Genomic DNA, 55,003 nt, shown 5'->3' with positions numbered 1-55,003 from the left:
AGGAGCTGACCGGCCAATAAGCAACACCGCGGTGGCGGAAAGCCTGTTTCCGCCACCGCAGATCACAAGACGCTGGACATGACATCCGGCATATAGATAGATTTCAGGCACACACCAACAAAGCCTGATCACAGCGCAGTAACACAAGACAACACAAAGGAGATCACTGTGGAAAGACGCTCGTTCCTGAAGAAAGCCGGCGCTGCCGGCGTAGCTGCCGCCGCTGTTGCCGCCCCGGCTATCGCTGCCGACGGCCCGACCGTACGCTGGCGCCTGGCATCCAGCTTTCCGAAAAGCCTGGATACCATTTACGGCGCTGCCGAGCAGCTGGCCAAGCGCGTCAGCGACCTGACCGGCGGCAAATTCCAGATCCGCTGCTTTCCGGGCGGTGAAATCGTGCCGGGCACCCAGGTACTGGACGCAGTACAAAACGGCACCGTAGAGTGCGGCCATACCGCCAGCTACTACTACGTCGGCAAGAACAAGGCTTTTGCTTTCGACACCTCCCTGCCGTTCGGCCTGACCTCGCGCCAGCAGAATGCCTGGCTGTACTTTGGTGGTGGCATGGCGCTGATGCGCGAACTGTTTGCCAAGTACAACGTGGTGAACTTCCCGGGCGGTAACACCGGCACCCAGATGGGCGGCTGGTTCCGCAAGGAAGTGAAATCGCTGGCCGACCTGAAAGGCCTGAAGATGCGCATCCCGGGTTTTGGCGGCGAGATCATGGCCGCCCTAGGCGCCGTGCCGCAAACGCTGGCTGGCGGTGACATCTACCCGGCACTGGAAAAAGGCACCATCGACGCTACCGAGTGGGTAGGCCCGTACGATGACGAAAAGCTGGGCTTCTACAAAGTAGCCAAGCATTACTACTACCCGGGCTTCTGGGAACCGGGCCCGAACCTGTCGTTCTATGTTTCCAAGAAGGAATGGGACAAGCTGCCGGCCGACTACAAAGCCGCTTTCGAAGCTGCTGCTGCCGAAGCCAACATCAGCATGCAGGCCGAGTACGACGCCAAGAACCCGGTAGCGCTGGTCAGCTTGCTGCAAAAAGGCACCAAACTGCACCAGTACCCGGCCGACATCCTGAAAGCCGCGCAAAAAGCCGCCTTCGAGTTGTACGAGAAAGAAGCCACCACCAACCCGGACTTCAAGAAGATCTACACCGAATGGAAGAAATTCCGCACCTTGCAGCACGGCTGGTTCAACCTGGCCGAGAACAAGATGGAAAACTTCATGTACGCCAACAAGGTCAAGTAATAAGCCTTGTGACGACAAAAGCCGCGCTCTGCGCGGCTTTTTTTGTTTTATATGGAGCGGCCATCACGGTCGACACCAGGCCCGCATCACGGGCTGCACAGCCGTAGCAGGCATTGTGCCGGCACATGACAAATGGCCTATAGTGACAACACCCCTCTCACCAAGGAAATCACCATGCGCAGACTGATCCTGGTATTGTGGCCGTCGTTCATCACCGCCCTGCTTGCCACCGCCAGCTTCTTTTCGGTATTCGACCCTTACGAACTGGCTTTGCACGGCAAGCAGCTGTTCCATGACGAGCTGAGCGCCTACTCGGTATTCTTCCTGTTTGCCTGGGTTTTCGGCGCCTTCAACGGCTTGATATTGCTACAGCTCAATCGCCCGGCGCGCGACATCAACGGCTTTGAGCCGCCACCAGTTGATCCGGACCGCTACAACCCGGAACACGGCCAACCTTAGCCAGAGCATCAAGGGGCGATGCCGCTGACGATCACATAGTATTTTCTTACAGCCTCCAGCACGCGAAACTCGCCGCGAAAACCGGCCGGAATGACCGCCGCTTCGCCAGGGCCGAACGTCTCGGCGTGACCGTGCTCGTCAGTCAGCCGCACATGGCCGCTGATGATGGCGAAAAACTCGTGCTTGTCGGCGGCAAAGGCAATACGCCAGGCGCCGGGCTCGCATGCCCAGATGCCTGCCGCGCACTGCTCGTTACTGGTTTCGTACGCCGACCAAGTATGGCGCAGCGGATTGCCCTCCACCAGGCGTTGCGGATTGGGGCGATCTTCCTGCGCTGCCCCTTGCGCCACCACTCGCACAATCCCCATGTGAACTCCTTACCCTGTTGGTTGCTTGCCGCGCCGGCCTGTAAAGACAAGCCGGCGTGGCAAGCAAGGTTGGCCGCAGGCTGCGGCCAACCTTGCCAGGCACTTACAGCACGCCCAGCCCTTTGAGCATCACCAGCAGGATCAGCAGCGGCGTCACAAACTTCAGCAACACGTTCAGACCCGCCACCACCAAGTGGTTGGACAGCAAGCCTTCATTGCTGAGTGCGGCAGCCATGTTGTCCTTACCCCATACCCAGGCCACAAACAGGCAGATGAAAATCCCGCCCAGCGGCATCAGGATGTAGGACGAGATAAAGTCGAACAGGTCGAAGAAGGTCATGCCGAACGGCTTCACATCGGCCAGTACACTGTTGGACAGCGCGCAGGTGGCACCGATCAGCGCCAGCAACAGCAGGTTGATCAGCGTGGCTTTCTTGCGCGACATGCCCAGACGGCCCGCCATCACCGACACCGGCACCTCCAGAATCGACAGCATGGCGCCAGTCGCCGCCACCGCGGCCAGCACAAAGAACAGCACCATGAACAGGTGGCCCATCGGCATGCTGGCAAACACGGCAGGAATGGTGATGAACAACAGCGACGGGCCAGCTTCCGGCTTGAAGCCGAAACTGAACACCGCAGGGAAGATGGCGATGCCAGCCAGCATCGACACGAACAGGTCAGCACTCATCACGCGCAAGGTTGTCGTGGGAATGTTCTGATCGTCACGGAAGTAACTGCCGTAGGTCATCATCGTGCCCATACCGATGGACAGCTTGAAGAAGGCCAGGCCCATGGCCACCAGCACCACCTCGCCGCTGATCTTGCTCCAGTCCGGCGTAAACAGAAACGCCAGGCCGTCTGCCGCCCCCGGCAGCATCAGGCTACGGGCGCAAATGATCAGCAACAGCAGGAAAAGAATAGGCATCAGCTTCTTGGTGACCGCCTCGATACCCTTGGCCACCCCCAGCAGCAGGATGCCGCCGATCAACAGCAGCACCAGCCATTGCCACAGCAGCGACTGCACCGGGTCGCTGATCAGCGCGCCAAAAGCGGCCGAAGTTACCGCCGGGTCGCTGGATAGAATATCGCCGCGCAGCGCCTTGAACACGTAGGCAAACACCCACGCCGCCACCTCGGAATAGAACGACATGATCAGGAAGGCAGCAATCACGCCAAAAGCGCCGATCAGCCACCACGGCTGGCCGGCCGGTGCCAGGGTACGCAGCGTGGTGACTGCGTCGGCCTTGGCCTTGCGCCCCAGCATGATCTCGGCAATCATCACCGGCAGGCCCACCAGCAGGGTAGCCAGCACGTACACCACCAGAAAACTGGCACCACCGTTGGCACCGGTCACATACGGAAACTTCCAGATATTGCCCAGGCCTACCGCCGAGCCCAGTGTTGCGGCCAACACCCCGAAACTGCTGGTGAAGGCATCCCTGCTTGCGCCCGCAGTGGTCACGGCTGCGGATCTTGTTTCTTTATTCATGTTTTGGTCCAGCGTCAAAACCAATAAACAAACCCGCCATGGCTTGTGGCCTTGACGGGTACTCTGCCCCTTATCGGGAGGCGAGATTTTGAAGCCGGATCCCTTGCAGGTAAAGGGTTTTAGCGCAAATTACGCCCGAATCAGGCGCTGAAACAGCTGATCCAGCCACGCATCGCAGGCAGCAAGCTGCGATCTGGCCACGAATTCATCGGGGCGGTGTGCCTGCTCGATCGAGCCTGGGCCGCACACCACGCACGGGATGCCGGCCTCGTGAAAGCGCCCCGCTTCGGTGGTGTAAGCCACCGCATCGTGGCTGCAACCGGGGCACAAGGCCTCGACGTGGCGGGTGATTTCACTATCGCGCGTGTATTCGAACGGCGGACAGTTCACCAGCGGCTCGAAGCTGATCGCGGCTTCCGGCGCCACTTGCTGCATTTCGGCCAGCAGCACCGCCGCGTAATCTTTCACCGACTCGACAAAACGCTCGTGGCGATCGCCCGGCAGCCAGCGCATCTCGAACACGAACTCGCAATCCTTGGGCACGATGTTGGCCGCATTGCCGCCAGAGATCAGCCCGGTCTGCAAGGTAGCGAACGGCACATCATATAAAGGGTGGCGAGCGCCGAACGACTGCTCGGTATCGGCCAGCTTGCGGATATGGGTAATCAGCTTGGCCGCATATTCGATGGCATTGACGCCTTGTGGCGTCAGCGACGAGTGCGCGGCGCGGCCTCGCAAGCGCACACGGTAGTGGGCAATGCCCTTATGGGCGATGACCGGGCGCATCATGGTCGGCTCCCCGATGATGCAACCCGCTACCGGCAACTGCCGCGCCAGCAGATCATCGATCAGGCGCCCCACACCCAGGCAGCCCACCTCTTCGTCGTACGACAGCGCAATGCCGATACTGCGCGCCATCGGCTGCTGTGCGGCCAACTGCAACCAACGCGGTACCGCTGCCAGCACGCAGGCGATGAAGCCCTTCATGTCGGCGCTGCCACGGCCATACACGCGCTCGTCGTGCAGCGTCATGTCAAATGGCGGAAACTGCCACTGCTGGCCATCTACCGGCACCACGTCGGTGTGCCCGGATAGCACCACCGCCGGCAGCGCCGGGTCTCCCAGCTGGGCATACAGATTGGCCTTGCTGCCTTCATCATTAAATGTGAGCGTACTGGCCACACCGTACCCGGCCAGGTAGCCTTGCACCCATTCGATCAGGACCAGATTGGACGCACGGCTGGTGGTATCAAAGGACAGCAGACGGGACAGGATGGCTTCGGTAGCAGACTGGGTGGTCATGGCGCATCGTTCCTATTGGGGTGGTCTGAACGCAGCATACCCAATTGCTGCAGGCATGCAAACCATCGATTTGCGGTTGCAACTGCATAAAATCGGCAAAACGGGCTTGGCATTCGGCACGTCTGCCTGTATTATTCGCTTTCTCTATGGCGGGCCCCCCCGCATTGTACGGTAGTGAACCTGGTCAGGTCCGGAAGGAAGCAGCCACAACTATTCAGTGCAAGTGCCGGGGTTCAGGCTCGCCACCCCTCCCCCTCCTCGCTTCAAACATCCTTGCTTCATAAATTCTGATCGAACTAAATACGTTGATCAAAATCTATTGACAATTCAGCCGGCATTTATCTTTTGACTGCTTGAAAATCCTGCTATCATAAGCAGTACATAAAGGAACCGGGCTATGACCTTGTTCCAATGTTTGAAACTTGAAACCGTCACCCGGCATACGCCGGCATCCCGAACTGAACAGAAGCGAGGAAAGCTATGAAACTGTTTGATAAAATCCCGAATCCGCGTGAAATCCGCCGCAAACTGGGCCTGAACCAGCAGGAATTCTGGAGCCGCATCGGTGTTACCCAATCCGGCGGCAGCCGCTACGAAAGCGGCCGCAACATGCCGAAACCGGTACGCGAACTGCTGCGTCTGGTTCACATCGAGCAAATCGACCTGTCCAAAGTGCGTCGCGAAGACTTCGAAATCGTTGAATACCTGAAGGAAACCCACCCGGACCTGTACAAGAGCCTGCGCAAGGCTGTACGCGCCCGTCTGGATGCCCAGACTGAAGGTAGCGGCGAAACCGCCGAAGCCTGAGCCTGAACTGCACTGGCAAAACCCGGCCTCGCGCCGGGTTTTTTCATGCCTGCCACCATTGAACGGCACCAAACCAAGACGGTTTGACAGGCAAGTCATGGCATCCGCAGCCTCACTGCTGGCAAAACAAAGCCTGCTGGCATAGCAAGCAGGCTTTGTCGTTCGTCGCTACCCGGCAGTAGCCAGACCTCATGCACAGCATGCGTCAGTCGTCACCCGGGTTGCGCAGCAGTAGCACCGGCACATCCGCCTGCTTCAGCACCCCCTCCGCCACGCTCCCCATCAGCAGGTGCATCAAGCCGCCCAAACCGTGCGTGCCCATCACCATCAGGTCAGCCCCCCAGTCATTGGCATCCTCAACGATCACACTGGCGATGCGGTCACCCCAGCTTTCCAGTATTTTCGCCTCCGCCACCACGCCAGCAGCTTCCACTTTGGCTACATTGGCCGACAGCACCTGCTCGCCCGCCTGCTTGATCGAGCCCTGTAACTCGGCCGCATCCAGAAATTCGGCACCGCCCCAGCCAAACTGAGCCAGATCCACCACATGGGCCAGTCGCAGGGTTGCACCGACCTCTTTTGCCAGCTTGCACGCCTCGGCCAAGGCCAGCGCCGACGTCGCACTATCATCCACCGGTACATAGATACGCTGATACATACGCCCTCCTGTTCTGCCTGTGTCTACTGCCCAGTCTAGCCGCCCGCAGCGCAGCGGCATTGATAAAGATTAAGCACAGGCGCACTATTACATCAATGGAATAAGGAAAAAGCATGGCACGCCTGACGATAGACCTCCCCCCAACGGTGCTGTTCCGTACCAGCGTAGACATCACCATCGCGGACATCAACTACGGCCAACATATGGGGAATGACGCCGCGTTGCGTCTGGCCCACGAAGCACGCGTACGCTGGTTGAAATCGCTGGATTACTCCGAGCTAAATATCGAAGGCTTCGGTATTATCGTTAGCGACGCTGCGGTAATCTACCGGGCAGAAGTGTTTCACGGCGACAGCCTAACCCTGTCGCTAGGCCTTGCCGACCACAACAAATACGGTTTCGACATCGTTTACACCGCTCACAGCGGCAATACCGGACAGGAAGTACTGCGCATCAAGACCGGCGTGGTGTTTTTTGACTACCAGCAACGAAAAATCGCTGCCGCGCCTGCTGCCTTTCTGCACAGGGCCAGCGCAGCAACACAAGGAGACGCGCCATGAAAAAATACGCGCCAAACAGCCCGGAAGCCCTCGCCCGCATTCTTGCCATGTTCATGATTACCGACGGCAACATGGACCCGCGCGAAATCGAAACCCTGGAAAACCTGCATGTCTACGAACTGCTGAACCTCAGCCGCAAAGACTTCATCCGCGTGCTGGTGGAATACTGTGACGACATATCCGACGAAGCCGAAGAAGACGGCACCATCCACCTGCTGGCCTCCGAGCGCACCAACATCATCCTGGACGGTGTCACCGAACGCAGCAAGCGCATCATCTGCTGCGCGCTGGCGCTGGACATTTGCAAATCGGACAATACAATCAGTGATCCGGAAATGCTGCTGCTGCGTCACATGATGCACTACTGGCACATCACGCTGGACGACCTGCAGGCCGAACTGGCCCGCAGCTAAGGCCCAGCCCGCACCGCAGCCGCCGCCAGGCGGCTGTTTGCTTTTCTGCGCACAAAAACAACACAGGCTAAACCATGACTACCCGCTTCAACGGCACCGACCATTACATCGCCACCGACGACCTGATGATGGCCGTCAACGCCGCCATCACGCTGCAACGCCCGCTGCTGGTAAAAGGCGAGCCCGGCACCGGCAAGACCATGCTGGCCGAAGAGATCGCCCGTGCTCTGGACAAACAGCTGATCGTGTGGCCGATCAAATCCACCACCAAGGCACAACACGGCCTGTACGAGTACGACGCTGTCTCGCGCTTGCGCGACTCACAGCTGGGTGACGAAAAAGTCCACGACATCCGCAACTACATCCGCCAGGGCAAGCTGTGGCAGGCCTTCTGCAGCGACGAGCAGGCCATTTTGCTGATCGACGAGATCGACAAGGCCGATATCGAATTCCCGAACGACCTGCTGCGCGAGCTGGACCAGATGGAGTTCTTCGTGCACGAAACCCAGGAATTCGTGCGCGCCCGCCATCGCCCCATCATCATCATTACGTCCAATAACGAAAAAGAGCTGCCGGACGCCTTCCTGCGCCGCTGCTTCTTCCATTACATCCGCTTCCCGGACCACGACACACTGGAAGCCATCGTGCGCGTCCACTACCCGGACCTGCGCCAGCAGCTGGTCAGCGAAGCGCTGGAGGTGTTCATCGGCATCCGCGAGCTGAACGGCCTGAAGAAAAAGCCCACCACCTCGGAGCTACTGGACTGGCTGAAGCTGCTGGACAGCGAAAGCATCAGCGAAGCACAGCTGCGCCAGCAGCGCGACAGCAACAGCCCGCCGCCGCTGGCCGGCGCGCTGCTGAAGAACGAGCAGGACGTCCACCTGTTCGAGCGCCTGATGCAGATGGCCCGGATGCGTCGCGGCTGATGGACGCGCACTGGCAAGCCCTGATCGACGCCTACGACGACCAGCTCAGGTTGGCCGCACGCAGCGAGCACACCCGCATCGCCTACCGTCGCGACCTCACCCGGCTGGCCGGCCTGCTGGGCAGCACTCCGCCGCAAGACACCGACGGCCCTGCCATCCAGCGCGCACTGGGCGTACTGCGCCGCGAAGGGCTGTCGCCGCGCACGCTGGCGCGCATGCTGTCCACCTGGCGCAGCCTGTTCGAATGGATGATCCGCCGCGAATGGCTGCAAGCTAACCCGTGCGCCGGCGTGCGCGCCCCCCGCGCCGGCCAGCGCCTGCCCAAGACCCTGAGCGTGGATAGCGCCATGCAGCTGCTGGACGCCCCCGCCGAAGACGCGCACGAGCTACGCGACGCGGCCATCTTCGAGCTGATGTACTCGTCCGGCCTGCGGCTCTCGGAAACCGTCTCGCTGAACGTGGCCGATATCGACCTGCAAGAAGCGCTGCTGAAAGTACACGGCAAGGGTAACCGCGAGCGCATATTGCCGGTTGGCCGCCAAGCCATCGAAGCGCTGCGGCGCTGGCTACCACTACGCCAGGCGGCGGAAGGTGAAGCCGCGCTGTTCGTGTCGCAAAAAGGCACCCGCATCAGCAGCCGGCAGCTGGCGCGCCGCCTGGGCCGCTGGGCACTGCATAGCGGCAGCGAACAGCACGTGCACCCGCACATGCTGCGCCACTCGTTTGCCAGCCACATGCTGCAATCGTCCGGCGACCTGCGGGCGGTGCAAGAGCTACTGGGCCACGCCAACCTGGCCACTACCCAGATCTACACCAGCCTGGACTTCCAGCACCTGGCCAAGGTGTACGACACCGCCCACCCGCGCGCCAAACTCGACGACAAAGACAAGCAGTAAGGCGATGTCGCCATTGCCACCCCGCCACAAAGAAAAACCCCTGCCATACGGCAGGGGTTTTGCATTCGCGGCCTGCGGCCAACTTAACGCGATTTCACGAACGGCACGCCGATCGCTTTCGGGGCCACGGCCTTGCCCATGAAGCCGGCCAGCAGCACCACGGTCAGCACGTACGGCAGCGCCTGAATGAAGGCATCGGGAATACTGCCCACCAGCGGCAACTCGGTACCCTGCAAACGGATCTGGATGGCGTCGGTAAAGGCAAAGATCAGGCAACCCAGCACCGCAGTCCACGGCCGCCACTTGCCAAAGATCAACGCCGCCAGCGCCAGGTAGCCTTTACCGGCGGTCATGTCCTGGATAAAGGCACCGGTCTGCGCCAGCACCAGGTAGGCACCGGCAATACCGCACAGCGAGCCGCCGATGGCCTGGGCGATGAAACGCACGCCCTTCACGCTGATACCGGCCGCATCTGCCGCATGCGGGTTTTCACCCACCGCACGCAGGCGCAGGCCGAAACGGCTCTTGTACACCACCCAGCTCACCACGAAGATCACGGCCAGCGCGATGTAGACCAGGATATTGTGACCGAAGAAGGTCTTCAGTACCGGGCTATGCGCGATGGTATCGGCAAACGGCAAATCCACCGCCGTGAAACGCGCCTCATCCGACAACGTCGGAGTACGGCCACCTTGCTGGAACCAGGCCAGCGCCAGCACCGGCGTTACGCCGGAGACCATCATGTTGATGGCCACGCCGGAAATCAGCTGGTTACCGTTATAGGTAATGGAAACCACGCCGTGTAGCAGCGCCACCATCACGCCGGCTGCCATGCCGGCAGCCAGACCGGCCCACGGCGACTGCGCCAGGTAAGCCACACAGGCAGCCGCAAACGCGGCGGCCAACATCTTGCCTTCCAGCGCCAGGTCAACTACGCCGGAGCGCTCCGAAAACAGGCCAGCCAGCGCCGCCAGTACCAGCGGGGTACTCACGCGCAGGGTGGCATCCAGCACACTGAAAATCATGTCCATGGCGTGCTCCTTACTTATTGCTCATGATGCGCTTGAACGCAGCCGACAGCGGGGTCTGGAACAGGTTTTCCAGCGCGCCGCAGAACAGGATGATCAGACCCTGGGTAAAGATGATCATCTCGCGCGTGATGGCCGGCTTCTCGAACGACAGGTCGAGGCCACCCTGGGTCAGTGCACCGAACAGCAAGGCCGACAGCAGAATGCCCACCGGATGGTTACGCCCCATCAGCGCCACCGCGATACCGACAAAGCCGATACCGTTGGTGAAGCCCATGTTCATGCGGTGGGTGGAACCCAGCAGCTCGTTGATGGCCGCCAGGCCCGCCAGCGCGCCAGACACGCACATCACGGCGATGATCACCTTGTCTACCGGAATGCCGGCGTAGCGGGCAGCTTTCTCGTTCAGGCCCACGGTACGGGTAACAAAGCCTTTCGGGCTATGCCACACCACCAGGTAGAACAGCACCAGCGCGATCAGCGCCAGGAAGAAGCTGGCGTTCAGCGGGGTATTCGGCAACTCAAAGCCCAGCGGGGCAAACAACTCGTGCAGCATCGGCACCCAGGCTTGCTGGGCAAACTCGCGGGTTGCCGGCGTTTGCGAGTCTTCCATCCGCAGCTTGTCCACCAGCAGCCAGGTCATCAGCGCGCTGGCGATGAAGTTGAACATGATGGTGGTCACCACGATGTGGCTGCCACGCTTCGCTTGCAAGTAGCCCGGCACCAACGCCCAGGCACCACCGAACACGATGGCGGCCAACATGGCCAGCGGAATCACCACGTACGCCGGCAGGTAATCAAACTGCAGGCACACCAGGGTAACCCCCAGGCCGGCCAGGTACATCTGACCTTCACCACCAATATTGAACAGGCCGGCATGAAACGCTGCCGCTACCGCCAGACCGGTAAAAATGAAGCTGGTGGTGTAGAACAGCGTGTAGCCGATACCTTCCGGGTAACCGAACGCCCCGTTTATCATCAGTTTCAGGCACTCGATCGGGTCTTCGCCGATCAGCGCAATCACCAGGCCCGATACGAACAGTGCCGCAAACAGGTTCAGCAGCGGCATCAGCCACAGGCTGGCCCAGCGCGGCATATTGGCTGGCTGACTCATTTATGTCCCCCCATCAACAAACCCAGCGACGTAGCCGTGGCCTCAGCCGCCGGCAACTCGCCAGAAATGGCGCCCGCATTCATCACGATGATGCGGTCGCTCAATGCCATGATCTCGTCCAGCTCCACCGACACCAGCAGCAGCGCCTTGCCTTCATCCCGCAGCTGCATCAGCCGCTTGTGAATGAACTCGATGGCGCCAATGTCCACACCACGCGTGGGCTGGCCGATCAGCAGCAGGTCCGGATTGGCCTGGATTTCACGGGCCAGGATCACCTTCTGCTGGTTACCGCCCGAGAACAGGCCGATACGGCGATGCGTCAGCGCCGGGCGCACGTCGAACTCTTCAATGAAACGACGGCAACGCTCGATGATGGCCTGGCGCTTGAACAGGAAGCGGCCGGCAATGCTCTTGTCGTTGTGGTAGCCGAGAATGGCGTTTTCGAAGGTCATGAAATCCTTCACCATGCCTTCGCGCGAACGGTCTTCCGGAATGTGGGCAATACCCAGCTTGCGGTACACCGCCGCTTTGGGCTCGGCGCTTTTCAGCGTGGTGAGCTCTTGCCCCTTGAAGCGTACCGAGCCGGACGTCGCTTCACGCATGCCGGACAGCACTTCCAGCAGTTCGGACTGGCCGTTACCAGACACGCCGGCAATGCCGACGATCTCGCCGGCACGCAGTTCAAAGCCGATATCCTTCAGCAGGGCCACGCCGCGTTCGTCCACCAGGTTGAGGCCGGACACCGACAGCACGGTGTCGCCCAGCTTGGGCGGAGCCTTGTCCAGCTGCAGGTTCACCTTGCGGCCAACCATCAGGTCGGCCAGGTCTTCCTTGGTCACATCCGCAGTACGCACCTGGCCCACGATCTCGCCACCGCGCATCACGGTAACGTCGTCGGTGATGTCCATCACTTCGCGCAGCTTGTGGGTGATCAGGATCACAGTTTTGCCCTGCTCGCGCAGCAGACGCAGGATGCGGAACAGGTCGTCGGCTTCCTGCGGTGTCAAGACGGCAGTCGGCTCGTCCAGGATCAGCACGTCAGCACCGCGATACAGCGTTTTCAGGATTTCGACACGCTGCTGGGTGCCCACCCCTAGCTCACCCACTACCGCGTCCGGGTCGACTTGCAGGCCGTAGTCGCGATTCAGTTTTTCCAGGTGCGCGCGGGCAGCGGTCAGGCTGCTGTCCAGCTTGATGCCGGCCTCGGCACCCAGCACGATGTTTTCCAGCACGGTAAACGGATCTACCAGCATGAAGTGCTGGTGCACCATGCCGATCCCCAGGCCGATGGCGGCCTGCGAGGAACGGATGCGCTCCGCTTTGCCGTTAATCTTGATGGTGCCGGAGTCCGCTTGGTAATAGCCGTAAATGATGCTCATCAGCGTGGACTTGCCTGCCCCGTTCTCGCCGATGATGCCGTGGACCGTACCCTTGCGCACGCCGAAAGTAATGTTCTTATTGGCGTGCACTTCACCGAAGTGTTTATTGACGCCAATGAGCTCGATGGCTAATTCGGCCATGATGTATTCGCTCTCGGTTAAAAATGCCGCTTCAGCCGCCCGCCGCACGTCGCATCGCAACGCAGCACCAGGCGGCATGAAACCGTTTGAAATCGCCGAAGACGGCACGCTTGCCGCCTTCTCCCCCTGCGCCGGCTCAGGTCAACCCTTCCGGCAAACCGACTCTCCGGCACGGAGAATCACGCCATCACCGCAACGCATGCCCTCAACACGTCGGCATGCCTACTATACCGCTGCGGCAGGCACAATAAAGTGCGGCAAGCAGAATGAACTGCTTGCCGCACGCAACGTCTGAATAATCAGACGCTTACAGCCTTATTTTACCGGGCAGCTGTTGGCAGCGCGGTAGTCCACCACCTTGATCTTGCCGGCGATGATGTCTTTCTTGGCCTGACTGATCTTGGTTTCCATGTCTTTGGAGATCAGTTTGCGGTTGTTCGCATCCAGCGCCCAATCCACACCGCCTTCTTTCAGACCCATGGTTACTACGCCCGGCTTCCAGGAGCCTTTCTGGCCGTCCAGCATCAGCTGGTATACAGCGTTATCCACGCGTTTCAGCATGGAGGTCAGCACGAAGCCCGGGAACAGGTGGTTCTGGTTGGAGTCGACACCGATGCCCAGCTTGGCCTTGTCTTTGGCAGCCTGCAGCACGCCCATGCCAGTACCGCCAGCAGCGTGGAAGACCACGTCTACACCACGGTCAAACTGGCTGCGAGCCAGCTCGCCACCGCGGGCCGGGTCATTGAAGGCTTGCGGGGTGGTGCCGGTCATATTGGAGACCACTTCCACTTTCGGGTCGGCGGCCTTGGCACCTTGGGCGTAACCACAACCGAAGGCACGAATCAGCGGCACGTCCATGCCACCGATGAAGCCGACTTTCTTGCTCTTCGACGCCAGGGTGGCAGCCATGCCGACCAGGTAAGAGCCTTCCTGTTCCTTGAACAGCACGGACTGCACGTTGTCGCCCTTGGCCACGTCATCCACGATGGCGAATTTCACTTTCGGGAACTCGGCAGCCACGGTCTGTACGGCCTGGGTGAAGGAGAAACCCACGGCGATGACCAGATCCACATTCTTGCGGGCCAGGTTACGCAGCACCTGTTCTTTCTGGGCTTCATTGGCGATCTGGGCTTCGCGGTACGCTACACCAGTGGCTTTCTTGAAGCGCTCGGCGCCGGTGTAGGCAGCTTCGTTGAAGCTCTTGTCAAACTTGCCGGCCTGGTCGTAAACCACGGCCGGGGTAAAGGCAAAGCTGGAGGAAGCGGCAAACAGGGCTGCAGCGGCAACGGCAAGGCTCTTCTTGGTCATGAGATGTTTCTCCCAACGTCGTGTCTGTTTAAGTGGCCAATCCATAGTAGCGGCAAAAACGCCGCCCTACACGATCAACACAATAAAGGCGGGAATGTAGTGGCTGAACTACCAATACTCCCGCCCTGTTTTACAAGCAGGGGCGTGATTATACGCAGAGCGCGCCAAGATCACAGCCAATATTTTGCATAAACAGCAATATCAACAAAACCAAAAGACATAAGAAAGCGCTAGCTGGCGGCTTACTGCCCGGAAAGACAGTCGCACAACCAAGCCAGCACGTGGCAAACCGCCTGCCGGCGTACCGCGTCGCGATCGCCATCAAAGTAACACACTGTAGTCTGCACACTACCTGCCCGCGCCAGCCCGAAGCACACCATGCCCACCGGCTTGCCCGGCGTGGCACCGCCCGGCCCGGCAATGCCGGTAACCGACAGCGCCCAGTCCGACGCCGCCAGCGCGCGCGCGCCTTCGGCCATGGCGGCGGCCACCGGCTCACTGACTGCGCCATGCACCTGCAACAGTGCCGGCGACACCCCAAGCAGGCGCTGCTTTGCCTCGTTGCTATAAGTCACCACCGACAGGTCAAACCAGGCCGAACTGCCGGCAATGGCGGTGATGGCCGAGGCCACTCCGCCGCCAGTGCAGGACTCAGCTGCCGTCACACGCTGCCCGTGCGCCAACAGCAGCTGCCCCAGCCTTGCGGCCAACTGTTGCTCATTCTGCATGATACGTCGCCATGAAATGTTGCATCAGACCCCGGGTAGACGCATCGTGCCGGCCTGCCTGGTTGCCGTGCAGTTCGTCCAGCAAACGGCTGGCAAGCTGCTTGCCGTACTCCACCCCCCACTGGTCGAACGAGTTCACCCCCCATATCACCCCCTGCACAAACACCTTGTGCTCGTACATCGCCAGCAGCATGCCGAGGTTGTAGGGCGTCACCTTATCCAGCGCGATAGTATTGCTGGGCTGGTTGCCCGGGAACAGCTTTTGCGGCAGCAGGATATCCAGCTCATCGCCCGACAGATGCGCCAACTCCTGCAGCACCTCGGCCTCGGTCTTGCCGCGCATCAGGGCCTCGGTTTGCGCCAGGCAGTTGGCCACCAGCACCCGGTGCTGATCGCCCAGCGGGTAATGGGTATTCATCGCCACGATGAAGTCACACGGCACCAGACGGGTGCCCTGATGCAGCAGCTGGAAGAAGGCATGCTGGCTGTTGACACCCTCTTCCCCCCAGATCACCGGACCCGTGTCGAAATCCAGCCGTTCGCCATAGCGGCCAACCCGCTTACCGTTGGATTCCATATCCATCTGCTGGATATGCGCCGGCAGCCGGCGCAGACCGTGGTCGTACGGCATGATGGCGTGGGTATGGGCACCGTAAAAGGTGTTGTACCAGATGCCGATCAGGCCCAGCAGCACCGGTATATTGCGCAGCAGCGGCGTCTCGAAAAAGTGCTGGTCCATGCGCGCGCCGCCCGCCAGGAAGTCGGCAAAATGCTCGGGGCCGATCTGCAACATCACCGGCAGGCCGATGGCCGACCATACCGAATAGCGGCCGCCCACCCAGTCCCAGAAGCCGAACATATTGGCCGGATCGATACCGAATGCCCGCACCGCCGGTTCGTTGGTGGACACCGCCACAAAATGGCGGGCGATGTCCGCCTCGGTAGCCGACTGCAAGAACCAGCGCCGCGCCGCCTGCGCGTTCAGCAGCGTTTCCGGCGTGGCAAACGACTTCGACGCCACAATGAACAACGTCTGCGCCGGGTCACACGTGGCCAGTACCTGTGCCAGATGCTGGCCATCCACGTTCGATACGTAGTCGAAACGCATGCCGGGGTCGGCGTACGGCTTCAGCGCCTCGGCCACCATCAGCGGCCCGAGGTCGGAGCCGCCAATACCGATATTCACCACCTGACGAATGCGCTGGCCAGTGTGGCCCAACCATTCGCCGCTACGCACGCGACGGACAAACTGATAGGCACGCTGCAGCACTTGCTGCACTTGCGGCACCACATCGACGCCGTCTACCACCAGGCTGGCCGTGGCCGGCAGCCGCAGCGCAGTGTGCAATACGGCGCGCTTCTCGCTGATATTGATGCGCTCGCCGCGACGCATGCGCGCCATCCAGCCGCGTAGATCAGCCGCATCCGCCAGCTCCACCAGCAACTCCAGCGTGCGCTCGGTCAGCCGGTTCTTGGAATAATCCAGCAACAGGCCGTCCAGCTGCAGCGAATAGCGGTCAAAACGCTGCTCATCCTGGGCAAACAGCTCTTTCATATGCACGTGCCGAGTGGCACGCTGGTGCTGGTGCAGGCGCGCCCACACCGGGTGTTCGTTGATGAAGATACGGTCGGTAGACATGCGGTAGGATCAGACTTTGAGAAAGTGTTCGCGGTAATAACGCAGCTCTTCGATGGATTCCAGAATATCGGCCAGCGCTTCGTGCTTGCCCTTCTTGACCACGCCCTTGGCGATTTCCGGGCGCCAACGGCGGCACAGTTCTTTCAGCGTGGACACATCCAGGTTGCGGTAGTGGAAGTGTTCTTCCAGCTTCGGCATCCAGCGCGCCATGAAGCGGCGGTCCTGACAGATGGTGTTGCCGCACATCGGCGACTTGCGTGCCGGCACATACTGTTCCAGAAAGGCCAGTAGTTGCGCTTCGGCCTCGGCCTCGCCCACCGTTGAGGCCTTGACGCGGGCGATCAGGCCGGACTTGCCGTGGGTATTCTTGTTCCAGTCGTCCATGGCATCCAGCACGCTGTCGGGCTGATGCACGGCGATCACCGGCGACTCGGCCACCACATTGAGCTGGCTGTCGGTGATGATCATCGCCACTTCGATGATGCGGTCGGTGTCTGGGTTGAGGCCGGTCATTTCCATGTCCAGCCAGATGAGGTGATTCTGATCTTGCGGCATAATGTTCTGTCTTTCAAAAGACCGTCATTTTCTGACATTTACCCCATACAGGGCAAACCCGCTTGATGAATGCATTTTCCTGGGCCGTGCTACTGGCCACTGCCGGCAGCCTCTTCACCCAGTGCTGGTTGCAATGGCGCCAGCTGCGCAGCATCGCCCGCCACCGCCATGCGGTACCGGCCGCCTTCCGCAACAGCATCACGCTGGACGAGCACCAGAAAGCCGCCGACTACAGCAGTGCCCGCACCCGGCTACGCATGGCCAGCCTGTGGCTGGACAGCGCGCTCCTACTGGCGCTAACCTTCGGCGGCGGCATCGCTGCTGCGGCCAACCTTGCCGCCAGCCTCACCGCTCAGCCTCAGCTTGGCGGCATGCTGACCATTGCACTGTGCTTGCTGGCCAGCAGCATCGCCAGCCTGCCGCTGCAGCTGTATGGCACTTTCGTCATAGAGCGCCGCTTTGGCTTCAGCCATGTTTCCGTCGGCTTGTTCATCAGTGACCAGCTGAAATCGCTGCTGCTGGGCGTCTTACTGGGCGCACCGTTACTGCTGGAGGTACTGTGGCTGATCGACCACGGCGGCAGCCACTTCTGGCTATGGAGCTGGTTGCTCTGGTGCGCCTTTGCACTGGCACTGAGCTGGGCCTACCCCACGCTGATCGCGCCGCGCTTCAACCGCTTCACCCCGCTATCCGATGCCGCCTTGCAAGACCGCATCCAGGCCTTGCTACAACGCTGTGGCTTTACCAGCAACGGCCTGTTCGTGATGGATGGTTCACGCCGCTCCAGCCACGGTAACGCTTACTTTACCGGCCTGGGCAACAACAAGCGCATCGTCTTCTTCGATACCCTGCTGGATAGGCTGGACCACAGCCAGATCGAAGCGGTACTGGCACATGAACTGGGGCATTTTCACCACGGCCACATCCGCAGCCGCATCGCACTGAGCTTTGCCGGCTCGCTGCTGTTCCTGTGGCTGTTCGGCAGCCTGCACCAGCACCCGGGCTTTCTGGCCGGCCTGCATACGCCAGCCGGCAATAGCGGCGCCAGCCTGATGCTGTTCATGCTGTGTGCGCCGGTCATGACGTTCTGGCTGACACCGCTGGGCAGCCTGCTGTCGCGGCGGCACGAGTTCCAGGCCGACGCCTACGCCTGCCGCCACAGCTCGGCGGCCGACTTGATCGCCGCCCTGACGCTGCTTTATCGCGACAACGCAAGCACATTGACACCAGACCCGCTACACTCCGCGTTTTACGACTCGCACCCGCCTGCGAGCCTCCGTATTGCCCGTTTGCAAGGAAACCACCATGAACCTGCTTGAGATGCGCTGCGAAGCGCAACACGGCGCGCACCCGCTGAGCGCCCAAACCGTCACCGAACTGCTGTCGCACCTGCCGGGCTGGCACGTGGAAGGCATCGAACTGGTCAAGACCTTCATGTTTGCCGACTACTACAAGACCATGGCGTTCGTGAACGCCATGGCGTGGATTGCCCACGCCGAAGACCACCACCCCGACATGTCGGTGCACTACAACCGTGCCGTCGTGCGCTTCAGCACCCATGACGCCGGCGGCCTGACGCTGAACGACTTCATCTGTGCCGCCAAAGCAGAAGCCCTGCTGCCCGTCGCATGAAGCAGCAAGGCCAGATCATCCGTAGTTACGGTCGCCGCTTCATCGTTGAAACCGGCGGCCGTACTTATGACTGCACCAGCCGCGGCAAGCGTGTGGATTTTGCCTGCGGCGACTTTGTTACCCTAAGCATCATCAACGACGAACAAGCCGTTATCGAACAGGTAGACGAGCGCCACAGCCTGCTGTATCGCCAGGACGAGTGGCGTACCAAGCTGATTGCGGCCAACGTTACCCGCATCCTGTTCGTCACTGCCGCCGTACCCAGCCCCAGCGAAGAGCTGCTCAACCGCTGCCTGCTGGCCGCCGAGGCCGCCGATATCGAGCCGGTGATCCTGATCAACAAGAGCGACTTGCCGGAAACCGCCGCCTGGCTGGACAAGCTGCGCCCTTACGAAGCCCTGGGCTACCGTCTGCACGTAGTCAGCGCGCGCGAGGACGTCAGCAGCCTGCGCCAGCTGTTGCAAGGGCACACCAGCGTATTTATTGGACAATCCGGCATGGGCAAGTCCACGCTTACCAATGCGCTGCTACCCGAAGCCGCTGCCCGCGTTGGCGACATTTCGGTCGCGCTGGACTCCGGCAAGCACACCACTACCCACGCCGCGCTGTACCACCTGGACGGCGACAGCCATCTGATCGACTCGCCCGGCCTGCAGGAGTTCGGCGTCGGTCACATTGCTGCTACGGCCTTGCCAGCCTTGTTTCCCGAAGTACGCCCCTATATCGGCCAGTGCCGCTTCCACAACTGCACGCACCGCATGGAACCGTCGTGCGCCATCAAGCAAGCGTGCGACGATGGTCACATCGCCCCAGCCCGCCTTGAGCTGCTGCAGAAACTGGTGACGCAGGCAATCAATGCAAATTAAATAATATCTATAAGGGAAAACGGCATTTACATTTCATGACGCTGACTCTAATCTGTCACCCAGAAGAAAAATTTCACCGGTAATGTGTTTATCCACATTACATACAGATAAGGAGTCAGCACCATGACCAAACGAATTGCACTGGTAACCGGGGGTATGGGCGGTATCGGCACCGCTATTTGCAAGGCACTGGCACAGTCCGGCCATACCGTGGTCACCACCTACAGCCGCCCGGGCAAAGAGCAAGCCTGGACCGCCGACATGAAAGGCCTGGGCTTCGACGTACACGCCGTGCAATGCGACGTGACCGACTTCGACGCCTGCCAGGCTGCCGTTGCCAAGATCCAGGCCGAGATCGGCCCTATCGATATCGTGGTGAACAACGCCGGCATCACCCGCGACAGCAGCTTCCGCAAGCTGGGCAAAACCGACTGGGACGCCGTGATCAGCACCAACCTCGATTCGCTGTTCAACGTGTGCAAACCGGTTGTCGACGGCATGACCGAGCGTGGCTTTGGCCGCATCATCAACATCTCGTCGATCAACGGCCAGAAAGGCCAGTTCGGCCAAACCAACTACTCCGCCGCCAAGGCCGGCATGCACGGCTTCACCATGGCCCTGGCACAGGAAGTGGCGCGCAAAGGTGTGACCGTCAACACCATCAGCCCGGGCTACATCGGCACCGACATGGTGATGGCGGTACCGGAAGACGTGCGTAACAAGATCATTGCCCAGATCCCGGTAGGCCGCCTGGGTCAGCCGGAAGAAATCGCCGGCCTGGTGAACTACCTGGCTTCCGACCTGGCCGGCTTCATCACCGGCGCCGACCTGGCCATCAACGGCGGTCAGCACATGATGTAAGCGCGACGCGTCGCCAAGCAAAGCCGGAGGCCCTGCCCCGGCTTTTTTCATGGCATGCGCTGCCGCGTGCAGCGGCACAGCCGCCGGCTTTTTTGCTATGCTGCCGCCCCACCCCGCATCAAGACAAGGACCCGCCACATGGCAGAGAACCTGATCATTGCCGGCCAGACCAAGGCCGAACGCTACGACACGCTGCTACCGCAGGCGTTTGCCCTGATCGACACCGAAACCGACCTGATTGCCGCCATGGCCAATGTGGCCGCCGCCATCCATCACAGCTTCGGCTGGCTGTGGACCGGCTTTTACCTGGTCAAACAGGACGAGCTGGTGCTCGGCCCGTTCCAGGGCCCGATTGCCTGCACCCGTATCCGCAAAGGCAAAGGCGTGTGTGGCAGCGCCTGGCAACAGGCGCAAACGCTGGTGGTGCCGGACGTCGACGCCTTCCCCGGCCACATTGCCTGCTCGTCGCTGTCGCGCTCCGAAATCGTGGTGCCGCTGCTGGACAGCCACGGCCAGGTGCGCGCCGTACTGGACGTGGACTCGATCGAGCTGGCGTCGTTTGACGACAGCGACCGCGCTGCGCTGGAGCAGATCTGCCAGCGCTTTGCCCGCTTATTCGACTGACAAGCCCAACCAGCCCGCCACCAGCTTGGCCGCTTCCTGCTCCGGCATGGCGGCCAACTTGTCGCGATTAAGTAGCACCAGCTGCTGCCATTGCGGCAAACGCTGCTCGCGCAGAATCTGTAGTTCGGTCTGCGCAGACGAAGCTTGCGCGGCCAGACCCAGCATCTGCGCCTGGCGCGCCTCGTCCTGTTGCCGCAGGCTGTCACAACGGGCTTCCAGCTCGGCCAACCTGCTAGCGGCCAACTCCTGCTGTGCCGCCGCCTTGCCCAACTCGCGCGCCGTATCGGCCTCTTGCTGCTGGCGTAGGCGTCGCACCTCGTCCAGCTGCGCAGACAAAGACGTCAATTGCGCAGCCTGCTGCGTAGCCTGCTGCTTCATCTGCGCCCGCTCCGCCTCCACCTGCTCGTACAAGCGCACGCGCATGCCTTCAAAGCGCTCGTAAGCCAGCGCCTCGCGCTGTGCCGCCTCGGCAGCCGCCTGCTGCAGGCGCTCCTCCTGGCGCTGCTCCAGCGCCGCCACCCGCTCGTCGGCGTCTTTTTGCACCAGCAAGGTCTGCGCCCGCGCATCGTCCAGCGAGGCAGTCAGCCCGGCCAGGCTGTCTTCCAGCACCTGACGGCGGCTATTGGCCTCGGCCAGTTGCTGTTGCAATGCATCACCACGTTCACGCTGCTGCGCCAACTCGCCAGACAGCGACACCAGCTGCGCAGCGCGATCATCCAGCTCACGCTGCGCAGCGGCCAGCTCGGCCACCACTTGCTGTAGTTTCTGCTCTACCTCTTCGCGCAGCGTGGCCAGGTTGCCTTCCGCCACTTCGCAGGCCTTTTGCCACAGCTGGCCAAAGGCATCGGCCAGCGCCGGCGGCCAGTCCGGCCGCTTTACCGCCGCCGCATTGCGGGCCAGAAACTCCTGCCTCCACTGCTTCAGCGTGTTGTTGATAGTGGTATTGGAGCCGGTACCCAGCCGCGCCCGCACTTCCACCACGGTGGGCCACTCCCCCTCCGACACCAGCTCGAATGCCACCTGCCGAATGCGCGCATAAATATCCATCACACCTCCTTCAACGTTGGCCGCATTGTACCACGCCATCGATACTTAATTTTATTACGTATTACATGTTTTATTTTACACTTTGCCAAATATTTTTCCGATAATTATACTTATCGGAAGTTTACATCCCGGAATGGCCATGCATTTTCCTGCCACTACCCCGCAAAACAGCCTGATCCAGGCAAATAGTGATAGCGAAGCCGTACTGGCCTGGCTGGCCGAGTACGCCCAGCGCCCCGCCACCCTGCGCAGCTACCGCAAAGAAGCCGAACGCTTTCTGCTCTGGCTGGCCAGTCGCGGCCAAACGCTGGCCAGCATCAAACGTGGCGACGTGCACGACTATCGCCGTTTTCTGGCGCAACCCCACCCCGCCGCACAATGGATAGGCCCGCCACTACCGCGCAGCCATGCGCAATGGCGACCGTTCAACGGCCCGCTGTCCGAAGCCAGCATCCAGCACGCCTTTACCATCCTCGGCGGCCTGTACAGCTATCTGAACCACGCCGGCCACCTGGCCGGCAACCCGTTCCGCCTGCACAAGCCGCCACGTGAGCGCAGCCAGCCAGCACTGGAACGTTTTCTGGAACGCGACGCCTGGACGCACGTGTGCGACACCCTGGCACAGCTGCCGGACGACAGCGCCCGCGCCATCGCCCAGCGCGAACGCGCACTGTGGGTGTTCAGCTTGCTATATATGAGCGGCGCCCGGCGCAGCGAAGCCAGCCAGGCGGTGATGGGAGATATTTTCGAAAAGCGTGGCCGCTGGTGGTGGCGGGTGAATGGCAAAACGGGGCTAGCCGACATCCCGGTTAGCGACGCGCTACTGGCGGCGCTGCAACGCTACCGCCAGCACCTGGGCCTGCCGGCGCTACCCACGCCGGGCGAGACCACACCGCTGATTGGCAAGCTGGCTGGCAGCCAGGCCATGCAACAAGGCATCAGCGACAAAGCGCTGTACCTGATCGTGAAGGAAGTGATGCAACGTGCTGCCGAACGCGCCGAAGAACCGCTGCGCAGCACTCTGCAGCAAGCCAGCACCCACTGGCTGCGCCACACCGCAGCCAGCCACCAGCTGGACGCCGGGCTCAGCCTGCTGATGGTGAGCCAAAACCTGCGCCACCGCAGCATCCAGACCACGCGCCGCTACCTGCACAGCGAAGACGACGCCCGTCACGACGCCATGCAGCTGTTAGGGCTGACACCACCTGGCAAAACCTGAGCGGCAAAACAGCAAAAGCAGCGATGGCGGCCAACCCTTGATGCTGCCCGCCACCGTCCGCCCAATAAAAAACCCTGCTGACGAAGCAAGCAGGGTTTTTCCATACGGTTGCGGCCAGCGCCGATCATCAGGCCTTATCCGGTGCCGCTTTCTTGCGGCTACGCTTGGGCGCCGGCGCTGCCGCCGGCAACAGGAAGTCGGCATCAAACTCGAACAGCGTGCCGGTACGGCCGGTTTGCGACTGACAGGCAATCAGCATGGCGCGATTGATCGCCTCCTTTTTGCTGACGCCCCACCATTCGATCATTTTATCCAATGCCTTTTGCGCGTCGCGCGACAGCTCCACCGTCACCGACAGCTCCTGCAGGCGATTGCGGCGCAGCTCGCGGCTGCGGCGCTTGCGCTCGGCCGGCGTCATGGCGCGTTCGCCCAGCGGCTTGCGCCCGGGCTTCGCCCGCGTGCCGCCGATCAGGTCTATGGTGTAGTGATCGCAAGGGTCTCGCATTGATGGTGTACAGCGTTACTGCGCAAAAAAGGGGCGCAAGGATACCACGAAGACCACGCTTCACCCAGCACCCGCCAGCAGAAAAAGCCGCCACTCCATGAAAATACGCGCATGGCACACGCATTGACGCATCAAATGATAATACTTATCATCAGCACTACTTTTCATAAACCAGACAGAGACACACGTCATGCGCCACACCCTGCTCGCCCTCGCCATCGGTACTGCCCTGCTGGCCCCCGCTTCCTTCGCCGCCGACGTCAGCCGCGCCAGCGTAGTGGAAACCTACAGCCAGATCGTTCTTGCCAGCTACGAGGACTCGCTGCAAGGCGCGCGTGAACTGAAAACCGCCATCGACGCCTTCGTGGCAGCACCGTCCGAAGACACGCTGAACAAGGCCCGCAAAGCCTGGCTGGCCGCGCGCGAGCCGTACGGCCAGACCGAAGCATTCCGCTTCTACGGCGGCCCGATTGACGACGCCAAAGGCCCGGAAGGCCAGATCAACGCCTGGCCGCTGGATGAAGCCTACATCGACTACGTGAAAGGCAAGCCGAACGCCGGCATCATCAACAACCGCAAGGTGGCCATTACCAAAGAAAAGCTGTCGTCGCTGAACGAGCGCGGCGGTGAAGAGAACGTATCTACCGGCTGGCACGCCATCGAGTTTCTGCTGTGGGGCCAGGACTTCGACGTCGCCGGCCCGGGCAAACGCAGCTACACCGACTTTGTGGATGGCAAGGCCCCCAACGCCGACCGTCGCCGCCAGTACCTGCAAGTGGCCGCCGAGCTGCTGATCGACGACCTCAGCACCGTCACCAAACAATGGCAAGCCGGTGCCAACAACTACCGCGCCAAGTTCGCCAAGAACCCGGACGCCATCCGCCAGATCATGGTCGGCATCGGCGTGCTGTCGCGTGCCGAACTGGCCGGTGAACGCATGGAAGTGGCGCTGGACAGCCGCAACCAGGAAGACGAACACAGCTGCTTCTCCGACAATACCCACCGCGACATCATCACCAACGCCAAGGGTATCCAGAACGTGTGGCTGGGCGAGTACAAGCGTGTGGATGGCAGCGTGGTAAAAGGTGCCAGCCTGCGTGACCTGGTGGCCGCCAGCAACGCCAAGGCCGCCGAACGCGTGACCGCCGATATGGAAGCCACGCTGAAGGCAGCCGAAGGCATCCAGGCGCCGTTCGACCAGGAAATCGTCAAGAAAGAAGGCCGCAGCCGCGTGCAAGCCACCATCGCCGCACTGAAAAAGCAGGCTGGCAGCCTGGTAGAAGCCGCCAAGGCACTGGGCATCAAGAAACTGAACGTCAACGGCTAAACCACACCGCTCACCACCACCCACCAGCCCGCCTGCACCCGCAGGCGGGTATTTGCATTGCATCGGAAACCACTACATGCAAAACAGATACTTATCCATTGCAGCCACGCTGGGTGGCACTGCTGCGGTACTGGGCACGCTGGGCTTTACCAACGCACCGGAGATCGCCCCATACCAGGAAGGCGACGAAAAACTGGGCGGCAACACCACCGTGTACGAAGTTGGCCGCAACGCCTTCTCACTGCCCGCGGCCAACATGGCCAGCGACCGCCAGACCCGCTTCTTTGTCGGTAACTCTTTCTTCAAGAAAGCCTGGGTAGAAGCGCCGTCGTCCACCACTGCCCGCGACGGCCTGGGCCCGCACTTCATCGCCCGCTCCTGCGGTGCCTGCCACGCGCTGGACGGCCGGGGCGCCACGCCAGCGTTTGAAAACGGCCTGCAGGCCGAGCAGCCGATGGCGCTGCTGTTCCGTCTGTCCATACCCGGCAAGAACGGCAGCACACTACCCGAACCCACCTACGGCGGCCAGTTCAACAACGACGCCATCCCCGGCGTGAAGCCGGAAGGCAAGGTGGCGATTAGCTACACCGAACAGCCGGGCAGCTTCACCGACGGCGAAAGCTACAGCCTGCGCCAACCCAGCTACCACTTCACCGATCTGGGCTACGGCGCCATGCACCCGCAAGTACAAGTGTCGCCGCGCATTGCCAACCAGGTAATCGGCCTGGGCCTGCTAGAAGCCATCCGCGAACAGGACATCCTGGCCAACGCCAAGGCGCAGGCTGCCGATAACGATGGCGTCAGCGGCCGCCCCAACTACGTGTACGACGCCTACGCCGGCAAGAACAAGCTTGGCCGCTACGGCTGGAAGGCCAACGTCGCCACCGTCGCACACCAGAGCGCTGGCGCTTTCCTCGGCGATATCGGCATCACCTCGGCCAAGTTTCCGAAGGAAGAATGCATGCCGGCCCAGCGCGACTGCCTGAAGGCACCGAACGGCGGCAAGCCGGAGATTCCGACCAGCAAGCTGAACGACGTCATCTTCTATACCCAGACGCTGGCCGTACCGGCCCAGCGTGACGCCGACACCTTCGAGGTACGCCGCGGCAAACTGCTGTTTGACCAAATCGAGTGCACCGCCTGCCACACGCCAAGCTACACCACCGGCAAACTGGCCGGTCTGCCGGAAGTGTCGAACCAGAAGATCAGCCCCTACACCGACCTGCTGCTGCACGACATGGGCCCGGGGCTGGCAGACAACCGCCCGGACGGCCTGGCTAATGGCCGCGAATGGAAAACCCCGCCGCTGTGGGGCATCGGCCTGTTCCAGGACGTGAACGGCCACACCCAGTACCTGCACGACGGCCGCGCCCGCAACCTCACCGAAGCCATCATGTGGCACGGCGGCGAAGCGGATACCGCCAAACGGCGCTTTGCCCGACTAAGCAAGGCCGACCGCGACGCCGTGCTGCGCTTCCTGAACTCGCTGTAACGCTGTACGCACCTGGCCCTGGCGGCCGGGTGCACCCACCTGACAAGGAAAACCATGTCCCGCCACCTGCTTGCCAGCCTGCTGCTGGCCACCCCGCTGGCGTTTGCTGCCAGCCCGGAACAGACCTTTCTCGACACCCTCACCGCACAAACCCTGCTGCCACGTTACGCCACCCTGGATACGCAAAGCCGGCAGCTAGCGGCCAGCCTGCAGCAGCTGTGCCAACGCCAGGACGCCACCAGCCTCACCGCCGCGCGCGAGCAATGGCGCCAAGGCTACCGCAGCTGGATGGCCGTGGCGCCGTTGAACTGGGGCCCCAGCGCCGAACTGCGCAGCCAGCGCGTGATCGCCTTCAAGCCCACCCGCGTAGCGCTGGTGGAGCAAGCGGTCAGCGACAACCTGGGCCGCAGCCAGGAGAGCTACGACGAGGCCGGCGCCGCCGCCAAAGGCTTCACCGCCATCGAATACCTGCTGTTCGAGCAGCAAAAGCCGCTGACCGACCCCAACCGCTGCCAATGGCTGCAGCGCACCGGCCAGGAAATCGCCGACCACACCCCGACGCTACTGAAAAACTGGCAGGATTTTGCGGCCAACGTTGGCCGCAGCGGCCAGGACGGCGCACTGTACGCCAAGCCGGCGCAAGCGCTGGAAGAAGTGGTGAACCTGACGCTGGCCGGCGTCAACGAGATGCACAAGGAACTGTCGCGCCTGCCGCAGCAAAAGCCGGAGCTGGTCACCGCGCAGCGTAGCGGCGACGGCAAGGCACTGGTGAAAGCACAATTTGCGCTGCTGCAAGCCGTGCTTACCGGCCCCGATGGCCAGAGCGGCATTGCCGCGCTGTTGGCAGCCAAAGGCCAGCCGGCGCAGGCCAAAGCGCTGGCCGACGCTACCCGCGCCGTGGCCCCCGCGCTGGACAAGCTGCCGGACAACCTGGCCCGCGTCGGCAACAGCGGCCGCGAAAAACCGGCCGTACAGGCGCTGGAAAAACTGCTGGCACAGATCGAAGGCCCGCTGGCCCACACCCTGGACATCACGCTGAGTTTCAATGAATCCGATGGCGACTAAGCTTACCCGCCGCCAGCTGCTGCAGGCCGGCGCCCTCACCCTGGCCGCGCTACCGCTGCGCAGCCTGGCCGGCGACGCCGCACAGCCGGCCATCATCTCGGCCTGCGACGTTGGCCGCAACCAGCACCGCGCCGGCCTAGCCGGCGCCAGCGACCTACTGACGCTGCCCGAGCGCGGCCATCATCTGGAACTGGACCCGGCGCGCCCGGGCGAATGCCTGGTATTTGCCCGCCGCCCCGGCTACCAGATTGCCCGCTTCAACTGGCGCAGCGGCCAGCAGCTGGCCTGGTACGACTACCCGGACAACCGCCACGGCTTCGGCCACGGCATCCTGGCGCACGGCCAGCTGTACACCACCGACAACGATATCGACAGCGGCAGCGGCCTGCTCACCGTGCGCGACCCGCACACGCTGCTGCCGCTGCGCGAGATGCCCAGCGGCGGCATCGGCCCGCACGAGCTGAAGGCGCTGGACGACGGCACCATCCTGGTAGCCAACGGCGGCATCCTGACGCTGCCGGAAAGCGGCCGCATCAAGCTGAACCGCAACAACATGAAGCCGCAGATCGATATCGTAGACTCGGTCCAGGGCCGCAGCATCGCCAGCTACACGCTGGACGACAAGCGGCTGTCGCTGCGCCATCTGGCCCGCATCAACCAGCATGATTTCGCGGTAGCCCTGCAGTACGAAGGCGACGGTGCTGCGCCGCTGGTAGCGATCTGGAACGCCGAGCAAGGCCTGCGCCTGCTGGACGCGCCCGACGCCCTGGCGCTGGCCAGCAACGGCTACGCCGCCAGCGTGGCGGCCGGTGCCGACCGCATTGCCTGCACGGCCACCAAGGGCGACGCCGTGGTGTTCTGGGACGGCAGCGGTCGCTACCTGGGGCACGTGGCGCTGACCAAGCCGGCCGGCATCGCGCTCAGCCGCGACCAGCGCCACTTCGTGACCAGCAACGAGCTGGGCGAGATCGTGTGGATAGACAGCCGTACGCTGCAGATCGACCCGCGCCGCAGCCAGCGCTTCCCGGTAAAGTGGGACAACCACCTGAGCCTGGCGTATAGCTGAGCCCGGCCCTCGCTACCACGCAAAACCCCAGCCTTGGCTGGGGTTTGTTTTTGCCGCCTGCCACGCGCTGCATGCTGTCCTGCCTGCCTCTTATTGGTCTGCTCGGCGGCCAACCCTTGCCAACACGCAGGATGGGTGGAGCGCAGCGCAACCCATCACCCATAGCTTTCGCCTAAGCGATGGGTTTCGGCGCCAGCGCCCTCACCCATCCTACGCGCTGCATGTTGGTCTGCCTGCCTCTTATTGCCCTGCCAGGCAGCCAACCCTTGCCAACACGTAGGATGGGTGGAGCGCAGCGCAACCCATCACCCTTAGCTTTCGCCTAAGCGATCGGTGACGGCGCCTGCGCCTTCACCCATCCTACGCGCTTGTCCTGCCGGCCTCTTATTGCCCTGCCCGGCGGCCAACCCTTGCCAGCACGTAGGATGGGTTGAGGGCAGCGCAATACATCACCCTTAGCTTTCGCCTAAGCGATGGGTTACGGCGCCAGCGCCTTCACCCATCCTACGCGCTTGTCCTGCCGGCCTCTTATTACCGCTGCCAGGCGGCCAACCCTTGCCAGCACGTAGGATGGGTGGAACGCAGCGCAACCCATCACCCTTAGCTTTCGCCGACGCGATGGGTTACGGCGCCAGCGCCTTCACCCATCCTACGCGCTTGTCCTGCCTGCCTTATATTACCGCAGCCAGGCGGCCAACCCTTGCCAACACGTAGGATGGGTGGAGCGCAGCGCAACCCATCACCCTTAGCTTTCGCCTAAGCGATGGGTGACGGCGCCAGCACCTTCACCCATCCTACGCGCGACCCGCAGAAACGCGCTATGCCGGTTCAGGGCTAGGCGGCGCGGGGTGCACCCGCACCGTATTGCGCCCCGCATGCTTGGCGGCGTACAACGCGCGATCGATACCGGCGAGAAAATCCGCCTCGCGCTGCAAGGCTTGCCACTGCCCCAGCCCCAGGCTAACGGTAACGGTCAGCCCGACATCACCCGCCGCTAGCGGCGTAGCGGCAATACTTTGTCGCAATGTGTCGCATGCCGCGTACGCCTGCGTCAGCGTACAGTCGGCCAGCAGGATGGCGAACTCTTCGCCGCCAATACGGCACACCAGATCGGCGGGCCCCACCCCCTGCTGCAAGCGCACGGCCAAGCTGCGCAGCACCTGGTCGCCGGCTTCGTGACCATAGGTGTCGTTGATGTGTTTGAAGTGGTCGATGTCCAGCAGCGCCACGCAGAATGGCCGCTGCAACGGCCCACTGACGGTTTGCCATTGCGTCAGCGTCTGGTAGAACACGCGGCGGTTCGCCAGGCCGGTCAGCTCGTCGCTGCTGGCCATTTGCTGGATGCGGCGCTCCAGTGCCTCGGAAAAATAGTCACCAGCCAGCAGGGCGATAAACAGGACAAGGGTGCCGGACAGCAACACATTCAGGTACAGCAGCTTGATGGTGGCTGGCCCCAGCGCCTGCACCGCAGCACTGGATGGCCAGGTGAACCATTCAAACAGGCAAAACCAGCCAATGCAGATCAGGCACACGATAGCCATGCCGCGCTTGTCGTGGGTAGGCACCACCAGTGGCGTAGTCAGAAAAAAGAACAGGAAGTAATGGTGACCACCGATTTGCGTGCCCTGCCCACCCAGGATGCCGGCCAGCACGGTGGCCTGGCAGATCAGGCAGGCTTTCCAGTAGTGCGGCGGGTGGCCGCGACGCTGCAGCCAGTAGAACCAGACGATGCCCAGCAGCGGGATGGCCGTCATCTTCAGGCTGAGGGTTGCCAGTGCCGCATTGCCCAGCCAGGCAAACAGCAGGCTGTAGAACAGCACCATCGTCAGCACCAGTACCGGGACGGCATTGGTGACGTATTGCCGCCTGCGAACGGCGCCGCTCAGCGCCGGATCTACGCCCATTTGCAGCCAGGACCAGACCCGCTGTTGCCATGCCGTGCTTGAGTACAGGTTCATGCGGTGCGCTTCAGGAGGGGTCGGATAACAATCACTCGGCTAACCACCACGCCAAGGGCCAGCCTGATCGCGCAGCCGGCTGCTTCATGATAGTGGCACTACGCAGCAGCGTGCCAATCTTGATAAATGCTGATCGAAAACCAGCTGCACCCTGCCTGCGCGGCTCACCAGCTGTCGTCTACCTTCAACCGTGGCAGACCATGGCGGGCGCGGGCACGGTTACAGGCCGCCTCGTAGATGCCGACGCTGGCCAGCGCGCCGAATTCGCGACAGGGCGACGGCCGCTGCGCGTAGATGCTGCAGCTGACCGACTCGCCCACCGTGCCGCACAGCGCCACGCAGCGCGGCGGCTGGCCGTTGGCGGCGCTATCGTCCGTGCCGGCCATGCGCCAGGTATTGCCTACTTCGTGCACCGCCATGTCGGCAGGCACACCCGGGCGGCCTTCTGCGGCCAACTCGCTACGATGAAAGGACACGCGGAACGCCGAACAACAGGCGCCGCACTCGGTACAGCTCACACGCAAATCTGTCATGATGTTGGTTGCTACTGCCACTACGTCAAAACCACACTATAACTGCCCGCCCGCCATGACAGAAGCCGCCCTGCCCGCCGACCTGCTGCGCCACTGCACGCTACCCGACTACCAGCACAGCCTGGCCAACCTGGCCGCCCGCCTGCACGGCAGCACCGCCTGCCCGCCGCTGCAGCACCCGGCGCTGGACGGGCTGGAGCAAGACGAGACGGTGATCCTGCTGCTGATCGACGGCATGGGCTGCGCGCAGCTGGACAGCCTGGTAGCGGGCGGCTGGCTGCAGCAACAGCAAGTGGCTACCTTGCACTCGGTGTTCCCCAGCACCACCACCGCCGCCATTACCACGCTGCTCACCGGCCTGCCGCCCAGCCAGCACAGCCTGCTGGGCTGGCACGTATCGGCACCCGAAGCCGGCGGTATCGCCACGCCGCTGCCGCTGCGCTACCACTGGCAAGCAGACGACGCACAGGCGCTGGACGACGCCGCGCTGGCCAGTGCGCTGTACAGCCGGCCGTCGGCGCTGCAAGGCGGTCAGCGCCAGCATTACGTGCTACAGCCCGAATACATCGCCGACTCGGCCTACAGCCGCCATCACGGCGGCCACGCCGAACACCGGCCGTGGCGCGACTACGCGCAGCTGTTTGCCAGCCTGCAGCAGCTGGCCCGCCAGCCCGGGCGCAAACTGGTGTACGCCTACATCCCTGATCTGGATTCGCTGATGCACAACAAGGGCACGCGCCACCCGCGCGCGCAAATGCTGCTGACCCGGCTGCAACAGCACTGCACCGAGCTGGCTACCACGCTACCAGCCAGCTGCCGTGTGCTGATCACCGCCGACCACGGCCAGGCCGATATCCCGCCGCCGCGCATGCTGTTCATCAATGATTTTCCGGAATTGGCCGCCATGCTGCGCCAGCCGCTCAGCGGCGAACCGCGCGCAGCGTTTTGCCATGTGCAGCCCGGCCTGCAGCAGGCATTCCGCCACGCCGTGACGACCACGCTGGGACATGCCGCCTGGTGTTTGCCGGCGGCCAAGGTGCTGGCGGCGGGCTGGTTCGGCCCGTCACCAGCGCACCCGCAGTTGGCCGCACGCTGTGGTGACTTCCTGCTACTGATGAAGGAAGACTGGGGAATCTTGCAGACGGTGGGCGACGAGAAACGCCCGGCCTTGTTGGGCAATCACGGCGGCCTGGCCGCCGCCGAGATGCAGATTCCGCTGATTGTGGCCCGTGGCACCGCCTGACGCAGCGCTGGCCTACTCTGTTGCCGGCCAGCGCGCCTGCCACTCGCGCCAGTCCTGGCGGCTAAGGCTGGCGGCAAACACCACCCGGCGCCGCTTTTGCAGATAGCCTAGCGCCACGTCGGCGTAGTCCAGCTGCTGGCCGCCTTCGTCGGGGTTCAGCATCACCCCCATACGGTCTACCCAGGCGGTTTGCACGCTGGCCTGCACCACCTGTTCCGGCGCTTCCACCACCTTGCGCAACAAGCCCAGCTTGCCTTCCAGGCTGGCCACCACCTGCAGGTTTTGCAGTTGCTGCTCCACCTCGGCCAAGCGTGCCGCCATCTGCTCGTGATTCATGCTGCCGTGCAGGTTCAACGCCTCGGCGTTCAACACATTGGTGCGCTTACCCAGTTGCAACTGCAGCGCCTTGCGCTCTACGTCCAGCATGCGCCGCTGGGCTTCGGCATCGGACAGGTTGGCCGCCAGGCCACGGCACAGCGCCTGGTACGCCTGCTGCCGGCAGTGCTGCACCAGCTCGCGGCGCTCGCCACTGGCGGCGAGGATGCGATGGCGGGCAAAGCTCAGTACTTTCTGCGGTACATCGTGGCGTACGCTGCCGTCTGGCAGTAGCTGGCTGCCCAGGCGCGTGTCCTCGCTCGCCTGCATCACCAGCATCAGCTGCATCTGCTCGCTACTGCGCGGGCTGGCCAGGTAGTCTTGCAAGGCCGGGCTCAGGCGCAAGCCGTCGCACAAGGCCTGTGGCGACGAAAACAACAAACCAACGCGCCGGTCGCTGCTGTAGCCGGCCGGGCTCAGGTCCAGCGTTGGCGGTAACAATGCACCGATATCATCGATGCGTTCCAGCACGCTACGCACCCCTTTTCGCAACTGGCGCCGCCCGGTGGGTAGCAGCTTCAGCCGCGGCTCCACCTCGTCAAGCAAGGTTTCGGTGGCAGCCGCTACCTCTTCGCTGCTAAAACGGCTGCTGCGTCCGCTGAACAGACGCGCGAACAACTGGGACATATTCAAAATACCTGATCAATACTGTTCATAACCCTAACCCGACAAGGGTATACTCGCCACCAATAAGCCAACCCTGCAGGGCATAAGCAGCGCGAATACTGCTTGTGCCCGCTGCTGTCGCCACGGGACTACCATGAGAGCCACGCTGATCCGACTGATTGCCCCCGCCTTTGCCCCGCTGCTGTTGCTGCCCTTGCTGTCGCTGCTGCTGCCGGACGGCAGTCTTGGCAGCCTGCTATGCGGCTTGCTGACCGGCGCCGCCGTGCTGGGCGTGCTCACCTGGCGTATCCACAAGCACTTCATCCGCCCGGCCCGCGCCTTCCGCCAGCACCTGGCTTCGCTGCGCGAAGAGCCGATCAACTTCAGCAAGCGGCTGGACCTGGCCACCAGCGCCGACTGGGAAGGCTGCAGCCAGCACTTCAATGCCTTGCTGGAAGAGCTGGACGACATCTTCACCCAGGTACTGGGCTCCAGTGCGCGGCTGATTCCGATGTCGCAGGAGCTGACCGACACCTACAGCGCCATCCTGCAAAAAAACCTGCTGCAAGCCAGTCACGGCCAAGTGCTGATCGGTGCCATCTCGCGCATGATAGAACAGGCCGAGCGTCTGCGCGTGGATCTGGAACAAATAACTGCTGCGGCGCAGCAAGCCGGCCACGACATGAATGAAAGCCGCGACGCCACGCTGATCGTGATCAATGGCGTGACCGAGGTGGCCAACCTGCTGGAAGAAGCCACCCGCGACGTACGGGCGCTGTCCACCGCCTCCGGCAGCATTGGCGGCATTCTGGCCTCGATCAAAGACATTGCCGACCAGACCAACCTGCTGGCACTGAACGCTGCCATCGAAGCCGCCCGCGCCGGCGAAAGCGGCCGCGGCTTTGCCGTGGTGGCCGACGAGGTGCGCAAGCTGGCGCACCGCACCCAGGAAGCCACCCAGCAGGTGCAGAACATCATGAGCGACATCCAGCGCGGTACCGACAAGGTGGTGGGTGCCATGAGCGTCTCGCTGGAACGCGCCGGCTTTGCCGCCACCCACGCCGACACCTCGCGCGACAAGCTGGACAACATCACCCGCGCCATCGGCGACATCAATGCCTCGGCCAGCGAAATCGGCGATGCCGTAGCGCAGCAGGGGCAGGCGGTGCACGATTCCAAATCGTCCGGCGACATCCTGATCCAGCTGAACCAGGACGCGCTGGACTGCAGCCGCATCCACGCGGTGTCGCCCGACGACCTGCGCAACCTAGGCGAAAAGCTGCGCACCTCGCTGGGCCGCCTGCACATGCACGACAAACCGTGGAACGACCAGCGCCGTACCCGCGCCCGCGCCAGCGAGCTGCAACTGAACGCCGGCAGCAGCAACGATGGCGATATCGAGCTGTTTTGACCCGCGAACACCCTACCACCTACGAAAAACCCCCGCCTGTGCAGCGGGGGTTTTTCATGTGCTGATCGCAGGAAGCGGGCAGCAGCCGGTAACGGACAGGTAGCGCGCTTAATGCGCCTCGCCCACCTGCGGCGCGGCGGCCAGTTGCTGCGGCGGCACGGCCAGCGCGCCGACGCGGGCGGCAATAGCGGCAAAGTCGCTACCCGCTACCCGTCCTGCCCATTCGGCCGGCGTACCCTGCCCGGCCATCGCCTGCAAGCGCTGCGCCAGCTGCGGCTGCGCCGGTGCGGCCAACCTGGCCAGCAAGTCGTCTACCAGCTCGGGGCGATTGCACACCAGGGCCATATCGCAACCGGCTGCAAACGCGCGCCCGGCACGGGCCACGATATCGCCGGCGCCGGCGGCACCTTCCATGGTCAGGTCATCGCTGAAGATGGTGCCGTCAAAACCCAGTTCGCCGCGCAGGATGTCCTGCAGCCAGATGCGCGAGAAACCGGCCGAGGTGTCGTCCACTTGCGGGTAGATCACGTGCGCCGGCATCACCGCCTTCATGCCGCTGGCGGCCAGGGCGGCAAACGGTTTCAGGTCGGCAGCGCGGATATCGTCCAGGCTGCGCGGGTCTTGCGGCATAGCGACATGGGTGTCGCCATCGACAAAACCGTGACCAGGGAAGTGCTTGCCGCAGCTGCCCATGCCACCCCGATTCAGGCCGCGCTGCAGCGCGCTGGCCAGCGCAATCACCACCGCCGGGTCGCCGTGGAAGCTGCGGTTGCCGATCACGGCGCAGTGCTGCCAGTCCAGGTCCAGCACCGGGGTAAAGCTGAGGTCCACACCGCAGGCACGCAGCTCGGCGGCTAATACGTAGCCGGTTTCCTCGGCTGCCGCTTCGGTCACCGCCTGGCCTTGCGCGTCCCACAGCTCGCCCAGCACCCGCATCGGCGGCAGGCGGGTAAAGCCAGCCAGGAAGCGCTGCACGCGGCCACCTTCGTGGTCGACGGCAATCAGCAGCTCGGGCTGGCGCAGCGCGCGGATCTCGGCGGTCAGCGCCTTCAGCTGCTCCACGCTGTCGAAATTGCGGCGGAACAGGATAACGCCGCCCACCAGCGGGTGACACAGGCGTTGTTTTTCGTCGTCGCTGAGGCGAAAGCCGGCAACGTCGGCCATCACCGGGCCGCGCGGCAGAGAAAGTTGAGTCATGGTGCCATTCACAGGTTGGCCGCAAGGCCGGTTTCACACACCACAAAAGCCAGTGCGTGCTCGGCCTCGTCGGTAATCGACAAATGCACGCGGCTAATGCCGCGCTCGCGCAGAAACGCATGCAGCGCATCGTCAAAGGCAAACATCGGCTTGCCCAGCGCGTCGTGGCTGACGGCGATGGCGGTCAGCAGCACCGGCTCGCGCACGCCGGTGCCCAGCGCCTTGGCCAGCGCCTCTTTGGCGGCAAAGCGCTTGGCCAGCAGCCGCGCCGGGTTGGCCGCTGCGGCCAACTCGTCCTGCTCTACCGGCGCCAGCAAGCGGCGGCCGGCACGCAGGCCCCAGCGGTCCAGCATGGCCTGAAAGCGCGCGATGCGCGCCATGTCGGTGCCGATGCCGTAAATCATTACAGCCCCTGACGGCCTTCGATCATCAGGGCCTTCATTTCGCGCACGGCAGCGGCAAAGCCCACCATCAGCGCGTGGCTGACCAGCGCGTGGCCGATGTTCAGCTCGGCGATTTCGGGAATGGCGGCGATCGGCTTCACGTTATGGTAGTTCAGGCCGTGGCCAGCATTCACCACCATGCCCAGGTGGTCGCCAAACACGGCGGCTTCGCGGATGCGCGCCAGCTCGGCCTGCTGCGCGTCGTGCTGGAAGTCGGCGTGGGCGTAGGCGCCGGTGTGTAGCTCGATCACGCGGGCGCCGGCGTCCCAGGCCGCCTGGATCTGCTTGACGTCCGGGTCGATGAAGATCGACACACGAATGCCGGCGTCGGTCAGCTGGCGGGTAAACTCGCGCACTTCGTCAAAGTAGCGGATGACGTCGAGGCCGCCTTCGGTGGTGACTTCCTCGCGCTTTTCCGGCACCAGGCACACGTCTTCCGGCTTCACGCGCAACGCGTTGGCCAGCATTTCGTCGGTGAGTGCCATTTCCAGGTTCATGCGGGTCTTGATGGTGGCGCGCATGGCGTCCACGTCGTGGTCCTGGATGTGGCGACGGTCTTCGCGCAGATGCAGGGTGATCAGGTCGGCACCGCTGGATTCGGCCACCAGGGCCGCTTCGATCGGGCTGGGGAAACGGGTGCCACGCGCCTGGCGCAGGGTGGCAACGTGGTCGATATTGACGCCTAGCAGAATCATGATGGTCTCCGGCTGGGAGCGCTGTCTTCTTGCAGCGCGTAGAGCGTGGTTAACAGTTCGCGGGTGGCCAGCGGTTCCGGCCCCAGCAATTCATCCAGATACAAGCGCAGCAGGCCGCGTACGTCGCGGCGGCTATGCGGCAGGGAAAAGTCGGCAACGGCCAGGGCCTGCAGGCTGGCGCCTGCCACCACCAGCTGGCGCGGGCCGGCATCGGGCACGGCCACGCGCTGCGGCAGCTCGCCAAAGCGGCACAGGTAATAGGCATCCGGCTGCAGCGGCTGCCCGGCGGCGTCCTCGCTGCACGGCGGCGTATAGCCCAGTACCGTCAACAGGTTCAGCTCGAAGCGGCGCAACACGTCGGGCAGGCTGTCGCTGCGCGCCATGCCGCGCACGGTGCGGTCGTACAGCTGGAACAGCTCGGGGGACGGGTCGTCGCGCGGCGACAGGCGCAGCAGCAATTCATTGAGGTAAAAACCGCACACCAGGCGCTGGCCGGCAAACTGCGGCACGCCGCCGCGCCAGTCTACCGTGTGCAGCGTGCGCAGCTCGCCCTTGCCGAACCAGGCCAGCTGCAGCGGCTGGAACGGCAGCAGTTGGCCGCGCAGGTCGGAACGCGGGCGGCGCGCCCCGCGCGCTACCAGCGTGAAACGGCCGTGGTCGCGGCTGAGCACTTCCACCAGCAGGCTGGTTTCGCGGTACGGCTGGGTGTGCAGCACGTAGGCCGGCTGACGATCAACCTTGACCTGGCGCATCGCTGGCGGGCTTGTCCCACAGGTGGTCGCGGCCAACGTAGGCCACGCGGGTAGCAAAGCAGGCGTACCAGCGGTCGAAACCGGCAGCAATCGCCACCCGGTGTCCGGCGTGGGCACGCCAGGCGGCGATGTCGGCCTCGCTTTGCCAGTACGACACGGTGATGCCGAAGCCGTCGCTGCCGCGGGCGCTTTCGGCGCCCAGAAAACCGGGCTGTTCGGCGGCCAGCGCCACCATCTGCTCGGCGGTCACGCCATAGCCTTCGCCATCGGCAGCGGTACGCTGATTGCTGAAAATCACGGCCCAATAGGGCGGCGCGGGGGTACGGGCAAGCATGCGGCCAACCTCTGCGGGGTTATTCCAGACCGAAATCGCGCAGGAAGCGCACGTCGTCGGCCCAGCCGGATTTCACTTTCACCCACACTTCCAGGAACACTTTGCAGTCGAACAGCTGCTCCATGTCGAGGCGGGCTTCGGTGGAGATTTTCTTCAGTTTCTCGCCACCGCGACCGATGACGATGGGCTTCTGCCCTTCCTTGTCTACCAGCACGGCCACGTAGATGCGGAACATGCTGCCTTCCACCTGGAACGACTCCACCTCCACGTTCATTTCGTACGGCAGCTCTTCGCCCAGGTAGCGGAACAGTTTTTCGCGCACGATCTCGCCAGCCAGGAAATGCTGGGTCTTGTCGGTCACCATGTCTTCCGGGTACAGCGGCACCGACTCGGGCAGATGCGGGCGTACCTGGTCCAGCAGCTCGGCCAGACGCTGGCTGTGCTTGGCGCTGACCACTTCCACACCGGCAAAGTCGAACTCGGCGCGCACTTCTTCGATAAATGCGGACAGCAGCAGGCGGTCTTTGGCCTTGTCCAGCTTGTTCACCACCAGCAGTACCGGCGTGTTCTTCGGCAGCAGCGCCATCACTTCGCGGTCAGCGCCGGTAAAGCGCATCGCTTCCAGCACGAACAGAACGCAGTCCACGCTGCCCAGCGTGTCTTTCACGCTCTTGTTCAGCGTTTCGTTCAGCGCGCCTTTGTGGAAGGTCTGGAAACCCGGGGTATCGACAAACACGAACTGCGCGCCCGGCTCGGTATGGATGCCGTTAACACGGTGGCGCGTGGTTTGTGCTTTTTTGGAGGTGATGCTGATCTTCTGGCCGATGAGGTGGTTCATCAGGGTGGACTTGCCCACGTTGGGGCGCCCGACGATGGCCACAAAGCCGCAGCGATGGTTGATGTCGTTCATGGTTTATTTCTTGCCAGCGGCAAAACGTTGTTCAAGCAGCAACAGTGCCGCGTCGGCGGCCTGCTGCTCGGCACCGCGACGGCTGTTGCCCTCGCCGGTGGTAATGATGTCGAGCTCGGCCAGGTCGCACTGCACGCGGAAGCTCTGCTCGTGCGCCTCGCCGCTTTGCGACAGGATGCTGTAGCGCGGCAGCGTGTAACGGCGTGCCTGCAACGCTTCCTGCAGCCGCGTCTTGGCGTCCTTGGCGTGCTTGGTGGGGTCAATCGCCGCCACGCGCTCGGTGTACAGGCGGCGTACCACCTGCTCGGCGGCCATGAAGTCGGCGTCGAAGCTGATGGCGGCAAAGGTGGCTTCCAGCGCGTCGGCCAGAATGGACGGCCGGTTGTAACCGCCGCTTTTCAGCTCGCCTTCGCCCAGGTACAGGTAATCGCCCAGCTTCAGCTCGGTGGCCAGCTCGGCCAGCGTGTTCTGGTTGACCAGGTTGGCACGCAAGCGCGACAGCTCGCCCTCGCTGAGTTTGGGAAAACGGTCGAACAGCATGCGCGCTACGGTGTAGTTAAGGATGCTATCGCCGATGAACTCGAAACGTTCATTATTGGGCGTGCCAAAGCTGCGGTGCGTCAGTGCCTGGCGCAGCAGCTCGGGTTGCCGAAAAAAATAATCCAGCGCCTGGGACAGGCGCCGGAAACGGGTGTCTTGGTTGCTCACGGTGTTATTGTGTGTCTTTCAGGACAGGGGTACCTGCCTGGTATTCGAAGTCAAAAACCAGCTTGATGCCCTTCTTCAGCGGCACCTCGCGGCTGTAGCGAACGCCGACGCCCAGCACGCTGGGGCTGGAGACGATCACCAGATCGTCGGCTTTCACCGACACGATGTCCTGCACCACGGCGCGGCCATTGAAATTGCGGCGCAGCTCGTACTCGGACTTGCCGGTTTCCTTGGCTAGCGCATCCAGCGTTTCCTTGACCGCATAGTACTCGGAATACACCGGCACGATCTTGAGGAACAGCAATACCACGGTGGCGGCCACGATAGCCAGTGCCATCACCACCAGCAGGGAAAAACCGCGCTGACTACGCATGCCAGACTCCTTGTTATTCGATACGGGTGCCGATGCGGCCCAGTTCGCCAAAGTTCATCCAGATCAGGAAGGCCTTGCCCACCAGCAAACGGTCTTCGACAAAACCCCAGTAGCGGCTGTCTTCGCTGTTGTCGCGGTTGTCGCCCATCATGAAATAGCGGCCTTCCGGCACCTTGCAGCTGAAGCCGTCTTCCACGTATTCGCAATTTTCGCGGCCAGCAAACTGGCGCACGCCCTGCGGCATGTAGGACGGGGCATCCGGCATCACCAGGGTACGGAAGGTTTTGCCTTCGATGCTTTCACGGTACTGCTGGGCCTGAATCATCATCAGGCCTTTTTCCAGGTACTGGTGCTCGCCTTCGCTGACGTGCTCGACCGGCTTGCCGTTGATCGACAGCTGCTTGCCCTTGTAGGTAATCACGTCACCCGGCAGACCCACCACACGCTTGATGAAGTTGATCTTCTCGTCTTCCGGGTAGTTGAACACCACCACGTCACCGTGCTGCACCTGGCCTACCGGCACCAGAACGTTGTTGGCAACCGGCAAGCGGATGCCGTAGGCAAACTTGTTGACCAGGATGAAGTCGCCGACGATCAGGCCAGGACGCATGGAGCTGGACGGAATCTGGAATGGTTCGGCCACAAAGGAGCGCAGCAGAAACACCACCGCGATGATCGGGAAAAACCCGCGCGGGAAGTCGATGTAGTGCGGTACGTCCGCGTCGGCGGCACGGCGGCGGGCCAGCATGAACTTGTCCAGCGCCCAGATGGCCCCGGTAACCAGCACGATGATCAGCATTACCGCCGAGAAGGTCATGTAACCCGACAGCAGACCGAAGCAGCCGCCCAGCAGACCCAGGTAGCCCCACTCCACTGCCGACGACTTGACGCCGGCTTGCTTCGGGGAAAACAGGATCAGCAGCACGCCAACAATGGCCAGTACCGACCACAACCACACCAGATTCGAACCCATTATTTGTCCCCGACTTGCAGAATGGCCAGGAAGGCTTCTTGCGGAATCTCCACGTTGCCCACCTGCTTCATGCGCTTCTTACCGGCTTTCTGTTTTTCCAGCAGCTTTTTCTTACGCGTGATATCGCCGCCGTAACACTTGGCCAGCACGTTCTTGCGCAGCGCTTTCACGGTTTCGCGGGCGATGATGTGGCCACCGATGGCGGCCTGCACCGCGATGTCGAACATCTGGCGCGGGATCAGCTCACGCATCTTGGACACCAGCTCGCGGCCACGGTACACGCTGGAGGCGCGGTGCACGATCAGGCTCAGTGCATCCACTTTCTCGCTGTTGACCAGCACGTCCAGTTTCACCAGGTCGGCGCTCTGGAATTCCTTGAACTCGTAGTCCAGCGAGGCGTAGCCACGGCTGGTGGACTTCAGCTTGTCGAAGAAATCCATCACCACTTCGTTCATCGGCAGATCGTAGGTCAGCATCACCTGACGGCCCATGTACTGCATATTGCGCTGTACGCCGCGCTTGTTGTTGCACAGCGTCATCACCGAGCCGACGTAGTCCTGCGGTACCAGGATGGTGGCGGTGATGATGGGCTCGCGCAGCTCTTCGTACTTGCCGCCTTCCGGCATGCGCGACGGGTTGGACACCACTTCGACGGTGCCGTCTTTCATCACCACTTCGTAGTTCACCGTCGGTGCGGTGGTGATCAGGTCCATGTCGAACTCGCGTTCCAGACGCTCCTGCACGATTTCCAGGTGCAACAGGCCCAGGAAGCCACAGCGGAAGCCGAAGCCGAGCGCTTGGGATACTTCCGGCTCGAACTTCAGCGAGGCGTCGTTCAGCTGCAGTTTTTCCAGTGCATCACGCAGCGCTTCGTAGTCGTGGCTTTCCACCGGGTACAGGCCGGCAAATACCTGCGACTGTACTTCCTTGAAGCCCGGCAGCGCGTCGGTAGCCGGTTTGGCGGCCAAGGTAATGGTGTCGCCCACTTTGGCCGATTTCAGTTCTTTGATACCGGCAATGACGAAACCCACTTCGCCGGCGTTCAGCTCGCTGCGCTGTACCGACTTCGGTGTGAATACCCCCACCTGTTCGCACAAGTGTTCGGCCTGGGTGGCCATGAACTTGATCTTGTCTTTCGGCTTCAGCTGACCGTCGATGACGCGCACCAGCATCACCACGCCGACGTAGTTGTCGAACCAGGAGTCGATGATCAGCGCTTTCAGCGGCGCGTCCGGGTTGCCTTCCGGCGGCGGAATCTTGTTGACCACGGTTTCGAGGATGTCCTCGATACCGATGCCGGACTTGGCCGAAGCACGCACGGCGTCGATGGCTTCGATACCGATGATGTCTTCGATCTCCTGGCTGACGCGCTCGGGATCGGCGGCCGGCAGGTCGATCTTGTTCAGTACCGGCACCACTTCCACGCCCAGCTCGATGGCGGTGTAGCAGTTGGCCACGGTTTGTGCTTCCACGCCCTGGGACGCGTCCACTACCAGCAGCGCGCCTTCGCAGGCGGACAGCGAGCGCGACACTTCGTAAGAGAAGTCTACATGGCCGGGGGTGTCGATCAGATTCAGGTTGTAAATCTGGCCGTCGCGCGCCTTGTATTGCAAGGCCGCGGTTTGCGCCTTGATGGTAATGCCACGCTCTTTTTCGATATCCATCGAATCGAGCACCTGCGCGCTCATTTCACGCAGTTCCAGACCGCCACAAAACTGGATAAAGCGGTCTGCCAGGGTCGACTTGCCGTGGTCAATGTGGGCAATGATCGAAAAATTTCGGATATGTTTCATCGGAATCCAGCAAAAATTAAGGGCACCGGAGCGTGCCCTTGCGTATTCAACACTGGCGCGGATTTTAGCCGATTTCGCCGCTATGTGCAGCCAGTGTTGCGGCCAACTTGGCCTCGTCGAGGTGCCAGTGGCAGATTTGCGTATCCCCGTCCATCAGCACCGGCACCAGTTCGTTGTAGCGGGCTTCCAGCTCGGGGTCGGCATCGACATCCACCACCTGGATGTCGAAACCGTACTGCTGGCGCAACGGCTGCAGCTGCGCCAGCATCTGGTGGCACAGGCTGCAGTAGTCGCGAAAATAAAGCGTCAGGGTTTTCAAGGCGTGTTCTTCTCGGGTTTCAGGGCAATGAACAATGGCGCACCATCGCGCAGTACGCGCAGGGCCAGCACGTCGCCCGGCTTCACCGCCTGGATGGCCTGCACCAGCTGGCGGGCATTCTGCAGCTCTTCGCCGGCCACGCCAACAATGATGTCACCCTGCTGCAGGCCTGCCTTCATCGCCGGGCCGCGCGCGCTGCGCACCGCCAGGCCGAAACGCACGCCCAGTTTCTGCAGCACGGCAGGCTGTACTGCCTGCAGCGCCAGGCCGGTACTGGTGCCCACTTCTTCCTGCTCGCCTTGCTTGCCCTTGTAGGCGCGCTCGGCCGTACGCGGGTCTTCGTCCTGCATTTCGGCGGTAACCAGGTTCACTTTCACGGCTGCGCGGTTGCGCCATACGGTCAACTCGATGCGGCTACCCGGGCGTACATTCCCCAGCAAACGCGGCAAGTCCTCGCTGCTCACCACCTCCTGCCCTGCCACCTGCTGCACCACATCACCGGCGCGGATGCCCGCCTTGCCAGCCGGGCCGTCCTTGTCCACCGAAGTAATCAGCGAGCCTTTGGCAGCCGGCAGGCCGAACGATGCGGCCAACTCTTTGCTCACATCCTGGATCGATACGCCAATGCGGCTACGGCTGACCTTGCCGTGCTTTTTCAGCTGCTCGGCCACATCCAGCGCCACGTCCACCGGAATGGCAAAAGAAATACCCATGAAGCCGCCGGAACGGCTGTAAATCTGCGAATTGATGCCGACCACCTCACCCTTCAGGTTGAACAGCGGGCCGCCGGAGTTGCCTGGGTTAACGGCGGCGTCGGTCTGGATGAACGGCACGTAAGACTCATCCGGCAGATGACGACCCTTGGCCGACACGATGCCGGAGGTGACAGTATTCTCGAAGCCGAACGGCGAGCCGATGGCCAGCACCCACTCGCCCACTTTCAGCTGCTCGGCCTTGCCCAGCTTGACAGCCGGCAGGCCGGTGGCGTCGATCTTGATCAGCGCCACGTCGGTACGCGCGTCAGAGCCTATTACCTTGGCCTTGAATTCACGCTTGTCGTTCAGCGTCACGATCATCTCGTCGGCATCGGCAATGACGTGGGCATTAGTCAGCACGTAACCATCGGACGACAGGATGAAACCGGAGCCCATGCCGCCGGCTTGGTACTCACGCAGTTGCGGCGGGGCAAAGCGGCGGAAAAATTCGGCAAAGGGATCGTTTTCCATGCCCTGCGGCACTTCACGCACCACTTCGCGCACGGTCTGTACGGTACGGATGTTCACCACCGCCCGCCCCTGGTCTTCCACCAGCTGGGTAAAATCGGGCAGCGCCAGCTGCGGGGCGGCCATCAAGGGGGCAGAACCGGCCAGCAGGCCAGCTACCATCATGGACGAGACAATCAGCTTCTTGATCGGCATGTTCTGACAAACTCCATGGAAACGGTGACATCAACACGGCGGGCAATATGCGGCTGGAAGCGGACATCGCCCGCCAGCCTGCGCCCCATCAGGCGCACCAAACCGAAAGCAATCAGCAGGGCGGACACCCCGCCGGCAACAGCAGCGGGCTCACCCCAAGGGGAAGCCAGGCCGGCGCCCAGCATCAAGGCCAGCACCGGCAGCAGGTACAACAACGTGGCACTGTGCAGCAGGCTTTTTTCCGGCACGGCAATCAGTACCTTATCGCCCGGCTGCACGCCCAGCGGGTCCAGCACGCGAAAACGCGGTTCGCGCAGGGCAAACATGCGCGCCAGCTGCAAGGAGCGACAGCCGTGCACCGGGTCGCACTGGCCACAAGGAGAATGCGGCTTCGGCGCCACCCAGGCATGGCCGTGCTCCACGGACAGTACGCTGGCTTCTGTTTCGATCATGCTCAGCGCGGGCTCAGGCGAACGCCTTTGAGTATGGCCTGCAAGCCGGTTTCGGGCAGGTCACCCACCACGGTCAGCAGCTGCTCACCGCTTTGGCGCGACGCCACACCAATGCCGTTGGGCGCGGTAGCCGAAGTCTGGCTCACGCCCTCGCTGCTGGCGGTTTCAACAAACAGGGACACCTTGGCAAAACCATCGGAGAACACGTAGTGCTGCACCGCCTTGTCATGCCCAGGCAGCGCCCGGTTAACGAAGCGCACCATGCGGAAACCGGCCGGCAAGCCTTTGATGTCATGCATGGGCTGCATGCCAGCTTGTACGCCACCGACTTTGCCCAGTACCAGGCTTTGCTTGTAGCGCGGCTTTAGCGCCGACTTGTCCTTGGGAGCAGCCAGCTGCAGCTCGGTAAAGGCAAACTGCTCCACCACCTCGCCTTTGGCGGTAGAGGTCACCACCTTCAGCGGCAACGCTGTTTGCGGCTCGATGCAGAAACGCTGCGTGTAGCGGTTGGCACCATCCTTGGGCTTCAGCGCCAGCCATTGGCAGTCGCGCTGCGCAACACGGTCACTGCCGCCGCGCACTACGGTGTAACCCTGGCTCAGGTTGTCGGTATCTTCGGGCAGTACGGCCGGAAACAGCTTGATGGCACTGAGCTTGGCCGCGTTCAGCGACTTGGCATCCGGCGCGTAGCAGGTCAGTTCGTTGCCGACACGCACGATCTCGCGCGGCATGCCATCGAGGGATTCGCGCCGCTCACGCACCACGCCACCATCCTGCATGCGCTGCACGCGGAAGGTCTCAAGCTCACTACCGAGCTGATGCAGATAGGTGGCGGTAAGCGGTTGGTTGGCCGCGGCCTGGGCGGCTTTTTCCAGCAAGGCCCAGTCGTCGTCCGCCACGGCGGCCAACGGCAGGGCCAGCATGACACAGGCTGCTGTTACACGCATCAATGCAGGCCTTTCGCTGCCGGTTGCACAAGGCTGGCACGCGCCAGGCCATCTCCTGCGCTCATGTCCTGATGCGCATCCAGGTAAGACTGGTTGGCCGCATTCACCACTTGCACCTGGGCGCTGGGGGTGGGTACGGCCTGAGCCATCAGCGCCGGGTCGGTCGCACGCTGGCCTTGCCAGCCGTACCAGCCCACCACACCCGCCATCGCTACCGAGGCAGCCAGCGCGAAGCGCGCCACCGGGCGGCTGCGCTTTTGCACCAGATTGCGTGGCGCCAGCACGGTGGGTTCCGCCTGCAGCGCAAGCGATACCGGCTGTCGTACGTCGACGTGCAGGGCAGCATTGCCGCGCAGTGCATCACCGATCAGGTGATATTCCTGCCAGGCCGCTTTCAGCTCGTCGTCGCCTTCCAGCAATTGCAGGGCGCGGGCGGCGTCCTTGTCGCCCAGTTCGCCATCCATCAGGGAAGATAGGGTTTCTTTCATCATCTGCTCACCATCTTTTGTTCTTGGCTGTATCCAGCAAAGGACGCAACTCGGTCGCGATCGCTTCGCGCGCACGGAAGATCCGCGAACGCACCGTGCCTATCGGGCAATTCATTACGCTGGCAATTTCCTCGTAGCTCAACCCTTCCATCTCGCGAAGGGTAATCGCCGTACGCAACTCTTCGGGCAAACGCTCCACCGCCGCATTCACGGCCGCGAGAATCTGCTGATTCATCATTTCGGCTTCGGGCGTGTGGTGATCGGGAATCTGGCTTGCCATATCCAGACTCTCGCCATCCTCATCCTCGAACTCCGCACTCACCACCGGCCGCCGGCCGGCAGAAGTCAGGAAATTTTTTGCCGTATTGATGCCAATACGGTACAGCCAGGTATAAAACGCACTCTCGCCCCGAAACGAAGGCAGTGCGCGATAGGCTTTGACAAACGCCTCCTGCGTCACGTCTTCGATATCGGCCGAGTCACGTATGAAGCGCGACAACAGGCGCGACAATCGCCGCTGATACTTCGATACCAGCAAATCAAACGCGCGCTTTTCACCGCGTTGCGCACGCTCGACCAGCTGCTGATCGAGTTCTCGATCACTCATCGTTAACATTTTCTCCCTGATTCGCCCTGCTTGGTGTTGTAGGTGCCGGCTTGCGCCGCTGCAGGTCACAGCTATGACCGGGAGCCTGCAGAATAAGTTCACCCAGACGCAAACAGGCCTGCGCAGATGGCAGGCTGTATAGCAGATGCGTCCACAAAGCATTGTTTCAAGATGTGACAAACCGGATCGCCACACCTTGCGGCCAACTTGCGATTGTTCGACAAAAAATCGTTTACCAAGAAACCAAGCACTTGCTAGAATGCCCCTCACATCCCCCAGAACAAGAGCAGGAGAACCCGATGTCCACACCCGGTCAACGTTTCCGCGACGCGGTCGCGCAAGAAAAACCCCTGCAGGTAGTGGGCGCCGTCAACGCCTACGCTGCCCGCCTGGCCGAGCATAGCGGCTTCAAGGCGCTGTACCTGTCCGGCGGCGGCGTGGCCGCCTGCTCCTGCGGCATTCCCGATCTCGGCATCACCACCCTGGAAGACGTGCTGATCGACGTGCGCCGCATTACCGACGCCTCCAGCCTGCCGCTGCTGGTGGACATCGATACCGGCTGGGGCGGCGCCTTCAATATCGCCCGCGCCGTACGCAGCCTGGAAAAAGCCGGCGCCGCTGCCGTGCACATCGAAGACCAGGTGCAACAGAAACGCTGCGGCCACCGCCCGAACAAAGCCATCGTCAGCCAGGAAGAAATGGTTGACCGCGTCAAGGCGGCGGTGGATGCCCGCCAGCATGGCATGGTGATCATGGCTCGCACCGACGCGCTGGCGGTGGAAGGCCTGGACGCCGCCATCGAACGCGCCGTGGCCTGCGTGGAAGCCGGTGCCGACATGATCTTCCCGGAAGCCATCACCGACCTCGCCATGTACAAGCAATTTGCCGAGGCCGTGAAAGTGCCGATTCTGGCCAACATCACCGAATTTGGCGCCACCCCGCTGTACACCACCGAAGAGCTGGGCGCCAACGGTGTGGGCCTGGTGCTGTACCCGCTGTCCGCCTTCCGCGCCATGAGCCAGGCCGCGCTGAACGTGTACGGTGCCATCCGCCGCGACGGCAGCCAGAAAAACGTGGTGGATACCATGCAGACCCGCATGGAACTGTACGACCACCTCGGCTACCACGACTACGAGCAGAAGCTGGACGCGCTGTTTGCCGAAGGCAAGAACAAGTAAGTCACGTTTCGCAGGGTTGGCCGCACGCCACACATAACACAGAGAGCCTGGCCAGCCCTGCACCCGGTTCACGATCGCGGCCCCGCCGCAATGACACAAGGCCTGCCCCCGATGCGGCAGGCCCACCAAGGAGAAGTGGCATGAGTGAAGTCGTCCTGACTGGCAAACCGAAAAAATCCGTCGCCCTGTCCGGCGTAGCTGCCGGCAACACCGCGCTGTGCACCGTTGGCCGCAGCGGCAACGACCTGCACTACCGCGGCTACGACATCCTGGACCTGGCCGCCCACTGTGAATTCGAAGAAGTGGCCTACCTGCTGGTACACGGCAAGCTGCCCAACCCGGCCGAGCTGGCTGGCTACAAGAAAAAACTGAAGAGCCTGCGCGGCCTGCCCGCCGCCGTGAAAGCGGTACTGGAAGCCCTGCCGGCCAACGCCCACCCGATGGACGTGATGCGCAGCGGCGTATCGGCCCTGGGCTGCGCGCTGCCGGAAAAAGACGACCACAACATCGCCGGCGCCCGTGACATTGCCGACCGCCTGATGGCCAGCCTGGGCTCGATGCTGCTGTACTGGTACCACTTCAGCCACAACGGCAAGCGCATCGAGGTGGAAACCGACGACGACAGCATCGGCGGCCACTTCCTGCACCTGCTGCACGGCCAGAAACCGTCCGAGCAATGGGTACGCGCCATGCACACCTCGCTCAACCTGTACGCCGAGCACGAATTCAACGCCTCCACCTTCACCGCCCGTGTCATCGCCGGCACCGGCTCCGACATGCACAGCGCCATTACCGGCGCCATCGGCGCACTGCGCGGCCCGAAACACGGCGGCGCCAACGAGGTGGCCTTTGAAGTCCAGAAACGCTACGACAGCCCGGACGAAGCCGAGGCCGACATCCGCGCCCGCGTCGAGCGCAAGGAAGTAGTGATCGGCTTTGGCCACCCGGTGTACACCATCAGCGACCCGCGCAACAAAGTGATCAAGGAAGTGGCGCACGAGCTGTCCAAAGCCGCCGGCGACACCAAGATGTACGACATTGCCGAGCGCCTGGAATCGGTGATGTGGGACATCAAGAAGATGTTCCCCAACCTGGACTGGTTCAGCGCGGTCAGCTACCACATGATGGGCGTGCCCACCGCCATGTTCACCCCGCTGTTTGTTATTGCCCGCACCAGCGGCTGGAGTGCCCACGTGATCGAACAGCGCATCGACGGCAAGATCATCCGCCCGTCGGCCAACTACACCGGGCCGGAAGACCAGCCCTTCGTGCCGCTGGCCCAGCGCTAAGCACCCGGCCACGCTGCCCGCAGCGTGGCCTTTTTGCCGAATAACACGCCCGCCTGCGGCCAACGTTGGCCGCCAGGCAGGCACCACACCCTCGTGCCCAAGCCATGAATAGCCAATACCGCAAACCGCTGCCCGGCAGCCCGGCCGACTACTTCGACACCCGCGCTGCCGTGGACGCCATCGCCCCCGGCGCCTACGCCACCCTGCCCTATGTTTCCCGCGTACTCGCCGAGCAGCTGGTACGCCGCTGCGAACCGGCGCTGCTGACCGACGCGCTGACGCAACTGATCGAACGCCGCCAGGACCTGGACTTCCCCTGGTACCCGGCGCGCGTGGTGTGCCACGACATCCTGGGCCAGACCGCGCTGGTGGACCTGGCCGGCCTGCGCGACGCCATCGCCGACCAGGGCGGCGACCCGTCCAAGGTGAACCCGGTGGTCCCCACCCAGCTCATCGTCGACCACTCGCTGGCGGTGGAATGCGGCGGCTTCGACCCGCAAGCATTCGAGAAAAACCGCGCCATCGAAGAGCGCCGCAACGAAGACCGCTTCCACTTCATCAACTGGACGCGCACCGCGTTCAAGAACGTGGACGTGATCCCGGCCGGCAACGGCATCATGCACCAGATCAACCTGGAAAAAATGTCGCCGGTGATCCAGCTGCGTGACGGCGTGGCCTTCCCCGACACCTGCGTCGGTACCGACAGCCACACCCCGCACGTGGATGCGCTGGGTGTGATCGCCATCGGCGTCGGCGGCCTGGAAGCCGAAACCGTGATGCTGGGCCACCCGTCAATGATGCGCCTGCCCGACATCGTCGGCGTAGAGCTCACCGGCCAGCGCCAGCCCGGCATTACCGCCACCGACATCGTGCTGGCGCTCACCGAATTCCTGCGCAAAGAGCGCGTGGTGGGTGCCTGGGTGGAGTTCTTCGGTGAAGGCGCCGACAGCCTGTCCATCGGCGACCGCGCCACCATCTCCAATATGTGCCCGGAGTACGGCGCCACCGCCGCAATGTTCTACATCGACGCACAAACCATCGCCTACCTGAAGCTCACCGGTCGCGAGCCGGAACAGGTAGCACTGGTGGAAAACTACGCCCGCCACACCGGGCTGTGGGCCGACGACCTGAAAACCGCGCAATACCCGCGCGTGTTGCGCTTCGACCTGTCCAGCGTGGTGCGCAATATGGCCGGCCCGTCCAACCCGCACAAACGCCTGCCTACGTCGGCACTGGCCGAGCGCGGCATTGCCGACGCCGCCAAGCTGGCCGCGGCCCGCGACGAAGAAGCCCGCGGCCAACTGCCGGACGGCGCGGTGATCATTGCCGCCATCACCAGCTGCACCAACACCAGCAACCCGCGCAACGTGGTGGCCGCCGGCCTGCTGGCCAAGAAAGCCAACGCACTGGGCCTGGCCCGCAAGCCGTGGGTAAAAACCTCGTTTGCGCCGGGCTCCAAAGTCGCCAAGCTGTACCTGGAAGAAGCCGGCCTGCTGCCGGAGCTGGAACAGCTGGGCTTCGGCATCGTCGCCTACGCCTGCACCACCTGTAACGGCATGTCCGGCGCGCTGGACCCGGCCATCCAACAAGAGATTATCGACCGCGACCTGTACGCCACCGCCGTACTGTCCGGCAACCGCAACTTCGACGGCCGCATCCACCCCTACGCCAAGCAAGCCTTCCTGGCGTCGCCGCCGCTGGTGGTGGCCTACGCGCTGGCCGGCACCGTGCGCTTCGACATCGAGCAGGACGTGCTGGCCGTGGTAGACGGCCGCGAGATCCGCCTGCAAGACCTGTGGCCGTCGGACGAAGAGATCGACGCCATCGTGGCCGCCAGCGTGAAGCCGGAGCAGTTCAAGCAGGTGTACATCCCGATGTTCGACCTGGGCGAAGCGCAGCAGGCCGACAGCCCGCTGTACCAGTGGCGCTCGATGTCCACCTACATCCGCCGCCCGCCGTACTGGGACACCGAAGGCATGGGCGCGCTGGCGGCCAACCCGCGCACGCTGAAAGGCATGCGCCCGCTGGCGGTGCTGCCGGACAACATCACCACCGACCACCTGTCGCCGTCCAACGCCATCCTGGCCAGCTCTGCCGCCGGCGAATACCTGGCCAAGATGGGTCTGCCGGAAGAGGACTTCAACAGCTACGCCACCCACCGCGGCGACCACCTCACCGCCATGCGCGCCACCTTTGCCAACCCGCAGCTGGTGAATGAAATGGCGGTGGTGGACGGCCAGGTGAAGAAGGGTCCGCTGGCCCGTGTCGAGCCGGAAGGCAAGGTCATGCGCATGTGGGAAGCCATCGAAACCTATATGGCACGCAAACAGCCGCTGATCATCGTGGCCGGCGCCGACTACGGTCAGGGCAGCTCGCGCGACTGGGCGGCCAAGGGCGTGCGCCTGGCGGGGGTGGAAGTGATCGTGGCCGAAGGCTTCGAGCGCATCCACCGCACCAACCTGATCGGCATGGGCGTGTTGCCAGTGGAGTTCAAACCCGGCACCACGCGGCTGACGCTGGGCTTGGACGGCACCGAAACCTACGACATCCAGGGCGAACTGGCGCCGCGTGGCGACCTGACGCTGGTGGTACACCGCCGCGACGGTAGCTGCGTAGAGGTAGCGGTAACCTGCCGCCTCGATACCGCTGCCGAGGTACGCGTCTACCAGGCCGGCGGCGTGCTGCAACGCTTTGCGCAGGACTTCCTGGCCGGCGCGGCCTGATGCTGGCTGCGGCCAACCCGGCCACCGGGTTGGCCGCCATCATGATGATCAAGACAACAGGAGTGGCTATGCCTCACCCGGCCCAGATCCGCATTCCCGCCACTTATATCCGTGGCGGCACCAGCAAGGGCGTGTTTTTCCGCCTGCAAGACCTGCCCGCCGCTTGCCAGCAGCCCGGCGCGGCGCGCGATGCGCTGTTCCTGCGCGTCATCGGCAGCCCCGACCCCTACAGCGCCCACATCGACGGCATGGGCGGCGCCACCTCCAGCACCAGCAAGTGCGTGATCCTGAGCAAAAGCAGCGTGCCCGGCCACGACGTGGACTATCTGTACGGCCAGGTGTCCATCGACAAACCGTTTGTGGACTGGAGCGGCAACTGCGGCAACCTGTCCACCGCCGCCGGCGCCTTTGCCATTCACGCCGGCCTGGTGGCGCCCGAGCGCGTGCCGCAAGACGGCGTCTGCACCGTACGCATCTGGCAAGCCAACATCGGCAAGACCATCATCGCCCACGTGCCGGTAAGCCAAGGCCAGGTGCAGGAGACGGGCGATTTCGAGCTGGATGGCGTCACCTTCCCGGCCGCCGAGATCGTGCTGGAGTTCCTCGAGCCGTCCGACGATGGCGACGACGGCGCCATGTTCCCCACCGGCAACCTGGTAGATGCGCTGGACGTGCCCGGCATCGGCACCCTGCCCGCCACCCTAATCAGCGCCGGCATCCCCACCGTGTTCGTCAACGCTGCCGACATCGGCTATAGCGGCACCGAGCTGCGCGAGCACATCAACAGCGACGCCGCCGCGCTGCAACGCTTCGAAGCCATCCGAGTGGCCGGCGCGCTACGCATGGGGCTGATCAAGACAGCGGAAGAAGCCGCCACCCGCCAGCACACGCCGAAAATCGCCTTCGTGGCACCACCGCAGGACTACACCGCGTCCAGCGGCAAGGCCATTGCCGCCGGCGATGTGGACCTGCTGGTGCGGGCGCTGTCGATGGGCAAGCTGCACCACGCGATGATGGGCACCTGCGCGGTGGCCATCGGTACCGCAGCGGCCATCCCCGGCACGCTGGTGAACCAGGCCGCCGGCGGCGGCGCACGCGAGGCAGTGCGCTTTGGCCACCCGTCCGGCACGCTGCGCGTGGGCGCAGAAGCAGTGCAGGAAAACGGCCAGTGGAAGGTCACCAAGGCCATCATGAGCCGTAGCGCCCGCATCCTGATGGAAGGCTGGGTCCGCGTACCGGGCGACACTTTCTAATTTGATTTATCTGAAATGCGATGCGGCCAACCTTGCATGACAAGGTTGGCCGCATCGTTCAGGGCAGCAGGGTTCAGGCTTTTGCCACCTCGGCCAGCAGCGCCTGCGCCGCCAGTTTGCCCAAGTTATTGGCCGCCAGCGGGCTATCGCCGGTAATCAGCTTGCGGTCCTGGTAACACTGGCCGCTAATGCCTTCGTTCAACACTTCCACACCCAACTCGGCCAGACGCGCGGCCAGCGGCCAGCGCAGCTGGCCGGGCATGTAGCCGATGTCCACATTGGCGCCCTGGTCCAGCGCGTCGGGGAACACGCAGATCTTGTAGCCTTTGTAGATATAGTTGTCGGCGCTTTCGCCCAGCGCCGGCGCCAGCATGCAGGCTGGGCCATGGCACAGGGTGATCACGTGCTTGTCTTTGGCCATCGCCCACTGCAGCAGTGCTTTCACTTCCAGGCTGTCAGGAATGCCCACCAGCGAGCCGTGACCGCCCGGCACGAACACCGCGATATACGGCGAATCGTCGTGCAGGTTTTCAGCCATGGCATCCGCCAGCTTGCGTGGCTGTTTGAACTGGTCGCGGTATTTCTGGTAAGTGGCTTTCACCGTTTCGTCTTCTGCCGGCATGGCCCACATTTCAAACTTCACCGGGTTGCCGGACAGCGTGGTCACTTCAATATCGAAACCGGCGCTGTCGAGGTGATACATCGGCAGCAGGGTTTCTACCGGGTGGTTGCCGGTGGAAAACATAGTACCGTTCTGCATCAGCACATAGCGCTCATCGGTGGCCACCATCAGCACTTTCCACTTTTTGCCGGTGTAAGGCTGCGGATAGACGGTACCGTCAAAGTCGGTCTTGGGGGCGGTGTACAGGCTTAGCGAGTACGGCGAGGGGAAAAAGGCATTTTCCTCGGCACGATCGGGGGTGGGTGCCTTACTCAGTTCTTGGACTGCGGTTGTCATGTCAGGCCCTTCATGTTGGATTGATCTGCACCTTGCCGCCCATTCAGGCAAGCAGCGGTCGGCCAGCAGCACGGCGCCGTTGCCCGGCGGCATAAATAAGCTACACCGCACACTGCTTGCAATAATAGTTAAAAATTGCAATGTAGCGTTTCACCGGTGCAACAGGTGTCGGCACTGACAAGCAGGGGCCGGATGCGGTAGCGTAAAGCCTTGATTCGACTCCCACCGTACCCACACCATGCTGGACCTGAATGCGCTGTTCTACTTTGTGCAAGTCGTTGACCACGGCGGCTATAACGCTGCCAGCCGCGCTACCGGGGTACCCACTTCGCG

General features: G+C 62.7%; 59 protein-coding genes and 1 other RNA gene (2 of these 60 only partly in view). 27 read left to right on the top strand and 33 right to left on the bottom strand.

Annotated elements, in window-relative coordinates; all coding sequences use genetic code 11:
- The 3 genes from FLQ03_RS18245 to FLQ03_RS18235 form a co-directional block, all read left to right on the top strand.
- A protein-coding gene (locus FLQ03_RS18245) for a TRAP transporter large permease (protein WP_144371627.1) crosses the window boundary here: on the top strand, positions 1–20 show its 3' end. Its footprint begins 1,474 nt before the window's first position; only the last 20 of its 1,494 coding nucleotides appear in the window; its start codon lies off the left edge, out of view; its stop codon occupies positions 18–20.
- 148 nt (positions 21–168) lie between these two features.
- Complete coding sequence (locus tag FLQ03_RS18240) at positions 169–1,257, top strand: TRAP transporter substrate-binding protein (protein WP_144371626.1); 1,089 nt, start codon at positions 169–171, stop codon at positions 1,255–1,257.
- 174 nt (positions 1,258–1,431) lie between these two features.
- The gene (locus FLQ03_RS18235; RefSeq protein ID WP_144371625.1) at positions 1,432–1,716 is read left to right on the top strand and encodes a hypothetical protein; all 285 of its coding nucleotides are present in this window, start codon (positions 1,432–1,434) and stop codon (positions 1,714–1,716) included.
- Between the two features lie 8 nt (positions 1,717–1,724).
- Here the strand turns inward: FLQ03_RS18235 and FLQ03_RS18230 are convergent, their stop codons facing one another.
- The 3 genes from FLQ03_RS18230 to argE all read right to left on the bottom strand — a co-directional run bounded on the left by FLQ03_RS18230 (position 1,725) and on the right by argE (position 4,878).
- The gene (locus tag FLQ03_RS18230; protein WP_144371624.1) at positions 1,725–2,084 is read right to left on the bottom strand and encodes a cupin domain-containing protein; all 360 of its coding nucleotides are present in this window, start codon (positions 2,082–2,084) and stop codon (positions 1,725–1,727) included.
- A 103-nt stretch (positions 2,085–2,187) separates the two neighbouring features.
- Entirely contained in the window at positions 2,188–3,549 is a 1,362-nt protein-coding gene (locus FLQ03_RS18225; RefSeq protein ID WP_240802314.1) for a sodium-dependent transporter, read from the bottom strand.
- 156 nt (positions 3,550–3,705) lie between these two features.
- The gene (gene argE / locus FLQ03_RS18220; RefSeq protein WP_144371622.1) at positions 3,706–4,878 is read right to left on the bottom strand and encodes an acetylornithine deacetylase; all 1,173 of its coding nucleotides are present in this window, start codon (positions 4,876–4,878) and stop codon (positions 3,706–3,708) included.
- 148 nt (positions 4,879–5,026) lie between these two features.
- Between argE and ffs the strand changes: the two genes are divergently transcribed.
- Both ffs and FLQ03_RS18210 read left to right on the top strand, forming a co-directional pair.
- Positions 5,027–5,125, top strand: an RNA gene (gene ffs / locus FLQ03_RS18215) — signal recognition particle sRNA small type.
- A 233-nt stretch (positions 5,126–5,358) separates the two neighbouring features.
- Positions 5,359–5,685 carry a helix-turn-helix domain-containing protein gene (locus FLQ03_RS18210; RefSeq protein ID WP_144371621.1) on the top strand — a complete coding sequence of 109 codons (327 nt, stop codon included), beginning with the start codon at positions 5,359–5,361 and terminating at the stop codon, positions 5,683–5,685.
- 205 nt (positions 5,686–5,890) lie between these two features.
- Here the strand turns inward: FLQ03_RS18210 and FLQ03_RS18205 are convergent, their stop codons facing one another.
- Positions 5,891–6,343 (bottom strand): universal stress protein, encoded by a 453-nt coding sequence (locus FLQ03_RS18205; RefSeq protein ID WP_144371620.1) that lies wholly within the window; start codon positions 6,341–6,343, stop codon positions 5,891–5,893.
- Positions 6,344–6,456: 113 nt separating this feature from the next.
- Between FLQ03_RS18205 and FLQ03_RS18200 the strand changes: the two genes are divergently transcribed.
- The 4 genes from FLQ03_RS18200 (at position 6,457) to FLQ03_RS18185 (ending at position 9,138) form a co-directional block, all read left to right on the top strand.
- On the top strand, positions 6,457–6,903 hold the full coding sequence (locus FLQ03_RS18200) for a thioesterase family protein (RefSeq protein ID WP_144371619.1): 447 nt from the start codon (positions 6,457–6,459) through the stop codon (positions 6,901–6,903).
- Positions 6,900–7,316 carry a hypothetical protein gene (locus tag FLQ03_RS18195; protein ID WP_144371618.1) on the top strand — a complete coding sequence of 139 codons (417 nt, stop codon included), beginning with the start codon at positions 6,900–6,902 and terminating at the stop codon, positions 7,314–7,316. Before FLQ03_RS18200 ends, FLQ03_RS18195 begins: the two co-directional genes overlap by 4 nt.
- Positions 7,317–7,390: 74 nt before the next feature.
- Complete coding sequence (locus FLQ03_RS18190) at positions 7,391–8,242, top strand: AAA family ATPase (RefSeq protein WP_144371617.1); 852 nt, start codon at positions 7,391–7,393, stop codon at positions 8,240–8,242.
- On the top strand, positions 8,242–9,138 hold the full coding sequence (locus tag FLQ03_RS18185; protein WP_144371616.1) for a tyrosine recombinase XerC: 897 nt from the start codon (positions 8,242–8,244) through the stop codon (positions 9,136–9,138). Before FLQ03_RS18190 ends, FLQ03_RS18185 begins: the two co-directional genes overlap by 1 nt.
- 83 nt (positions 9,139–9,221) lie before the next feature.
- Here the strand turns inward: FLQ03_RS18185 and FLQ03_RS18180 are convergent, their stop codons facing one another.
- The 3 genes from FLQ03_RS18180 to FLQ03_RS18170 are packed head-to-tail and all read right to left on the bottom strand — an operon-like array spanning position 9,222 to position 12,800.
- Entirely contained in the window at positions 9,222–10,169 is a 948-nt protein-coding gene (locus FLQ03_RS18180) for an ABC transporter permease (protein ID WP_144371615.1), read from the bottom strand.
- A gap of 10 nt (positions 10,170–10,179) precedes the next feature.
- Positions 10,180–11,280, bottom strand: a complete 1,101-nt coding sequence (locus FLQ03_RS18175) for an ABC transporter permease (protein WP_206211039.1) — start codon at positions 11,278–11,280, stop codon at positions 10,180–10,182.
- A complete protein-coding gene (locus FLQ03_RS18170) occupies positions 11,277–12,800 on the bottom strand; it encodes an ABC transporter ATP-binding protein (RefSeq protein ID WP_144371614.1) in 1,524 nt (507 codons plus the stop codon). Before FLQ03_RS18170 ends, FLQ03_RS18175 begins: the two co-directional genes overlap by 4 nt.
- On the opposite strand from FLQ03_RS18170, the gene FLQ03_RS18165 reads away from it, so the two are divergent.
- Positions 12,799–13,095, top strand: a complete 297-nt coding sequence (locus FLQ03_RS18165) for a hypothetical protein (protein ID WP_144371613.1) — start codon at positions 12,799–12,801, stop codon at positions 13,093–13,095. The genes FLQ03_RS18170 and FLQ03_RS18165 overlap by 2 nt on opposite strands.
- Positions 13,096–13,115: 20 nt before the next feature.
- On the opposite strand, the gene FLQ03_RS18160 is transcribed toward FLQ03_RS18165, so the two are convergent.
- The 4 genes from FLQ03_RS18160 to orn all read right to left on the bottom strand — a co-directional run bounded on the left by FLQ03_RS18160 (position 13,116) and on the right by orn (position 17,030).
- Positions 13,116–14,108 (bottom strand): BMP family lipoprotein, encoded by a 993-nt coding sequence (locus tag FLQ03_RS18160; RefSeq protein ID WP_144371612.1) that lies wholly within the window; start codon positions 14,106–14,108, stop codon positions 13,116–13,118.
- A 242-nt stretch (positions 14,109–14,350) separates the two neighbouring features.
- On the bottom strand, positions 14,351–14,836 hold the full coding sequence (locus tag FLQ03_RS18155; protein ID WP_144371611.1) for a CinA family protein: 486 nt from the start codon (positions 14,834–14,836) through the stop codon (positions 14,351–14,353).
- Positions 14,826–16,475, bottom strand: coding sequence for a glucose-6-phosphate isomerase (gene pgi / locus FLQ03_RS18150; RefSeq protein ID WP_144371610.1), 1,650 nt, complete (start codon positions 16,473–16,475; stop codon positions 14,826–14,828). The genes FLQ03_RS18155 and pgi overlap by 11 nt, the downstream gene beginning before the upstream one ends.
- 9 nt (positions 16,476–16,484) lie before the next feature.
- Positions 16,485–17,030 carry an oligoribonuclease gene (orn, locus tag FLQ03_RS18145; protein WP_144371609.1) on the bottom strand — a complete coding sequence of 182 codons (546 nt, stop codon included), beginning with the start codon at positions 17,028–17,030 and terminating at the stop codon, positions 16,485–16,487.
- A 65-nt stretch (positions 17,031–17,095) separates the two neighbouring features.
- Between orn and FLQ03_RS18140 the strand changes: the two genes are divergently transcribed.
- The 5 genes from FLQ03_RS18140 (at position 17,096) to FLQ03_RS18120 (ending at position 21,013) form a co-directional block, all read left to right on the top strand.
- Positions 17,096–18,349 (top strand): M48 family metallopeptidase, encoded by a 1,254-nt coding sequence (locus FLQ03_RS18140; RefSeq protein WP_206211038.1) that lies wholly within the window; start codon positions 17,096–17,098, stop codon positions 18,347–18,349.
- A complete protein-coding gene (locus FLQ03_RS18135; RefSeq protein ID WP_144371607.1) occupies positions 18,336–18,662 on the top strand; it encodes a 4a-hydroxytetrahydrobiopterin dehydratase in 327 nt (108 codons plus the stop codon). Before FLQ03_RS18140 ends, FLQ03_RS18135 begins: the two co-directional genes overlap by 14 nt.
- Positions 18,659–19,528: a ribosome small subunit-dependent GTPase A gene (gene rsgA / locus FLQ03_RS18130; protein WP_144371606.1), complete on the top strand. Its 870-nt coding sequence runs from the start codon at positions 18,659–18,661 to the stop codon at positions 19,526–19,528. The genes FLQ03_RS18135 and rsgA overlap by 4 nt, the downstream gene beginning before the upstream one ends.
- Before the next feature lie 123 nt (positions 19,529–19,651).
- The gene (gene phbB / locus FLQ03_RS18125) at positions 19,652–20,389 is read left to right on the top strand and encodes a beta-ketoacyl-ACP reductase (protein WP_144371605.1); all 738 of its coding nucleotides are present in this window, start codon (positions 19,652–19,654) and stop codon (positions 20,387–20,389) included.
- Between the two features lie 138 nt (positions 20,390–20,527).
- The gene (locus tag FLQ03_RS18120) at positions 20,528–21,013 is read left to right on the top strand and encodes a GAF domain-containing protein (protein WP_144371604.1); all 486 of its coding nucleotides are present in this window, start codon (positions 20,528–20,530) and stop codon (positions 21,011–21,013) included.
- On the opposite strand, the gene FLQ03_RS18115 is transcribed toward FLQ03_RS18120, so the two are convergent.
- Positions 21,002–22,060, bottom strand: a complete 1,059-nt coding sequence (locus tag FLQ03_RS18115) for a DNA-binding protein (RefSeq protein ID WP_170252474.1) — start codon at positions 22,058–22,060, stop codon at positions 21,002–21,004. The two genes, FLQ03_RS18120 and FLQ03_RS18115, sit on opposite strands and share 12 nt — an antisense overlap.
- 139 nt (positions 22,061–22,199) lie before the next feature.
- On the opposite strand from FLQ03_RS18115, the gene FLQ03_RS18110 reads away from it, so the two are divergent.
- A complete protein-coding gene (locus FLQ03_RS18110; protein WP_144371602.1) occupies positions 22,200–23,279 on the top strand; it encodes a tyrosine-type recombinase/integrase in 1,080 nt (359 codons plus the stop codon).
- Positions 23,280–23,406: 127 nt separating this feature from the next.
- Here the strand turns inward: FLQ03_RS18110 and FLQ03_RS18105 are convergent, their stop codons facing one another.
- The gene (locus tag FLQ03_RS18105; RefSeq protein WP_144371601.1) at positions 23,407–23,784 is read right to left on the bottom strand and encodes a hypothetical protein; all 378 of its coding nucleotides are present in this window, start codon (positions 23,782–23,784) and stop codon (positions 23,407–23,409) included.
- A gap of 190 nt (positions 23,785–23,974) precedes the next feature.
- On the opposite strand from FLQ03_RS18105, the gene FLQ03_RS18100 reads away from it, so the two are divergent.
- The 4 genes from FLQ03_RS18100 to FLQ03_RS18085 all read left to right on the top strand — a co-directional run bounded on the left by FLQ03_RS18100 (position 23,975) and on the right by FLQ03_RS18085 (position 28,734).
- Entirely contained in the window at positions 23,975–25,111 is a 1,137-nt protein-coding gene (locus FLQ03_RS18100) for an imelysin family protein (RefSeq protein ID WP_144371600.1), read from the top strand.
- A 76-nt stretch (positions 25,112–25,187) separates the two neighbouring features.
- A complete protein-coding gene (locus tag FLQ03_RS18095; protein ID WP_144371599.1) occupies positions 25,188–26,603 on the top strand; it encodes a di-heme oxidoreductase family protein in 1,416 nt (471 codons plus the stop codon).
- 54 nt (positions 26,604–26,657) lie between these two features.
- Positions 26,658–27,668 carry an imelysin family protein gene (locus tag FLQ03_RS18090; RefSeq protein ID WP_144371598.1) on the top strand — a complete coding sequence of 337 codons (1,011 nt, stop codon included), beginning with the start codon at positions 26,658–26,660 and terminating at the stop codon, positions 27,666–27,668.
- On the top strand, positions 27,658–28,734 hold the full coding sequence (locus tag FLQ03_RS18085) for a DUF1513 domain-containing protein (protein ID WP_170252473.1): 1,077 nt from the start codon (positions 27,658–27,660) through the stop codon (positions 28,732–28,734). The genes FLQ03_RS18090 and FLQ03_RS18085 overlap by 11 nt, the downstream gene beginning before the upstream one ends.
- Before the next feature lie 818 nt (positions 28,735–29,552).
- On the opposite strand, the gene FLQ03_RS18080 is transcribed toward FLQ03_RS18085, so the two are convergent.
- Positions 29,553–30,692 (bottom strand): GGDEF domain-containing protein, encoded by a 1,140-nt coding sequence (locus FLQ03_RS18080; RefSeq protein ID WP_144371596.1) that lies wholly within the window; start codon positions 30,690–30,692, stop codon positions 29,553–29,555.
- Between the two features lie 164 nt (positions 30,693–30,856).
- A complete protein-coding gene (locus tag FLQ03_RS18075; protein ID WP_144371595.1) occupies positions 30,857–31,225 on the bottom strand; it encodes a YkgJ family cysteine cluster protein in 369 nt (122 codons plus the stop codon).
- Between the two features lie 55 nt (positions 31,226–31,280).
- On the opposite strand from FLQ03_RS18075, the gene FLQ03_RS18070 reads away from it, so the two are divergent.
- Complete coding sequence (locus tag FLQ03_RS18070) at positions 31,281–32,468, top strand: alkaline phosphatase family protein (protein WP_170252472.1); 1,188 nt, start codon at positions 31,281–31,283, stop codon at positions 32,466–32,468.
- A 12-nt stretch (positions 32,469–32,480) separates the two neighbouring features.
- On the opposite strand, the gene FLQ03_RS18065 is transcribed toward FLQ03_RS18070, so the two are convergent.
- Positions 32,481–33,470 carry a hypothetical protein gene (locus FLQ03_RS18065; protein WP_144371593.1) on the bottom strand — a complete coding sequence of 330 codons (990 nt, stop codon included), beginning with the start codon at positions 33,468–33,470 and terminating at the stop codon, positions 32,481–32,483.
- 133 nt (positions 33,471–33,603) lie between these two features.
- On the opposite strand from FLQ03_RS18065, the gene FLQ03_RS18060 reads away from it, so the two are divergent.
- Entirely contained in the window at positions 33,604–34,860 is a 1,257-nt protein-coding gene (locus FLQ03_RS18060; RefSeq protein WP_144371592.1) for a methyl-accepting chemotaxis protein, read from the top strand.
- A gap of 108 nt (positions 34,861–34,968) precedes the next feature.
- Here FLQ03_RS18060 and nagZ read toward each other — a convergent pair whose 3' ends face one another.
- From nagZ to rpoE, 16 genes are all read right to left on the bottom strand, one after another.
- Complete coding sequence (gene nagZ / locus FLQ03_RS18055; RefSeq protein ID WP_170252471.1) at positions 34,969–36,057, bottom strand: beta-N-acetylhexosaminidase; 1,089 nt, start codon at positions 36,055–36,057, stop codon at positions 34,969–34,971.
- Positions 36,058–36,065: 8 nt separating this feature from the next.
- Entirely contained in the window at positions 36,066–36,461 is a 396-nt protein-coding gene (acpS, locus tag FLQ03_RS18050) for a holo-ACP synthase (RefSeq protein ID WP_144371591.1), read from the bottom strand.
- The gene (pdxJ, locus tag FLQ03_RS18045; protein WP_206211045.1) at positions 36,461–37,192 is read right to left on the bottom strand and encodes a pyridoxine 5'-phosphate synthase; all 732 of its coding nucleotides are present in this window, start codon (positions 37,190–37,192) and stop codon (positions 36,461–36,463) included. Before pdxJ ends, acpS begins: the two co-directional genes overlap by 1 nt.
- Entirely contained in the window at positions 37,192–37,947 is a 756-nt protein-coding gene (recO, locus tag FLQ03_RS18040; RefSeq protein ID WP_144371589.1) for a DNA repair protein RecO, read from the bottom strand. The genes pdxJ and recO overlap by 1 nt, the downstream gene beginning before the upstream one ends.
- Positions 37,928–38,281 carry an antibiotic biosynthesis monooxygenase family protein gene (locus FLQ03_RS18035; RefSeq protein WP_144371588.1) on the bottom strand — a complete coding sequence of 118 codons (354 nt, stop codon included), beginning with the start codon at positions 38,279–38,281 and terminating at the stop codon, positions 37,928–37,930. Before FLQ03_RS18035 ends, recO begins: the two co-directional genes overlap by 20 nt.
- A gap of 19 nt (positions 38,282–38,300) precedes the next feature.
- Entirely contained in the window at positions 38,301–39,191 is an 891-nt protein-coding gene (gene era / locus FLQ03_RS18030) for a GTPase Era (protein ID WP_144371587.1), read from the bottom strand.
- Between the two features lie 3 nt (positions 39,192–39,194).
- On the bottom strand, positions 39,195–39,899 hold the full coding sequence (gene rnc, locus FLQ03_RS18025; protein ID WP_144371586.1) for a ribonuclease III: 705 nt from the start codon (positions 39,897–39,899) through the stop codon (positions 39,195–39,197).
- A gap of 4 nt (positions 39,900–39,903) precedes the next feature.
- Complete coding sequence (locus tag FLQ03_RS18020) at positions 39,904–40,272, bottom strand: DUF4845 domain-containing protein (RefSeq protein ID WP_144371585.1); 369 nt, start codon at positions 40,270–40,272, stop codon at positions 39,904–39,906.
- A gap of 13 nt (positions 40,273–40,285) precedes the next feature.
- Positions 40,286–41,245 carry a signal peptidase I gene (gene lepB, locus FLQ03_RS18015; protein WP_144371584.1) on the bottom strand — a complete coding sequence of 320 codons (960 nt, stop codon included), beginning with the start codon at positions 41,243–41,245 and terminating at the stop codon, positions 40,286–40,288.
- Entirely contained in the window at positions 41,245–43,038 is a 1,794-nt protein-coding gene (lepA, locus tag FLQ03_RS18010) for a translation elongation factor 4 (protein WP_144371583.1), read from the bottom strand. The genes lepB and lepA overlap by 1 nt, the downstream gene beginning before the upstream one ends.
- 64 nt (positions 43,039–43,102) lie before the next feature.
- Positions 43,103–43,357, bottom strand: a complete 255-nt coding sequence (locus tag FLQ03_RS18005; RefSeq protein WP_144371582.1) for a glutaredoxin family protein — start codon at positions 43,355–43,357, stop codon at positions 43,103–43,105.
- Positions 43,354–44,775 (bottom strand): DegQ family serine endoprotease, encoded by a 1,422-nt coding sequence (locus tag FLQ03_RS18000; protein WP_144371581.1) that lies wholly within the window; start codon positions 44,773–44,775, stop codon positions 43,354–43,356. Before FLQ03_RS18000 ends, FLQ03_RS18005 begins: the two co-directional genes overlap by 4 nt.
- The gene (locus FLQ03_RS17995) at positions 44,757–45,227 is read right to left on the bottom strand and encodes a SoxR reducing system RseC family protein (protein ID WP_144371580.1); all 471 of its coding nucleotides are present in this window, start codon (positions 45,225–45,227) and stop codon (positions 44,757–44,759) included. Before FLQ03_RS17995 ends, FLQ03_RS18000 begins: the two co-directional genes overlap by 19 nt.
- 2 nt (positions 45,228–45,229) lie before the next feature.
- Positions 45,230–46,150: a MucB/RseB C-terminal domain-containing protein gene (locus FLQ03_RS17990; protein ID WP_170252470.1), complete on the bottom strand. Its 921-nt coding sequence runs from the start codon at positions 46,148–46,150 to the stop codon at positions 45,230–45,232.
- 23 nt (positions 46,151–46,173) lie between these two features.
- Positions 46,174–46,665, bottom strand: a complete 492-nt coding sequence (locus tag FLQ03_RS17985; protein ID WP_144371578.1) for a sigma-E factor negative regulatory protein — start codon at positions 46,663–46,665, stop codon at positions 46,174–46,176.
- Between the two features lie 4 nt (positions 46,666–46,669).
- Complete coding sequence (gene rpoE / locus FLQ03_RS17980) at positions 46,670–47,269, bottom strand: RNA polymerase sigma factor RpoE (RefSeq protein WP_144371577.1); 600 nt, start codon at positions 47,267–47,269, stop codon at positions 46,670–46,672.
- A gap of 299 nt (positions 47,270–47,568) precedes the next feature.
- Between rpoE and prpB the strand changes: the two genes are divergently transcribed.
- The 4 genes from prpB (at position 47,569) to prpF (ending at position 53,712) form a co-directional block, all read left to right on the top strand.
- Positions 47,569–48,447, top strand: a complete 879-nt coding sequence (gene prpB, locus FLQ03_RS17975) for a methylisocitrate lyase (RefSeq protein WP_144371576.1) — start codon at positions 47,569–47,571, stop codon at positions 48,445–48,447.
- A gap of 140 nt (positions 48,448–48,587) precedes the next feature.
- Positions 48,588–49,736, top strand: a complete 1,149-nt coding sequence (gene prpC, locus FLQ03_RS17970; RefSeq protein ID WP_144371575.1) for a bifunctional 2-methylcitrate synthase/citrate synthase — start codon at positions 48,588–48,590, stop codon at positions 49,734–49,736.
- 104 nt (positions 49,737–49,840) lie between these two features.
- Entirely contained in the window at positions 49,841–52,459 is a 2,619-nt protein-coding gene (acnD, locus tag FLQ03_RS17965) for a Fe/S-dependent 2-methylisocitrate dehydratase AcnD (protein WP_144371574.1), read from the top strand.
- A gap of 68 nt (positions 52,460–52,527) precedes the next feature.
- Positions 52,528–53,712, top strand: coding sequence for a 2-methylaconitate cis-trans isomerase PrpF (prpF, locus tag FLQ03_RS17960; RefSeq protein WP_144371650.1), 1,185 nt, complete (start codon positions 52,528–52,530; stop codon positions 53,710–53,712).
- Between the two features lie 73 nt (positions 53,713–53,785).
- Here the strand turns inward: prpF and hchA are convergent, their stop codons facing one another.
- Complete coding sequence (gene hchA / locus FLQ03_RS17955) at positions 53,786–54,670, bottom strand: glyoxalase III HchA (RefSeq protein WP_144371573.1); 885 nt, start codon at positions 54,668–54,670, stop codon at positions 53,786–53,788.
- A gap of 238 nt (positions 54,671–54,908) precedes the next feature.
- Here hchA and FLQ03_RS17950 point away from each other — a divergent pair, with 238 nt between their 5' ends.
- Positions 54,909–55,003 carry the 5' end (the start) of a LysR substrate-binding domain-containing protein gene (locus FLQ03_RS17950; RefSeq protein WP_144371572.1) on the top strand. It continues 865 nt past the right edge of the window, so the window shows 95 of its 960 coding nt (coding positions 1–95); the start codon lies at positions 54,909–54,911; the stop codon falls past the right edge of the window.

Origin of the sequence: Vogesella urethralis (assembly GCF_007644045.2) — a bacterium.
In the GTDB taxonomy this organism is placed as follows: domain Bacteria; phylum Pseudomonadota; class Gammaproteobacteria; order Burkholderiales; family Chromobacteriaceae; genus Vogesella; species Vogesella urethralis.
This window is presented reverse-complemented; position numbering and strand designations above follow the sequence as displayed.

Coding starts and splice junctions, on each gene's coding strand:
- lepA (WP_144371583.1), bottom strand. CDS start 43,038: ATGAAACATATCCGAAATTTTTCGATCATTGCCCACATTGACCACGGC.
- rsgA (WP_144371606.1), top strand. CDS start 18,659: ATGAAGCAGCAAGGCCAGATCATCCGTAGTTACGGTCGCCGCTTCATC.
- FLQ03_RS17995 (WP_144371580.1), bottom strand. CDS start 45,227: ATGATCGAAACAGAAGCCAGCGTACTGTCCGTGGAGCACGGCCATGCC.
- acpS (WP_144371591.1), bottom strand. CDS start 36,461: ATGATTTACGGCATCGGCACCGACATGGCGCGCATCGCGCGCTTTCAG.
- pgi (WP_144371610.1), bottom strand. CDS start 16,475: ATGTCTACCGACCGTATCTTCATCAACGAACACCCGGTGTGGGCGCGC.
- FLQ03_RS18090 (WP_144371598.1), top strand. CDS start 26,658: ATGTCCCGCCACCTGCTTGCCAGCCTGCTGCTGGCCACCCCGCTGGCG.
- hchA (WP_144371573.1), bottom strand. CDS start 54,670: ATGACAACCGCAGTCCAAGAACTGAGTAAGGCACCCACCCCCGATCGT.
- FLQ03_RS18165 (WP_144371613.1), top strand. CDS start 12,799: ATGATGTATTCGCTCTCGGTTAAAAATGCCGCTTCAGCCGCCCGCCGC.
- FLQ03_RS18140 (WP_206211038.1), top strand. CDS start 17,096: ATGAATGCATTTTCCTGGGCCGTGCTACTGGCCACTGCCGGCAGCCTC.
- lepB (WP_144371584.1), bottom strand. CDS start 41,245: ATGGGTTCGAATCTGGTGTGGTTGTGGTCGGTACTGGCCATTGTTGGC.
- era (WP_144371587.1), bottom strand. CDS start 39,191: ATGAACGACATCAACCATCGCTGCGGCTTTGTGGCCATCGTCGGGCGC.
- FLQ03_RS18200 (WP_144371619.1), top strand. CDS start 6,457: ATGGCACGCCTGACGATAGACCTCCCCCCAACGGTGCTGTTCCGTACC.
- FLQ03_RS18000 (WP_144371581.1), bottom strand. CDS start 44,775: ATGCCGATCAAGAAGCTGATTGTCTCGTCCATGATGGTAGCTGGCCTG.
- argE (WP_144371622.1), bottom strand. CDS start 4,878: ATGACCACCCAGTCTGCTACCGAAGCCATCCTGTCCCGTCTGCTGTCC.
- recO (WP_144371589.1), bottom strand. CDS start 37,947: ATGCGCCAGGTCAAGGTTGATCGTCAGCCGGCCTACGTGCTGCACACC.
- FLQ03_RS18110 (WP_144371602.1), top strand. CDS start 22,200: ATGCATTTTCCTGCCACTACCCCGCAAAACAGCCTGATCCAGGCAAAT.
- FLQ03_RS18235 (WP_144371625.1), top strand. CDS start 1,432: ATGCGCAGACTGATCCTGGTATTGTGGCCGTCGTTCATCACCGCCCTG.
- FLQ03_RS18135 (WP_144371607.1), top strand. CDS start 18,336: ATGAACCTGCTTGAGATGCGCTGCGAAGCGCAACACGGCGCGCACCCG.
- FLQ03_RS18070 (WP_170252472.1), top strand. CDS start 31,281: ATGACAGAAGCCGCCCTGCCCGCCGACCTGCTGCGCCACTGCACGCTA.
- FLQ03_RS18175 (WP_206211039.1), bottom strand. CDS start 11,280: ATGAGTCAGCCAGCCAATATGCCGCGCTGGGCCAGCCTGTGGCTGATG.
- prpB (WP_144371576.1), top strand. CDS start 47,569: ATGTCCACACCCGGTCAACGTTTCCGCGACGCGGTCGCGCAAGAAAAA.
- FLQ03_RS18105 (WP_144371601.1), bottom strand. CDS start 23,784: ATGCGAGACCCTTGCGATCACTACACCATAGACCTGATCGGCGGCACG.
- FLQ03_RS18210 (WP_144371621.1), top strand. CDS start 5,359: ATGAAACTGTTTGATAAAATCCCGAATCCGCGTGAAATCCGCCGCAAA.
- FLQ03_RS17985 (WP_144371578.1), bottom strand. CDS start 46,665: ATGATGAAAGAAACCCTATCTTCCCTGATGGATGGCGAACTGGGCGAC.
- FLQ03_RS18170 (WP_144371614.1), bottom strand. CDS start 12,800: ATGGCCGAATTAGCCATCGAGCTCATTGGCGTCAATAAACACTTCGGT.
- FLQ03_RS18065 (WP_144371593.1), bottom strand. CDS start 33,470: ATGTCCCAGTTGTTCGCGCGTCTGTTCAGCGGACGCAGCAGCCGTTTT.
- FLQ03_RS18205 (WP_144371620.1), bottom strand. CDS start 6,343: ATGTATCAGCGTATCTATGTACCGGTGGATGATAGTGCGACGTCGGCG.
- acnD (WP_144371574.1), top strand. CDS start 49,841: ATGAATAGCCAATACCGCAAACCGCTGCCCGGCAGCCCGGCCGACTAC.
- FLQ03_RS18120 (WP_144371604.1), top strand. CDS start 20,528: ATGGCAGAGAACCTGATCATTGCCGGCCAGACCAAGGCCGAACGCTAC.
- FLQ03_RS18195 (WP_144371618.1), top strand. CDS start 6,900: ATGAAAAAATACGCGCCAAACAGCCCGGAAGCCCTCGCCCGCATTCTT.
- FLQ03_RS18085 (WP_170252473.1), top strand. CDS start 27,658: ATGGCGACTAAGCTTACCCGCCGCCAGCTGCTGCAGGCCGGCGCCCTC.
- FLQ03_RS18185 (WP_144371616.1), top strand. CDS start 8,242: ATGGACGCGCACTGGCAAGCCCTGATCGACGCCTACGACGACCAGCTC.
- orn (WP_144371609.1), bottom strand. CDS start 17,030: ATGCCGCAAGATCAGAATCACCTCATCTGGCTGGACATGGAAATGACC.
- FLQ03_RS18190 (WP_144371617.1), top strand. CDS start 7,391: ATGACTACCCGCTTCAACGGCACCGACCATTACATCGCCACCGACGAC.
- phbB (WP_144371605.1), top strand. CDS start 19,652: ATGACCAAACGAATTGCACTGGTAACCGGGGGTATGGGCGGTATCGGC.
- prpF (WP_144371650.1), top strand. CDS start 52,528: ATGCCTCACCCGGCCCAGATCCGCATTCCCGCCACTTATATCCGTGGC.
- FLQ03_RS18075 (WP_144371595.1), bottom strand. CDS start 31,225: ATGACAGATTTGCGTGTGAGCTGTACCGAGTGCGGCGCCTGTTGTTCG.
- FLQ03_RS18160 (WP_144371612.1), bottom strand. CDS start 14,108: ATGACCAAGAAGAGCCTTGCCGTTGCCGCTGCAGCCCTGTTTGCCGCT.
- FLQ03_RS18180 (WP_144371615.1), bottom strand. CDS start 10,169: ATGGACATGATTTTCAGTGTGCTGGATGCCACCCTGCGCGTGAGTACC.
- FLQ03_RS18020 (WP_144371585.1), bottom strand. CDS start 40,272: ATGCGTAGTCAGCGCGGTTTTTCCCTGCTGGTGGTGATGGCACTGGCT.
- FLQ03_RS18230 (WP_144371624.1), bottom strand. CDS start 2,084: ATGGGGATTGTGCGAGTGGTGGCGCAAGGGGCAGCGCAGGAAGATCGC.
- FLQ03_RS18100 (WP_144371600.1), top strand. CDS start 23,975: ATGCGCCACACCCTGCTCGCCCTCGCCATCGGTACTGCCCTGCTGGCC.
- rpoE (WP_144371577.1), bottom strand. CDS start 47,269: ATGAGTGATCGAGAACTCGATCAGCAGCTGGTCGAGCGTGCGCAACGC.
- FLQ03_RS18155 (WP_144371611.1), bottom strand. CDS start 14,836: ATGCAGAATGAGCAACAGTTGGCCGCAAGGCTGGGGCAGCTGCTGTTG.
- FLQ03_RS18115 (WP_170252474.1), bottom strand. CDS start 22,060: ATGGATATTTATGCGCGCATTCGGCAGGTGGCATTCGAGCTGGTGTCG.
- FLQ03_RS18080 (WP_144371596.1), bottom strand. CDS start 30,692: ATGAACCTGTACTCAAGCACGGCATGGCAACAGCGGGTCTGGTCCTGG.
- FLQ03_RS18095 (WP_144371599.1), top strand. CDS start 25,188: ATGCAAAACAGATACTTATCCATTGCAGCCACGCTGGGTGGCACTGCT.
- FLQ03_RS18060 (WP_144371592.1), top strand. CDS start 33,604: ATGAGAGCCACGCTGATCCGACTGATTGCCCCCGCCTTTGCCCCGCTG.
- prpC (WP_144371575.1), top strand. CDS start 48,588: ATGAGTGAAGTCGTCCTGACTGGCAAACCGAAAAAATCCGTCGCCCTG.
- FLQ03_RS17990 (WP_170252470.1), bottom strand. CDS start 46,150: ATGCTGGCCCTGCCGTTGGCCGCCGTGGCGGACGACGACTGGGCCTTG.
- FLQ03_RS18035 (WP_144371588.1), bottom strand. CDS start 38,281: ATGCTTGCCCGTACCCCCGCGCCGCCCTATTGGGCCGTGATTTTCAGC.
- nagZ (WP_170252471.1), bottom strand. CDS start 36,057: ATGACTCAACTTTCTCTGCCGCGCGGCCCGGTGATGGCCGACGTTGCC.